We start from the raw sequence: 57024 nt of genomic DNA on the forward strand, positions 1-57024 counted from the left end.
CTGGGCCGGTTGCATGGGGTTGTCGGGGGCGCCCCCAATCGCCAGCCGGCATTGGGCGGCGCATCGGAAAGGGAGATGGTGCGGCTGATAGCCCTCGATGACCTGCTACCGTACGTAGTCGAAGCACAGCCGCTTGATAGCATGCTGGGTTGTAGTATCGAGAACGCCCCGGGTGCCTGGCCACTGTCGGCATTCGTCGATCCGCAAGCCACGGCACAGTTGCACGAGCTGCATGCACGCAGCCTGGACCCCCAGTCCAGCCGCCCCGCGCTGCGCCTGGCCGGGCAGTCGGGTGGTAGCAAGCAACACGAAATGCATCAGTCGCAACTCGGCAAAACCTACGGCCTCAATCAGACGCAGCTGGTGTGCTTGCTATTCAGCCCTTTTGCCCGGCAAGGGAAGAACCTCGAACGTTTCCTGCAATGCCGGCATGCCGATATGTTGGTGGCGTTGCCGTACCTACACAGGGCGTTGCAGGGCAAACCCTGCCCTGATGCGGTGAAAGCCTGGCTGGTGAACACCAGTGGCTTGCCGCTGGTGCAGTTGCGGGCGATTTATAGTGGGCAACTGCCGCTGACCGCCTGGCGCCTGATGAACAACCTGGCTCGCCGCGACGTGCACTTGAGGTTGATGCCTCGGCAGGCGTTGGGGCTGCGGCGCGGCTTTGCGGGGTTGTCCTGATGGGGCGAGTGGCCCCCGGCGAGTTCGCGTATCGCCAGGTATATCGCTACCTGGAAGCCATGATCGATCAGGCGGCAAGCGGTGGCCCATGCCGCTTACCGTCACTGCGCACACTGTCCCGACGGCTGCGGGTGTCGTTGGCAACGGTGCAGAGCGCCTACAGCCTGCTGGAAGAGGAGGGCCGCGTACGCTGCTTGCCGAGGTCAGGTTATTACGTACAACACGCTGGCAAAGTGCAAGCCGTGACCACGCCCTGTCTGCCACCCCCCGTGCAACCGCTGCTGGAGCGTGCCCTGTTTGGCCACGAACGGCGTTTCGCCCGCCAGCGTGACCGCGGCGTGGAGCCCTGGGGGGCGCTTGGCAGCACCCGCCTGCGCAGTGCATTGGCAGAACGCTATACCCGTTCTTCCAGCCAGTACTGGTGTCGCGATGACGTGCAACTGGCACCTGATGTGCCGGCGTTGCTGGAGACGCTGATGGCGGCGCTGGCCTTGCAGGGCGGTACCGTGCTGGTGCATTCACCCTGTTGCCGACAAGTGCTGCGCGCCCTGACACGTGCAGGCATGCGTGTGCTGGAGGTGCCACCGGATGCCCGTGGTAATCCGGACCTGCACACCTTGGCCACGCTGCTAGGGAGCGAGCCTGTAAAGATGTTGGTCATGCCATCGTGCCTGGGCATGCCGCAAGGGCGGCTGGTTTCACCGTACTATCAGCAACAGCTTGGTCTGTTGCTAGGCCAGCACCCTGTTTGGTTGTTGGAAAACGATCTGGACAGTGAGCTCTGTTACAACGGGCCACCGAAAAAGCGCCTGCGCGACTGGGTCGACCCGCGCTGGCTGCTGGTGATGGGCGCGTTCGAGTCCACGGTCGGGGCCGAAGCACCGTATGCCTACTTGTTGAGCAAAGACACCGTGCTGGCCAGGCGTTTGCCGAACGCGCGTTTCGGCTCGCGCCACTGCGTCTGCAGGCGCTTGCGCACATGTTCGGCAAGGGGGAAATGGACGTACAACTGGTACACCTGCGCACAGACCTGCAAAGGCGAACTCACGGCCTGGCGCATGTGCTTGCGCTGCAATTTGGCCAACAGGTGAGGTTTGAGATGCCGCAAGGTGGGCACATGCTGTGGGTTTGCTTTCGCCAGCCGCTGGTATGGGAGCGTGTTGCCGTAGCCTTGGCAGGTTCAGCGTTGCGTGCACTGCCGGGCGAGCAGTTCTGCCTGCAGGGTCGTTACCCGCAATACCTGGCGTTGATGTGGCCGGGCGGGCTGCCGGACGACCTGCGCCAAGCAGTGGAGCGTTTGGCGCGGGCGCTGGAGCAAGGCTGCCGGCGCCGTGTCCGCCTCTCACATTGAGATCGAAGTGCCTGCAAGTGCAGCACAAGGCTGCGCTTGCAGGCGGTGCAAGCGTGCGTATTGCTCAGTGTTGCTCCTGCCCCTGGCGCAGGCGGGTGCTGACCAGTGCCGCCACTGCCAGCAACGCAGCAATGATCCACAAACCATTGCGGGTGCTGCCGGTGGTCTGCTCGATGAGCCCCATTACCGAAGGCCCGACGAAACCGCCAAACAGGCCACAGGTGGTAACGAAGGCCAGGCCGGCCGCCAGCGCATTGCCGCTCAGGCGGCTGGAGGGGAAGACGAAGATGATCGATTGCACCACGAACAGCATCAGCGCTGTCAGGGAGAACCCGATCAGGCCAACGAACGAGTTGGCCAGCGAGGCCAGCAGCAGCCCGGCCGCCATGGTCAGCAGGCCGAAGAACAGCAAGGTGCGGCAGCGGCGTGGTGAGGTGGCCAGCCGTGGGAAGGTGGCGGCACCGATGGCGGCGGCAACCCATGGCACCGCGGTCAGCAGGCCGACCTGGAAAGGCGATAGCGCAGCGTATGTGCCGATGATGCCCGGCAAGAAGAAAATCACCGTGTAGATGGTGATCTGGTGCACGAAGTACACCACGATCGCCAGCCAGATCTGCCGGTCGCGGAACATCTGCCCCAACTTGCTTTGCTGTGGCGCGGCAGCCCGCTCCGCAGCCAGGCGGCGTTCGATATCGTTGGCATCGGCGGCCGACAGCCAGGGCGCCGACGCGGGGCCGTCCGGCAACTTCTTCCACACCACCAAGGCCAGGGCCACGGCAGGCAGGCCCTCGAGCACGAACAGCCATTGCCAGCCGTGCCAGCCGAGTACGCCGTCCATTTCCAGCAGGGCACCGCCCAGTGGCCCGCTGAGGATATTGGCCAGGCACACGCCCAGCAGGAAATACCCCGTAGCACGGGCGCGCTGTTCGCGGTCGAACCAATAGGTCAGGTACAACATGACTCCGGGGAACAGGCCCGCTTCGGCTACGCCCAGCAACAGGCGCATGATGTAGAACGAGGTTTCACCCTGGACGAAGGCCATGCCCGCCGAAAGCAAACCCCACGTAATCATGATGCGGGTGATCCAGAAGCGCGCGCCCACCCGATGCATGATCAGGTTGCTGGGCACTTCGGCCAGCGCATAGGTGAGAAAGAACAGGCCGGCACCCAGGCCGTACGCCGCTGCCGACAAGCCCAGGTCGATGCCCATGCTGGCTTTCGCCAAGGCGATGTTGGTGCGGTCAAGAAAGCTCATCACATAGACGACGATGAGCAGTGGCATCAATTTGCGTAACAGCAGGCCGTTCAGGCGCTGCTCTGTGGTGGCGGCAGGGGCCGAAGCCGCTGCACGGGTGAGGGTTGTCATTGTTTTTTTCCCCGTGAAATGTGCTGGTGGCGTGCCGCGTAACCGCGACACGCCAAGGTCTGTGGGTCAGGAGCGGTTGATGTCGAGCCACACGGCGCCGTTGGGGTACTGGTAGCGCTCCAGGGTTTCAGCGTGCATTTCGATGCTGTAGCCCGGGCGTTGTGGCGGCATGTAGCGCCCGCGGCGGATCACCACCGGGTCGATGAAGTGCTCGTGCAGGTGGTCGACGTACTCCAGCACCCGGTTGTGCAGCGAGGCAGACACTGCGATGTAGTCGAACAGGGCGATGTTCTGCACATATTCGCACAGCCCGACGCCACCCCCGTGCGGGCACACCGGTACGTCGTACTTGGCCGCCATCAGCAGCACGATCAGCACCTCGTTCAGGCCGCCCAGGCGGGCAGCGTCCAGCTGGCAGAAGTCCAGCGCACCGGCCTGGAACATTTGCTTGAACATGACACGGTTGTGGCAATGTTCACCGGTGGCCACGCCAATCGGCGCGATGCGTTGGCGAATGGTGGCGTGGCCGAGAATGTCGTCCGGGCTGGTCGGTTCTTCGATCCACAACGGTTCGAAGGCGGCCAGGCGGCGCATGTTGGCGATCGACTCCTCGACCCCCCACACCTGGTTGGCATCCATCATCAGGGTGCGCTCCCAGCCGATTTCGTCGCGCAGGATAGTGGCACGGCGAATGTCTTCTTCCAGGTCGGCGCCGATCTTCTGCTTGATGTGGGTCCAGCCATCTTCCACGGCCTCGCGGGCCAGTTTGCGCATTTTTTCTTCGTTGTAGCCCAACCAGCCTGGCGCGGTGGTGTAGCCGGGGTAGCCTTCACGCAGCATCTGTGCCTCGCGCTGGGCTTTGCCTGGCGCCTGGCGGCGCAGCAGGGCAATGGCTTCTTCGGGGGTGAGCACGTCGGTGACATAGCTGAAGTCCAGGCAGCGCACCAGTTGCTCCGGCGTCATGTCGGCCAGCAGTTTCCATACGGGCTTGCCTTCGTGCTTGGCCCACAGGTCCCACACGGCGTTGATGATGGCGGCCGTGGCCAGGTGGATCACGCCCTTTTCCGGGCCCAGCCAGCGCAGCTGGCTGTCGCTGACGGTAAAGCGGTGCCAGAAACCACCCATGTCGGCGGTGATTTCATCGAGGGTGAGGCCGACGATCAAGGGCGCCAGTGACTGCACCGCGGCCGCGCATATCTCGTTGCCTCGGCCGATGGTGAACGTCAGGCCGTGGCCTTCGAGGGCCTCGGCGTCGGTGTGCAGCACCACATAGGCCGCAGAATAGTCGGGGGCGCTGTTCATGGCGTCTGAGCCATCCAGCGACAGTGAAGTGGGGAAACGGATGTCACGTACGCTGAGGTGGGTAATACGAATGCTCATGGTCGGCTCTTGTTCTGTTCAAGCACTGGGAGCGCTGACTGTAGGTTGTCGAGCGATACAGGCATAATCGCCAAATCTTAATCAGCGATACCGGATTCGATATGTCTCGCTTGCCGCCCGATAACGCCCAGGCGCCTGCCAGCCTTGGCGCACTGAAAATCTCCAGCCGGCAGATCACGCTGCTCAATGCCTTGGGCGAATTTGGCAACCTGCGCCGCGCTGCGGCAGCGATGCACACCACGCAACCGGCGGCCAGCCTGTTGCTGCAACAACTGGAGGAGCGTCTTGGCGTACGGTTGTTCGAGCGTTTGCCAAGGGGCATGCAAGCAACGCTGTACGGCGAGGTGATGATCCGCTACGCACAGAACGCGTTGCATGAGTTCGAGCATGCCCAGGCGCAAATCGCCGAGCTGGCGCGCGGGGCCTTGGGCCTGGTGCGCGTGGGCAGCGTCATGGGGCCGGTGCCGGGCGTGCTGACCAAGGCGATACTGGCTTACAAGCACGACCACCCCAAGGTACGCATCGCCCTGGAAGTCGGTACCAGCGATACCTTGCTGCCCGCCTTGCTGCGCGGTGACTTCGACATGGTGGTGGGGCGCCTGCCGGACCAGAGCGACAGCCAGGCGCTGAACATCGAGCTGTTCGAAGGGGGTGAGCAGATGCGCGTGATTGCCCGCGCAGGCCACCCCTTGGCCCGCGCCACCGGGTTGCAGCTGGCAGACCTGGTGAGCCTGACCTGGATCCTGCACCCCATCGGCAGCCCGATGCGCCGCCGCGTCGAAAGCGCGCTGCAGGCCGGCGGCATGGTGCAGTCGCTGGACATCGTCGAAACCGCCTCGATCCTGGCAACCACGGCCATGCTCGAAGCCTCTGAAATGATTGCAGTGGTGCCCAATGACGTAGCCGAGCACTATGCCCGCTATGGGATGGTCGCCATCCTGCCGGTGGAACTGCCGCTGGCCATGGCCAACCTCGGTGTACTCACCTTGCGTTCACGGCCCCACTCGGTTGCCCTCGATACTTTGCTGCGCTACTTGCGGGCGCAATGACCTTCACCCAGCATGAGGCCCTGCGTCTATGCCGCCGGACATGACCCATTCCAGCTTTTGCAACTGGATTCGCTACAAGCACCTGGTGCTGATCGACACCCTGGCGCGCACGCGCAACATGCATGCAACCGCCACCCGCATGAACCTTAGCCAGCCGGCCCTGAGCAAGATGCTGCGCGACCTTGAGGAGCAGTTCGGCTTCGCCCTGTTCGAGCGCTTGCCGCGCAGCATGCCACCTACCGAACTGGGCGAGTACGTGGTGCGTTACGCTCAGGGTGCGCTGGCCGAGTCGCAGCAGTTCGTCGACCAGGTCAACCGCCTGCGCAACGGCGGGCACGGCTTTATTCGTGTTGGCGGTATCTTTGCCGCGACTGCATTGGTTCTGCCGCAGGCCATCGCCGCCATCAAGGCGCGCAGCCCGTTACTGTCGATTGAAGTGGTGGAGCACTCCAGCGATCACCTGCTGGCCATGCTTGAGCAGAACAAGCTGGACATCATGATCGGCCGCTTTACTGAGGAACGCTTCAGCCAGCTGTTCGACTTCCAGCCCTTGGAGCCCGAACCTTTCAGCCTGGTAGTGAACAGCGAGCACCCGCTCAACCAGCTCGACAGCACACCCCTTGAAGCGCTAGGCGACTGGCCGTGGGTGCTGTACCCGGTGGGCACGCCGATCCGCAACCGCCTGGAGCAGGCGTTCCGGGTGGCCGGTATCGCCACGCCTGCCGACAGTGTCGAGACCATCTCCATGCCGATGTTCCTGCAGCTGCTGCAATCGGCACCTATGATTGCCATGTTGCCGCGCTCGATGGTTGCCGCACAGCTGGCCAGCGGGCAATTCAAGGAGCTGCGCAGCCCCTTGCATGTACCTGCGCTGGAGTATGGTGTGGTCACCCGTAAGGAGGAACCGCTGAGCGCTTCGGCTCGGGCGTTTGTCGAGATCCTGCTGGAGGGTGCGCAGCGTCGCAGGGCCGTATAGAGATAGCCCCGAGGCCGTGTAGCGCAGCCCTCATGGCCTCACAGGTGATTGATAATCAGGTGCTGAAATCCTCTTGCGATAACCTCAGGTTATCGCTTGATCGGATCATCTCATTGGGAATGCCACGCAAGGCTTCTTAAAGTGGCCACAGCCATAACAAGAAGTCAGCCGCACCGCCCTGAGAGGTCCCATGCAACTGATTGCCAAATCCGGTGACCCTGCCGTCATCCGCCTGAACCCGCTGGACAATGTACTGATCGCCCGTCAGCCGCTGCCGCAAGGCCTGCGCCTGGAGGCCGAGGCGATTACCGTGCGCCAGCCTATCCCCTCGGGCCACAAGCTCGCCACGGTTCGTGTGGAGCAGGGCCAGCCGCTGCGCCGGTACGGCCAGATCATCGGTTTTGCATCGCAGGCCATCGATGCCGGCGACCATGTGCATGTGCACAACGTCCAGATGGGTGACTTTGCCCGCGACTATGCCTTCGGTGTCGATACCCGCAGCCAGCCGGGCAGCGCAGCGCAGTTCCAAGGCATTGTGCGCGCCGATGGCCGGGTCGCTACCCGCAACTACATCGGTATACTCACGTCGGTGAACTGCTCGGCCACGGTAGCCCGGGCGGTGGCCGACCATTTCCGCCGCGACATCCACCCCGAAGCGCTTGCCGATTACCCGAACATCGACGGGGTGGTGGCCCTGACCCACGGTGCCGGCTGCGCCGTGGACCCCAGCGGCGAAGCCCTTGGCCTGCTGCGCCGAACCCTGGCCGGGTACGCCGTGCATCCCAACTTCGCTGCCGTGCTGATCATCGGCCTGGGCTGCGAAACCAACCAGATTGAAAGCCTGCTGGAAACCCAGGGCCTGCAGGCCAGCGCACAGTTGCGTGCCTTCACGATCCAAGGCATCGGTGGCACCTCGAAAACCATCGCGGCAGGCATCGAGCAGGTTCGCAGCCTGCTGGCCGAGGCCAACCAGGTGAGGCGTCAACCGGTCAGCGCACAGCATCTGGTAGTCGGCCTGCAATGCGGCGGCTCCGATGGCTACTCGGGGATTACCGCCAACCCCGCACTGGGCAATGCGGTTGACCGCTTGGTGGCCGCCGGTGGTACCGCGATCCTTTCCGAAACCCCGGAAATCTACGGCGCCGAGCACTTGCTGACGCGCCGCGCAGTCAGCCGTGAGGTGGGTGAGAAGCTGGTGGCGCGCATTCGCTGGTGGGAAGACTACTGCCAGCGCATGAACGCCGAACTGAACAACAACCCTTCGGCCGGTAACAAGGCAGGCGGGCTGACCACCATCCTCGAGAAATCCCTGGGCGCGGTGGCCAAGGCGGGTTCCAGCAACCTGGTCGACGTGTATCAGTATGCCGAAGCCGTGCGCGCACAAGGCCTGGTGTTCATGGACACCCCCGGCTACGACCCGGTCTCGGCCACCGGCCAGGTGGCCGGCGGGGCCAACCTGATCGCCTTCACCACCGGTCGAGGCTCGGCTTACGGCTGTGCCCCCGCGCCGTCGATCAAGTTGGCTACCAACAACCGGGTGTTCGAGCACCAGCAAGAAGACATGGACGTCAATTGCGGTGGCATTGCCGATGGCTCCACCAGCATCGAGGAGCGGGGTGCGTACATCTTCGATCAGATGCTGCGCATTGCCTCCGGGGCGCGCAGCAAGAGCGAACAGCACGGCTATGGGCAGAACGAATTCGTGCCCTGGCAGATTGGCGCCGTGACCTGATCGTCCGTTGCAGTCCCATTTTCGAGGCAACCGTAATGACCCAACCCACACGTTACAACGTGCAAGCGCTAACCGCCTTTGTCGAGCAACTGTTCGTAAAAGCCGGTGCCGATAGCGAAGTCGCCCAAGTGGTCACCCGGGTGCTGCTCGAAGGCGAACTGCTCGGGCACCGCACCCATGGCCTGAACCTGGTCAGCCGTTACATCGATGGCATCCTCAGCGGGCAGGTCAAGGCCCGCGCACAGGCGCTGGAGCACGTGTCGGACAGTGGTATTTCCAGCGTGTTCGATGGCCACTATGTACTGGGGCCATACTGCGTCAGCCGTGCACTGGACTGCGCAGCCAAAGGTGCAACCGCGCAGGGCATCGGTATCGCCGTGGTGCGCCGGGCTTCGCACATAGGTTGCCTGGCCGCCTACCTGAAGCCCTATACCGACCAAGGCCTGGTGGCCATGGTCTACTCGTCGGACCCGTCTGTGGCGTTGGTCTGCGCCCATGGCGGTATCGACCCCGTGTACACCCCCAACCCGATTGCTGCCGGTGTACCGACCCAGGGCGAGCCGATACTGCTGGACGTCAGCATGTCCACTGTCACCCTCGGGTTGGTGGGCCAATGCCGCGATGCCGGCAGCCGCCTGCCGCACCCGGTGCTGGTGAGCAACGACGGGCAACTGAGTGACGACCCGCGCGATTTTTTCACTACCCCGCCAGGCAGCATCCTGCCTCTGGGGGGGCAGGCCTTTGGTCACAAAGGCTTCGCCTTGGCGCTGCTGGTCGAAGCCCTGACCTCGGGCCTGGCCGGTCATGGACGCAAGGACGAACCCACCCAGTGGGGCGCCTCGGCCACTGCCGTGGTCATTGACCCGCGCTTCTTCGGTGGCCTGGAGGCGTTCACCCACGAAACCAGCTTCCTTGGCCGCCTGATTCTGGCAAGCCGCCCGCTCGATCCCGAACGCCCGGTACGCCTGCCCGGGCAAGCCGGCCTTGCCCTGCGTCGCCAGGCACTGGCGCAGGGCGTAAGCCTGTCGCCGCAGTTGATGGCCGACCTCGACCGCCTGGCCGGGCTGATGGAACTGCCGACATTTTCCCAATGATGCACAGTAAGGGTACACAGATGACTGATGATCGATCGAACACCCATCAACCGCTACCGCTAAGTTTTGATGCCAGCGTGTTCGACAGTGGCAGTTGGGTAGGGCGCGTCTGGTTGCCGGAACAGGGGCCGGCGGTGGTGCGGGTGAAGGCTGGCGCCGTCTACGATATCAGCAGCCATGTGGCGACGGTCTCGGCGCTGCTTGAAGTGGATGACCCGGCCGCATACCTGCGTGCCTTGCCGTTGGCCGAGCCGCTCATTGCGCTACCGGCGTTACTGGCCAACAGCGACCCCGCCCGGCGCGACCCGCGCCAGCCATGGCTGTTGGCACCCATCGACCTTCAGGCGGTGAAGGCCGCGGGTGTGACCTTCGCCACCAGCCTGCTGGAGCGTGTGGTGGAAGAGCAGGCCAAGGGTGACCCGGCCAAGGCCGATGCGATCCGTGACACCTTGGCCAGCCGCATTGGCGCCGACCTTTCGCAGATCGTGCCGGGTTCGGCTCAAGCCGAAGCGCTGCGCAAGGTGCTGGTGGAGCAGGGCCTGTGGTCGCAATACCTGGAAGTGGGCATTGGCCCGGATGCCGAAGTATTCACCAAGGCCCAGCCGCTGTCGGCGGTTGGCCATGGCGCGGACATCGGCATCCACCCCAAGTCCAGCTGGAACAACCCGGAGCCGGAAGTGGTGCTGGCGGTGTCGAGCGATGGCAGTATCAAGGGCGCCATGCTCGGCAACGACGTCAACCTGCGCGACTTCGAAGGGCGCAGTGCCTTGCTGCTGTCCAAAGCCAAGGACAACAACGCCTCCACTGCATTGGGGCCGCTGCTGCGGCTGTTTGACGAAAGCTTCGGGCTGGACGACGTTCGCACTGCCGAGGTGGACCTGCGGGTGGAGGGTGAAGACGGTTTCGTCCTGTCGGGTCGCAGCTCCATGCGCCAGATCAGCCGCGACCCCCAAGACCTGGTGCAGCAGACGCTTAACGAAAACCATCAATACCCCGACGGCCTGGTGCTGTTCCTTGGCACCCTGTTCGCGCCCAAGCAGGACCGCGACCAGCCGGGCAACGGCTTTACCCACAAGCCGGGCGATGTGGTGAGCATCAGCAACCCGCAACTGGGCACCTTGTGCAACCGCGTGACCACCAGCGACCTGGCACCGCAATGGGCGTTCGGCCTGCGCGCGCTGATCGACAACCTCGGCCGGCGTGGCTTGCTGGAGGTTGCAGCCACTGCACGCAGGCCCTGAACGACACGCTGCGCCAGGGAGGGGCGCAGCATCAACGAGGGATCGCCAAGGCGCTGACAGCGCGGCAACAATAATAATAAAGGTCGACACATGAACCCTATGAAGAAGTACCAGCGCATCACCGTCGTGTTCCTGCTGCTGATCGGCATCGTCAACTACCTGGACCGCAGTGCGCTGTCGATCGCCAACACCTCCATCCAGAAAGACATGATGATCAGCCCTTCGCAGATGGGCATTCTGTTGTCGGCGTTTTCCATCGCCTATGCCTTTGCCCAACTGCCGATGGGCATGATCATCGACCGCCTGGGCAGCAAGATCGCCCTCGGTGCCTCGTTGCTGGGCTGGTCGGTTGCCCAGGCTGCGTTCGGCATGGTCAGCAGTTTTGCCGGTTTCATGGGCCTGCGGGTATTGCTGGGGATTGGCGAGGCGCCGATGTTCCCGTCGGCCGCCAAGGCTTTGTCGGAGTGGTTCGATGCCAACGAACGCGGCACGCCAACCGGCGTGGTGTGGTCGTCGACCTGCCTTGGTCCCTGTCTGGCACCGCCGTTGCTGACGCTGTTCATGGTCAACTTCGGCTGGCGCGGCATGTTCATCATTACAGGCGTGATCGGCGTGGTACTGGCGGTGTGCTGGCTGAGCTTCTACAAAAGCAAGGCGCGATACCTGGCCGAGCTGGCAGCCGAAGGCAAGCCGCTGCCGGGTGAGCACCAGGCGCCCGCGTCCTCGGTGCACGCGCCGAAGCCTTCTTACTTTGCCGGCTGGCTCGACCTGTTCAAGCACCGCAGCACCTGGGGGGCGGTACTGGGCTTCATGGGTGTGATCTACATGCTGTGGCTGCACTTGACCTGGTTGCCGGGTTACTTCGAGCGTGAGCACGGCCTGGACCTGTACAAGACCGCCTGGGTCGTGTCGCTGGCCTACGGTTTTGGCGCGGCAGGTACTATCGTTGCCGGCCGCTTCTGCGACTGGCTGGTAAAACGTGGCATGAGTGTGCTGGGCAGCCGCAAGTTCAGTGTCATCACCGGCCTGGTGCTGGCAGCACTGTTCACCTTGCCGCTGTCGTTCGTCACCGGCCTGACCGGCTGCATCATCCTGCTGTGCCTGGCGCTGTTCAGCATCAACATGGCCAGCGCAACCGCCTGGATGATCGTCAACACCATCGTCGACAGCCAGCGCGTGGCCTCGTTTGGTTCGATCCAGAACTTCGGCGGTTACATCGCCGGCTCTGTCGCGCCGATCGTGACCGGCTTCAGCATCCAGTATTCGGGCTCGTTCACCACGGCGTTCATGATCAGTGCGGTGGTGGCGCTGTGCTCGGCGGTGGCTTACTTCCTGCTGCTGCAGGCGCCGCTTGGCAGCGTGAAGGCCGAGGCGGGGGACATGGTCACCGCGACGGAGTGACCCACGGTACTTGCCAGGCGCGCTGGTCTGTATGTATAACCAGTGGTTGTTCCAGCCGCCTGACTCTGTACTTGTGATCGCTCATTCCGTCGACGACCCGTTCTACTACCTGCACAATTTCCGCCAGGTGCTGCTGTGGGTAGAACAGCGCTACCAGGACCTGCTCGATGACCAGGAGCTGGCGTTCATCCAGGCCTTCAATCAACTGGAGGCACCCGCTCAGGCCTTGATGGTGCGCATGGTCATGCGCAAGGGCGAGTTGTTTCGCAGCGACCGGCTGGACTACGTCGAAATCGGCGATACCGCGCTGGCGCTGCAGCCGTTGCAGGCCCTCGGCTGGGTACGGGAGCCCGAGCAACTGGCACTGGAGCAACTGTTCGCCTTGCTGCGCAAAGACGAGCTGGCCCGTTGCTTCGCCCCGCAATTGAGCCGCCCCCGCGCCGCCAAGCAGGATCTGCTGGCACAGCTGCAACCCTTGGAGCTGGCTGCCCGACCTCTGAGCGAGTGGTTCCCTGACAGCGAGGTACGCATTGTCCAGTGGTGCCTGCAGCCCCTGTGCGACCGCATGCGTCTGCTGTTCTTCGGCAACCTGTACCAGGACTGGTCTGACTTCGTCCTCGCTGACCTGGGGGTACTGCGTTACGAGCAGGTACCGTTCAGCACCGATTCACGTGCCTTGCAGCAACGTGCCGAAGTCGACCTGGCCATGGCGCTGCACCAGTGCGCCGAGCGCCTGGAGCAGGGCGGCGACCCGCTGCCAATCCTCGCGGCGTTGCAGGGCCTGCACAGCGACAACCCCTGGCTGGCGCGGCGCCATGCGCGGTTGCAATTCGCCCTGGGCCAACACTGCGAGCGCCTGGCTGAATGGGACCTGGCCATGGCCGTGTATGCGCAGTGCAACCATGCTCAGGCACGTATCCGCCAGGTGCGGGTGCTGGAGCGCAGCGAACAATGGCCCCAGGCCCACGCATTGGCGTTGCAGCTGGCTGCGGCACCTGCCAATGCGCTGGAGGTGCAGGCGCTGGAGCGCATGCTGCCGCGCCTGGCGCGAAAACTCGGCGGCCCGCCACAGCGGCGCCAGCGGGTTGCGCCACTGGAGCTGATCGAACTCGAACTGCCCCGCGAGCACGCAGCACTCGGCGTGGAGGAAGCCGTGCGCCAGCATCTGGCACAAGCGGGAGGCCAGGCACACTACGTGGAGAACACGCTGTTCAACAGCCTGTTTGGCCTGTTGTGCTGGGAGGCCATCTTTGCTCCGGTGCCCGGCGCGTTCTTCAACCCGTTCCAGGCAGGGCCGCAAGACCTGCACGACAGCGACTTCCAGCAACGGCGCAGTGCGCTGTTCGATCACTGCCTCGGTCGGCTCGACGAGGGTAGCCATCGCCAGGCGATTCTCGACTGCTACAAGGCCAAGCAGGGTTTGCAGTCGCCATTCGTGTTCTGGTCCATGCTCAGCGAGGAACTGCTGGAGCAGGCCTTGGCTTGCCTGCCGGCGGCCCAGTTGAAGCAGTGCTTCCTGCGCCTGTTGCAGGACATTCGCAGCAACCGTGCCGGCATGCCCGACCTGATCCAGTTCTGGCCCGAGCAGGGCCGTTATCGCATGGTCGAGGTCAAGGGCCCCGGTGACCGCCTGCAGGATAACCAACTGCGCTGGCTGGAATTCTGCCGGCAACACGGACTGCCGGTCGCGGTGTGCCATGTACGCTGGAGCGAAACACCTTGAGCTACAGCGTGGCGGTGCGCGCCTTGTGCGAGTTCAGTGCCAAGGTCGGTGACCTGGACCTGCGCTTCACCCCGTCGCCCACCGCTCAAGAGGGCATTGAAGGGCACCAGCGGGTGGTGGCACGGCGTGCTGCCGGCTACGAGTCGGAAATTACCCTCGAAGGCCAGTTCGAAACCCTCAAGGTGCGCGGCCGTGCCGATGGTTACGACCCGGCCAGCAATCGCCTGGAAGAGATCAAGACACACCGTGGCGACCTGACGCGCCAGCCGGCCAACCACCGGCAGTTGCACTGGGCGCAGGCCAAGGTTTATGGCTGGCTGATGTGTCAGGCACGTCAACTGTCGGCCATCGAGGTGGCGTTGGTGTACCTGGACGTCGACAGCGATGGGCAGACGCTGTTCAGTGAGCATTTCACGGCTACTGAACTGCGGGCCTTCTTCGAAATCCAGTGTCAGCGCTTTCTGGGCTGGGCTCAATGCCAGCAGCAACGTTTGGCCGAACGCAATCAGGGCCTTCAGGCACTGAGCTTTCCCTACCCACAGTTCCGCCAGGGCCAGCGGCAATTGGCCGAAACCTTGTACAAGGCGGTGAGTACCGGCCGTTGCCTGATGGCCCAGGCCAGCACCGGCATTGGCAAGACCCTCGGTACCTTGTTCCCGCTGCTCAAGGCCATGGTGCCGCAGCAGCTGGACAAACTGTTCTTTCTCACGGCCAAGACGCCGGGCCGGGCGCTGGCGCTGGACGCCATGCGCCAGATTACCGATGCAACGCCCCAGCCCGCGTTGCGCACACTGGAGCTGATCGCCCGCGACAAAGCCTGCGAGCACCCGGACAAGGCCTGTCATGGCGAGTCCTGCCCATTGGCGGCGGGCTTCTACGACCGCTTGCCGGCGGCGCGCGAAGCGGCGGCAGCACTGCCGTTGCTCGACCGCGCCAACCTGCGTGAAGTGGCCTTGGCACATCAGGTATGCCCGTACTACCTGGGCCAGGAGATGGCGCGCTGGGTCGACGTGCTGGTCGCCGACTACAACTACTACTTCGATGCGCATGCGCTGCTGTACAGCCTTGCCCAGCTCAACCAGTGGCGCGTTGCCGTACTGGTGGACGAAGCGCACAACCTGGTCGAGCGTGGGCGCGGCATGTACAGCGCCAGCCTCGACCAGGGCCAGTTGCTGGCATTGCGCCAGAGCAAACCACCCGGGCTTGGCAGTGCGCTGGACCGGCTGAACCGGCAATGGAACGCGTTGTATAAAGAGCAGCGTGCGCCGTATCAGGCCAGCGAGTCGTTGCCCGAAGGCTTGTTGCGCGCCTTGCAGCAGTGCATCGGGTTGATTCAGGATCAGATGAACCAGGCGCCCGCGCACATGGACCCGCAGGTGTTGCAGTTCTTCTACCACGCCTTGCAATTCACCCGGGTGGCCGAGCTGTTCGACGAGCACTTCCTGTTCGACATCAGCCAGCGCCAGGGCCCACGCAAGCGCCGGCTGGCCACGCTGTGCCTACGCAATGTCACCCCGGCGCGCTTGCTGGCCCCGCGCATGCAGGCGGCGCGTAGCGTGACGCTGTTTTCCGCCACACTGAGCCCGCGGCATTTCTACAGCGACCTGCTGGGCATGCCAGCCGACACCGCCTGGCTGGAAGTGGCCGCGCCGTTTCGCGCAGAGCAACTTGAGGTGCGGATTGCCAGCCAGGTGTCTACCCGTTACCAGCAGCGTCACGCCTCTCTGGCGCCAATCGTCGAGCTGATTGCCCGGCAGTATGAGCGGATGCCGGGCAACTACCTGGCCTTCTTCAGCAGTTTCGAATACCTGCAGCAGGTGGCAGGGCTGTTGGCAGAGCAGCATGCGCAGATTCCGCAATGGGCTCAGGAACCGGGCATGGACGAGGCGGCCCGTCAGGCATTTCTCGATCGTTTTGTCAGCGACGGGCAGGGCATCGGCTTCGCCGTATTGGGCGGTGCTTTTGGTGAGGGGGTGGATTTACCGGGCACGCGCTTGATCGGCGCGTTTGTCGCAACACTCGGGCTGCCGCAGGTCAACCCGGTCAACGAGCAGTTCAAGCAGCGCCTTGGGCGGCAGTTTGGTGCGGGGTTCGATTACGCCTATCTCTACCCGGGGGTGCGCAAGGTGATCCAGGCGGCGGGCCGGGTTATCCGAGGTGACCAGGACCGTGGCGTACTGGTGCTGATTGATGAGCGCTTTGCCGAGCCCCGGGTGCAGCAGATGTTTCCAGGGTGGTGGCCGACGGCCATTTAGTTGGCTGGCAGGCTTGGCGCCGTACGGGCGGCCCTTGACGCTGTAAATGGGTTAAGATCTGGCCCGTGTCAGTTATAAAATCCATGAATATCAAGATGATGGCACTTCTTCGGGTTCGAATGGCGTGCGCTTGAAACGTCATTGGCCCTCGTTCATCAATCGTTTCAACTTGCTTGAGATGCTGGCCAGCTCAATACCGGCCGCCGCTTCGCTACAGGATTCACGTTTTGTCCGATCTTTCCAACAATCCGCTGCTGCAGTACATGGCCCGCCTGGCCCCATCCAGCCAGCAAACCATGCGCTACATCCTTCAGGACGCCGCCGACCGGCTGGGCTTTGTCGACTGCAACATCGTCGATGTGCCTTGGCATCGGCTCGAGCCCGGCCATGTGATCGCGCTGGTGGCTGCCCTGCGTGCCGACGGATACGCCCCCAACAGCTCGTCGCTGTACGTCAACGCGATTCGCGGCGTGATGAACGAGGCCTGGCGCCAGGGCCTGATCGATCATGAGCAACTGTTGCGCATTCGCGAGGTCAAGCCGGCCACTGGCACCCGCCTGCCACCCGGGCGCAACTTGCGGCGCAGCCTGATTCGCGAATTGATGGACGTGTGCGCGGCCGACCCTCGGCCGCAGGGCGTACGCGATGCCGCGATTATTGCCTTGCTGTACGGAACCGGCATGCGCAAGTCGGAGTCGGTCGACATCGACCTGAACCAGGTCGATTTCGAGGCGCGCAGCCTGCAGGTGGTGGGCAAGGGCAACCACCAACTGGTCAAGTACGCACCACCGTGGGCATTCGAGAAGTTGCAGGCCTGGCTCGACCTGCGCCGCCAGGACCTGCCTGCCGGTGCGGAGGATGACCCGTTCCTGTTCAACCGCATCCGCCGTGGCAGCCACATAACCCGGGCGCGCATTACCAAACATGCCATCTACTACATCGCCCGCCAGCGCGGTGCACAGGTGGGGGTGAAGATCATGCCGCACGACTTCCGCCGGGCATTCATCACCCGGGTGATCGAAGAGCATGACCTGTCGATTGCGCAGAAGTTGGCACACCATGCCAATATCCAGACCACGGCCATCTATGACCGGCGTGATGACAACGAACGCCGCCGTGCGGTGGACCGCTTCGACTACTGAGTCTTGATGTGTTTGGGGCCGCTTTGCAGCCCCGATGGCACATCTGTTGGCACCGAAACAGGGCCAGTGCGCGCCCCCGCTTTGTGCGCCATTCCCCCGTATGCCCTGTGCCAGAGCGGCTACGAAAAAAGTTTCATCTGCCTTCACCTGCGGAGTTGGCCCGCAAACTGCTATATCCAGCCTGCGAATTTGATCGAGTGGTCAGGCCGTGCGCGCTAGCAGCCGCCCGCGCCGGACCCTCTAAACGGCCATCAGGCCACGGATTTCAGGGGCCGCAGGATGTCGCTCGCGGAGCAGATCGAACAACAACAAGACGATGCAGGCTGGAGCGCCCACCTGCAGTTGCGCTTTGTCAGGCGCTACGACGTGACCCGCCTTGGTGCGTGGCGCCATTTCGGACCTCTTTTGGTGCAGCGGCCTTTCTATCCTGAAGGTGCGCCGTGCCATGTCTATGTGTTGCACCCGCCGGGTGGCATTGTCGCCGGCGACCGCCTGGAACTGGATATCCACCTGGAACCTGGCAGCCACGCGCTGCTGACCATGCCCGGCGCCAGCAAGTTCTACCGCAGCATCGGCCCCACCGCACGGCTGACCCAGCGTTTTCGGCTGGCGGCTGGCAGCACCCTGGAATGGCTGCCGCAAGACAGCATCTTCTTCTCCGGCGCCCGCGCCAGCCTCGACAGCCGTTTCACCCTGGAACCCGGGGCGCGGCTGCTGGCCTGGGAAACCTTGTGCCTCGGCCGCCCGGTCATGAGCGAGCGTTTCGAGCAGGGCAGGCTGGACAGCCGTTTGCACATTGAACTGCCCGACGAAGTCGGCCTGCACGAACGCCTGCGCATCGAAGGCGGGCGCCTGGACAAGCTCGGCGGCCACCCGCTGCTCGCCACGTTCTGTGCGGCACCGGCCGACCAGTCGGTGCTGGAGCAGGTTCGCCCGCTGCTGGATGAACTGGACACCCCGGCCGGCGCGACCCTGCTGGGGTCGTTGCTGGTCATCCGTGTGCTCGACCACGACAACCAACACCTGCAACGCACCCTGCAACGTCTGTGGCATGTGCTGCGCCCGGCCGTCCTCGGCCTGCCAGCTTGCCCACCACGCATCTGGGCCACCTGAGAGAGCGCCATGGAGCTGACCCCAAGAGAGAAAGACAAACTGCTGCTGTTCACCGCTGCCTTGCTGGCGGAAAGGCGCCTGGCCCGTGGCCTGAAGCTTAACTACCCGGAAGCGGTGGCGTTGATCAGCGCCGCCGTGCTCGAAGGCGCACGCGATGGCCGCACTGTGGCCGAGTTGATGAGCCTCGGGCGCGAAGTGCTGACCCGCGAGCAGGTGATGCCCGGCATTGCCGAAATGCTCCACGACGTGCAGGTCGAAGCGACCTTCCCGGATGGCACCAAGCTGGTGACCGTGCATGACCCCATCGTCTGAACCTGCCAAGGAGCCCCGCATGATCCCAGGTGAAATCCAGGTCGCTGCTGGCGACATCGAACTGAACAGTGGCCGGGAAACCGTCAGCGTCAGCGTGGCCAACCACGGTGACCGGCCGGTGCAGGTCGGCTCGCATTACCACTTCTTCGAAGTCAACGACGCGTTGGTGTTCGACAGAGCGCCCACCCTGGGCTTTCGTCTGGACATTCCGGCCGGCACTGCCGTGCGTTTCGAGCCAGGCCAGGCGCGCACCGTGCAATTGGTGGCCTACGCCGGCAAGCGTGAGGTCTACGGCTTTCAGGGCAAGGTGATGGGTGCACTGGAGGGCAGGGTATGAGCCGTATTTCCCGCCAGGCCTATGCCGACATGTTCGGCCCCACGGTGGGCGACCGCGTGCGGCTGGCCGACACGGCGCTGTGGGTTGAGGTAGAGAAGGACTTCACGATCTATGGCGAAGAAGTGAAGTTCGGCGGCGGCAAGGTGATCCGCGATGGCATGGGGCAGGGCCAGATGCTGGCCGCCGAAGCCATGGACCTGGTGCTGACCAATGCGCTGATCATCGACCACTGGGGCATCGTCAAGGCCGACATCGGCATCAAGCACGGGCGTATCGCGGTGATCGGCAAGGCCGGCAACCCCGATGTGCAGCCGGGCGTGAACGTACCGGTCGGGCCAGGTACCGAAGTGATCGCGGCCGAGGGCAAGATCGTCACCGCCGGCGGCGTGGACTCGCATATCCATTTCATCTGCCCGCAGCAGGTGGACGAGGCGCTGAACAGTGGCGTCACCACCTTCATTGGCGGCGGCACCGGGCCGGCCACCGGCACCAATGCCACAACCTGCACGCCCGGCCCCTGGTACCTGGCGCGCATGCTGCAGGCCGCCGACAGCCTGCCGATCAACATCGGTTTGCTGGGCAAGGGCAATGCCTCGCGGCCTGAAGCGCTGCGTGAGCAGATCGCTGCGGGCGCTGTCGGCCTGAAACTGCATGAAGACTGGGGCTCTACGCCTGCAGCCATCGACTGTTGCCTGGGCGTGGCCGAGGAAATGGACATCCAGGTGGCGATCCACACCGACACACTCAACGAATCCGGCTGCATCGAAGACACCTTGGCGGCCATCGGCGACCGCACCATCCATACCTTCCACACCGAAGGTGCCGGCGGTGGCCATGCGCCAGACATCATCCGCGCGGCGGGGCAGGCCAACGTGTTGCCTTCCTCGACCAACCCGACCTTGCCGTACACGGTCAACACCGTTGACGAGCACCTGGACATGCTGATGGTCTGCCACCACCTGGACCCAAGCATTGCCGAGGACGTGGCCTTTGCCGAATCACGCATCCGCCGCGAAACCATTGCGGCCGAGGACATTCTCCACGACATGGGCGCCTTTGCCATGACGTCGTCCGACTCCCAGGCCATGGGCCGGGTCGGGGAAGTGGTACTGCGTACCTGGCAGGTCGCGCACCAGATGAAGCTGCGCCGCGGGCCTCTGGCACCTGACACCGCCTACAGCGACAACTTCCGGGTCAAACGCTACATCGCCAAGTACACCATCAACCCGGCACTCACCCATGGCATCGGCCACGAAGTGGGGTCGGTGGAGGCGGGCAAGCTGGCCGACCTGGTGCTGTGGTCGCCGGCGTTCTTCGCGGTCAAGCCGGCGCTGGTGATCAAGGGCGGAATGATCGTCACCGCACCCATGGGCGATATCAACGGCTCTATCCCCACGCCGCAGCCGGTGCACTACCGGCCCATGTTCGGCGCCCTGGGCGCGGCGCGGCATGCCACACGCATGACCTTCCTGCCCCAGGCGGCCATGGACCGCGGCCTGGCAGAAGAGCTGAACCTGCGCAGCCTGGTAGGCGTGGTCAACGGCTGCCGCCGGGTGCGCAAGCCGGACATGGTCCACAACACTTTGCAGCCGCTGATCGAGGTCGATGCGCAAACCTACCAGGTGCGTGCCGATGGCGAGCTGCTGGTCTGCGAGCCGGCCAGCGAGTTGCCGCTGGCTCAGCGTTATTTCCTGTTTTGAAGGAGCACCGATGATTGTCTTGACCCGCCGCATCACCGAGCCCGGCACGCTCACCGAAACCGGCACCGTCACCCTGGATGTGGACAGCCGTATCAAGAGCCGCCTGCGTGTGACCCTGGACGATGGCCGCGAAGCCGGCCTGATGCTCGAACGCGGCCACCTGCTACGCGGGGGAGAGTTGCTTGCCGATGCCGATGGCAGCCAGCTGATTCGTGTGCTGGCGGCACCCGAAACGGTGTCGACGGTGCGCTGTGCCGACCCGCACCTGTTGGCCCGTGCGGCCTATCACCTGGGGAACCGCCACGTGCCCCTGCAGATCGAGCCTGGCCTGCTGCGTTTCCAGCACGACCATGTGCTGGACGACATGCTGCGTGGTCTGGGCCTGACGGTGGAGGCCGAACAGGCTCCGTTCGAGCCCGAAGCGGGCGCCTATCAGAGCGCGCCGCATGGCCACAGCCATGCCCACGGCAACGATCACCCGTTCGTTCGCCTGCCTGCCCATTCCTGAACTGCCCTGGAGCAACCCATGAAAAAGACGTTCGCCCTGTTTCTACTGATGCTGGCGCTGCCGGCTTTCGCTCACCCTGGGCATGACAGCAATCCGTTGCACGATGGCCTGCTGCACCCGCTGACGGGCCTTGACCACCTGCTGATGCTGTTGGGCACTGGCGTACTCGCTGCACTGACCCGGCGCAGCCTGACACTGCCCATGGCAACCCTGGCGGCGATGTTTGGCGGGGCAGTCTGTGGCCACTTGTTCGGTGACGTGCTGGGCATGGAAACCTTGATTGCCGGGTCGCTGCTGGTGGCCGCCGGGGCGGTGCTGCTACCAAGCCGGCAGTTGCTGCTGGCCATGGCCATGCCGGTGTTTGCCCTGTTCCACGGCTGGGCCCATGGCGTGGAAGCCACGCCGAGCGCGTTCTGGCAGTTCAGCGCCGGCTTTGTCACGGTCAGCGGCTTGCTGTTGGCGGCGGGCTTTGCCGTCGGGTGCCTGCTGCGCCGGCACAGTGGCCTGCAGAAAGCCTTCGGTGGTGGCCTGCTGGCCGGTGCCGCGCTGGTGCTGGCCGGTTGATGGACAGCGACCTGGCGTTGCTGCGCCTGTTGCAGCTGGCCAGTCCCGGCCTGCCGGTGGGCGGTTTCACGTATTCGCAAGGCCTGGAGTGGGCGGTCGAGGCGGGCTGGGTGAAGGGCGTGGATGGCTTCGCAGCCTGGCAGCGCGAGCAGGTCGAAGACACCTTGGCTTGCCTGGACTGGCCGGTGCTGGCGCGCCTGTATCACGCTTGTCAGGCCGAGGACGCCGAGGCCTTCGGCCACTGGAGCCGCTTCTTGCTGGCCAACCGCGAAACCGCCGAGCTGCGCCTGGAAGAGCAGCAGCGTGGTGCGGCCTTGGCGCGGCTTCTGGATGGCTGGCAACTGGGTCAGGCGCCGGCGTGGCGCACCAGCCTGGAATTGACCCAGTTGGGCGGTATGGCCTGGTTGGCTGCGCACTGGGGCATTCCACTGCGTCAGCTGGCCCTGGGCCATGGCTTTGCCTGGCTGGAAGGCGCGGTCATGGCCGGGGTCAAGCTGGTGCCGTTCGGCCAGCAGGCGGCCCAGACCTTGCTGCGCGACCTGGGCACCGAATTGCCCGCTGCACTTGAGCAGGCCCTGGCGCTGGCCGATGACCAGCTCGGTGGCGGCCTGCCATTGCTGGCCATTGCCTCATCGCGTCACGAAACCCAATACACCCGTTTGTTCCGTTCCTGAGGACTGCCTTCATGCAAAGCTATCAACAACCCCTGCGCGTCGGTGTCGGCGGCCCGGTCGGCTCTGGCAAGACCGCACTGCTGGAAGCGCTGTGCAAGGCCATGCGCGATCACTACCAGATCGCTGTGGTTACCAATGACATCTACACCAAGGAAGACCAGCGCATCCTCACCGAAGCCGGCGCCCTGGAGCCGGAGCGCATCGTGGGCGTGGAAACCGGCGGTTGCCCGCACACGGCCATTCGCGAAGACGCTTCGATGAACCTGGCCGCCGTTGAGGCGCTGGCGCGCAAGTTCGGTAACCTTGAGGTCATTTTCGTGGAAAGCGGCGGTGACAACCTCAGCGCCACGTTCAGCCCGGAGCTGGCCGACCTGACTATCTATGTGATCGACGTGGCTGAGGGCGAGAAGATTCCACGCAAGGGCGGTCCGGGCATTACCAAGTCGGACTTCCTGGTGATCAACAAGACTGATCTGGCGCCCTATGTGGGGGCTTCGCTGGAAGTGATGGAGCGCGACACCCAGCGCATGCGCCCGCAGCGGCCGTGGACGTTCAGCAACCTGAAGAAGGGCGAGGGGTTGCAGGCGGTGATCGACTTTATCGTCGAGCGCGGGATGCTGGGGGTTCGCGGCTGACTAAAAGCGGCCCTTGTGGGAGCGGGCGTGCCCGCGAAGCAGGCGACTTGGTGCCTGGCACCGGCTTTGCCGGTGTTCGCGGGCACGCCCGCTGGGGTGCCTTGGAGCTTAAGTGTGGCAGCAGTGGGGCTTGTCTGGCTGCCCCTGATACCGGTCGTGGTGCCGCACCCAGTCCATGGTCCCGCCTTCATTGCGCCCCAGTGGCGCAATGTCCAGGAAATTGTAGGTATTGACCAGAATGTCCAACCCACGGGCATAGGTCGAGTAGGTGTGGTAAACGCTGCCGTCCGCTTCACGGTAGAACGCACTCAGGCCAGGCAACTCGCTTTCATTGCCGTCATACGGCTCATAGTTGTACTGCCGTTCCCCCTCGCAGCCCACACTGACGCCAAAGTCCTCGTTGAAACCACTGCCCTGTGACGAGTACCAGGGGAACTGCCAGCCCATGCGACGGCGAAACGCCTGAAATTCGGCATAGGGGGCCCGTGACACCGCGACCAGCGACACGTCGTGGTGCGCCAGGTGCAGGTTGGCGCCGTCAAAGTGGTCGGCCAGGAACGAACAGCCGGGGCAGCCTTCGCTCCAGCCTTCGGCGAACATGAAGTGATAAAGCAGTAGCTGGCTGCGGCCTTCGAACAGGTCAGCCAGGCTCAGTTCGCCGTCCGGCCCCTGGAAGCGATAGCCTTGCTCGACCTTGACCCAGGGTAGGGCGCGGCGGGCTGCGGACAGCGCATCGCGGTGGTGGGTAAAGGCCTTTTCGTGCAGCCACAGTTGCCGGCGTGCCGCCAGCCACTGGCTACGGGAAACCACCGGGTGCCTGCTTTCGCTTGTGCTCATGGTGCTGTCTCCACGCTGGGGGTTCACACACTAGTCGAGCACGCGTTTGCCGATTCGACAGGCACCGGTAGCCGGGCGATGAGTGGTTATCCGCTCAGCCCGAATGGGCAATGTGGCCCTCGGTCAGTTCATCTGCGGCGTCATCCTCTCCGGGCAGCGCTGTGATCACGCTGAAGTCACTGACTTCCACCTTACCGCCGCCATACCCCAGCAAATGGAAGGAAAACGCCTTGCGCTCGGTCGGGTTGTCAAAGCTGAACTCCATCTCCAGCGGTTCGTCGGCGGTGACCTTCACCTCGGCAGGCAGGCCCAGTGGCACATCCTGCTCCAGTTGCTTGGCCTTGAGCTGGATGTAGGCGACACGCTTGGGGTCCAGCGAGCGCACCTTCACCCGCACGCGGGTGTGCGAGCCTTCCGGCATTTCAAGGTACTGGGCGCCGATCAGGTTATCGGCCCAGTCATCGTGAATGCGCTTGCGCAGCTTGATCGGCGAAGGGCCGCCGAACTGGTAACGCAGGTTGAGCGGGGTTTGCAGCAGTGACTGGTCGAGCACCCCGGCAAGGGCGCCGATCTGCTGGCCGAGCAGGCTGTCGCCCGGGCCCAGATAGCGGGCCTGGTCGGCAATGAAGCCCTCGCTGGCGTAACGTCGACAGCGCTGCTGGAAGTCACATTCGGTGAAGACGCCTTGGCCGTTGTGATAGCGCAGCATGCCATTGGTGTAGGAAATCATTTCGCGGCCGGTATCGTAGTCGCGGTACAGCGAGCGACCACCAAGCGCTATTGGAATGGGCAGTGCAAAGTAGTCGAGCACGGAGGTGGCCAGATCGATATGGCCGTATGTGCCGCGCTTGATGTGGGGCAGTTGCGCCTGTTCCGGCGCCAGGGTGAGGTTGAAGCCCCAGGACGAGGCCAGGCGCACACCGTCGATGCCGTGGGACTCGTCGGAGGTCACCACCACCAATGTGTCCTTGAGCACGCCCTGGCGTTCCAGGTTATCGAGAAACGCCCCGAGCGCATCGTCCAGGTAGGCCACCGCAGCCTGCTTGGGCGTGTCATAGCGTTCCAGGTACTCGGCGGGTGCCGAATACGGCTGGTGCGTGCCCACGGTGAGCAGGGTCAGCATCCAGGGTTTGTCCTGCTTTTGCAGCTGGCCGACGTAGTCCAGGGCGCCTTCGAAGAAGGCCCGGTCATCCTTGCCCCAAGGGAAGTCCAGGTAGTTCTTGTTGCGGAACCACTCAAGGCCGTGCACCGAATCGAAGCCGATGTGCGGCATGATGCGGTCCTTGGCCATGAAGCGCAGGCCGGCACCTTGCAGGTAGTGGGTGGTAAAGCCGGCCTGGCGCAGTTGCGCCGGCAGGCAGGCCTGGTTGCGTTCGTTCTGGGTTAGCAGCTCGACGCCCTTGGGCGTGCCGTTGGCCAGTTTGTCGTAGTCACCACACAGCATCGCGTACAGGCCGCGGATGGTCTGGTGGGTGTGCAGCACGTAGTCCGGGGTGTTCATGCCGCGCTCGGCCCACTGGCTGACCTTGGGCATCAGGTCTTCGTCGAAGCGGCTGTGCAGGGCCTGGCGATTGGGCCGCAGGTAGGCCCCGGGGATACCTTCCACCGTGATGACCAGCAGGTTGCGAGCACTGCCTGGCCCGACCAGCAGGCGCTGGCCATGCAGGTCTGATTGCGTCAGGCCGCTGCTGGCCAGCGGCGTGAACGTTTGCGTGCGACCCATCCAGCCCTCGACCTTGCGCTCCAGGGTGCCGACCCCGGCAGACATCAGTTGGTGGGTGAGGTTGTATTGCCGCCATTGATCGGCGTCGCTGGGTACCAGCTGCTGGCTGCCCCAGTGGGTAGCGAACAGCAGCGCGGGAACGGCCCAGGCCTTGCGCGGCAGCGGCTGGCTGCGCCGGGTGCGGCTGCGCCACGCGCAGGCCAGCCAGACCAACAGGCCTGCGCCCATTACCCAAGGCAGCCAGGCATGGGCCAGGCCCCCGCCGGTAGAGTTCTCCATGAATTGCGGGTCGACGAGGTACGTCAGGTCGGCGCTGGTGGGCAACCGGCCCACTGCGCTGACGAGTTCGGCCGAGGCCACCCACAGGGCTGCCCAGGCCAGCAGCACGGGCAGGGCCAGCCACCATGGCCGGCGGTGCAGCAGCAAGACCAGCAGGCTGCCGAGGGCGAGGTCGGACAGGTAACCGAGCGGGTTGGACCAACCCAGCATGGCGCGCGTACCCAGTGGGATCACCAGCACCAGGGCTGCCAAGGCGGCAAGCCGGGTACGTGGGTGGTCGGACAGGTTCTTCACAAAAACTTCCCTTTTGCCATTAAATCGTCATGCATCTGTGCTGGATGATAACAGGCCGGGAAGTGGAAAGCGGTTGGCTACAAGGCTGGTAACCAAAAGCCATGCCCGCTTGCACGGGCATGGCTGAAGGCAAGTATCAGAAGTAGTAGGGGAATTTCAGGCTGAAGGAGAAGTCTGGCGCATCATCGGTCAGACCAATGGACAGGTTGGGGACAATGGTCAGGTTGTTGGTGGCGGCGAAGGTCATGCCGATGTTGAAGTTGGCGGCGTTGTAGTCACTGTTGGAGATCGATTGCCAGTCACCACCATCCGGTTTGATCTTGCTCTTGCGGGCGAACTGGTCTGACACCGAGAACGACATACTCATTTTTTCGTTCAAGGCGAAGGCAATGCCACCACCAATTTGCCAGGAGTCGCCGAGCTTCACGTCTCCCGGCACCTTGCTGTTGACCTGTGGGCTTATGTCGCTGAACGAGTCTTGCATGTTGTAGGTGTAGGACAGGCTGCCAAACAGCACGGCCGGGTCGAAGGTCTTGACCAGCGAGATGCCCGGTGTGATCGACCACACACCGTTACCGGTCGGCAGGCTTTCCGGTACTGCCAGGTTACTGTTGCCGTCGACCTCGCGGAGCTTGATGCCATAGGGGTCTTTGCCGGTCGGTGCCTTGATACGCAGGGTGGCCACAGCGTCAGGCCAGGTCTCGTCCTCGTCGAGGAACTTGTACGCTACGCCAACGTTGATGTCGCCGATTTCCGGGTCACGGGTCACGCTGGCGTCGGAGGTGCTGGCCCCGGCGCCACCCGCGCCGCCGGACGAGTAGGTAGACTCGCGGTACACCACGGGCACGTTGATATCGAACTGCCAACGCTGCGCCAGGTTGTAGCGCGCGGTCATGTCCAGGGTCCAGTTGTCGGCCTTGATGCGGTCCAGGTTGATACTGCCGAGGAAAATCGAGTCCAGCGCCAGGAAACCGTTGAGCGTGAGCGCACGGGTATCGTAATGGGTGTAGGTCAGGCCGGTTTCGAAGCTGAACTTGCCGCCACCGAAGAAGCCGCTGGCTTCGTCATACAGGTTGGACACACTTTGTGCCGGCTCCGAGTCGGCGGTGAGTGCCTGGCCGTAGGAGCTGCCGGTGGTGCCCGGCGCGCCGGATGCGACAGTTTGTGCCCCCTTGACCCCTTCAGCGGGGGATTTGACCAGGCGTTTGGGTTGCGCCGCCGCCGGGGCTTCCTCGACCTGTCGCACGCGCTGCTCCAGCACCATCAGCGCTTGCTGCTGGGCTTCGTAACGGCGTTTAAGCTCGATCAGTTCCTGTTTGAGGGCCTCGACCTGAGGGTCGGCAGCTGCATAGAGCATTGTGGCCGGGGCCAGGGTAGTCAAACACACAAAAGCGTTGAGCGTTAAAGATCGGTGCATGGATTTGCCGTCCCTTCCGACTACTTTTGATGAGACTGAGCGTAGATCAGTATCCGAAGGTGCGAAGACCTTTGAGCTGGTCGAGGCTACCGTTCAGCGAGGCGGCCGTTGGCACGCTTTCACGCATGACCACATTCAGGGAAGTGACGTTGTTGACCAGGTTGCCATTGCCGAGCAGCGTCGAATTCTGCATCAGGCCGCCCTGGGCGAGGCGCTGCACGCTGCTGCCCTGGTTGTTGCTGGCATTGATGTTGAGCTGCACGCCCACGCCGGTCGAGGACACGCTGAGCGAGCCGGCGCCGTTTTCACCGACCAGGGTCTGGCCAGCGGCCAGTACCTGGCCTTGCTGCTGCACAGCGGGGGCCTGGTTGGCTTTGGTGACGTTGATATCAACGTTGTTGTAGGCCGTATTGTTGTCGCCAGCTGCACGCACTACCTGGGTGACACCCTCGGTGGTGGTCAGCCCGTTTCCACCTGTGACCACGCCCGTGCCCGCAGAAGCGGCACCGCTCGACGCGGCACCGGTGCCTTTTTCGTCGATCATCGAGACATAGAACTGGGGCTTGATGGTCGACTGCTGGACTTGCAGCGTGGATGTCGCCCCGATCACGTCCCCTTTGGCATTTTGCCAGGTGCTGGACATGACAATCCCGAAACTCACGATGCGCCCCGGCATCACATAGCGGCCACGCAGGTTGGCCAGCTCCTGGTCCTTGAGTTCGATGGGTTTCAGCGCCTCGGCGTGGCTTGGCAGGCTGGCGGCCAGGCAGGCCATGGCCAGCCACAATGAAGTCTTCATGAAATGCTCCCTGGAGCCTCATGCTCCTTGTCATTAGAACAGTCGTTAGAAGAAGTCGCTTTTGATGAAGCCGAAGTCCAGCAGCTCGGTGTCCTTCACTGGGGTGAAGTTGTTCACCCGGCCCTTGGCAGTCAGTGGCAGGGGCGGGTCGAGCAGGACATTGTTCTTGTCGTACCCTTGGCCGATCACGGCGAAGATGATGCCGTTCCAGCCCTTGAGGAAATCATCGATCTTGTAGCGCTTGTGGCCCAGCACCGGGTCACCGATGTACACCCAGCCTTTGTCGACCTTTTGCATGACCACGAAGTGCTTGTAGCCGCGCACGTCCATCAGCACCACGACCGGGATGCGCACACTGTGCAGGGTGTCGGGTGCTACCCGGTAGCCGCGGGCACGCATCCCCAGGCTTTCGACGTAGCGTTTCATGTCGAGCATCGAGAAGCCTTGCGTGCGCACCAGGTTCTGGTCGGCGTGGGCCAGCATGCCCTCGATGATCTGATGTTCGTCCACATCCAGCCAGTAGGCCTGGCGCAGGATGGTCGCCAGCGCGGCGGCGCCGCAACTGAAGTCGGTTTTTTGTTGCACCAGGTCGGCGAACTTGCGTTCACGCACGCTCTGGATGGGTTTGAACACCACGGCGCCGCCCGGCAGGACGGACAGCGGCATTTGTGCGGCTTCGCTCACGCTGGCCAGGCACAGCAAAAACGCCAAGGCAATAATGCGCATGATCGGATGCCTTCCGGTGGGTGTTGAAGAAAGGCCCCCCGAAGGGGGCCTCAAGCGCAGTGTTTAGAACGAGGTGTTGGAAATGGCCAGCGAGTTGCTCTGCTGGTTGCCCACACCGGCTGCCACGTTCACGCCCAGGTTGCCGCTGCCACCGTTGACCGAACCGCTAAGGGTTGCAGTATTGGTAACAGGGTTGGCCCAGCCGGTCGGGGTCAGCACTTGGAAGGACACAGTATTGCTCAAGTCGTAAGCGCTGCTTTCGCTGTAGCTCTTCGAAACGTCGTTCGAGGATTGTTTCGATTTCTCGCCAGACTTTTCAAACGCCGAGGCCGAAGCATTCTCGTACGAAGAGTCGTGAGACTTGGTGTACGAAGAGTCTTTGGACTTGTCGTAAGACGATTCGCGCGTCTTGTCGTAGCTGGAGTCGAAGGCTTTCTCGAACGACGAGTCGTATGCACTTTCGTGCGACTTGTCGACCGATACGTCCAACGATGCACTGAGCGAGCCATCGAAGGTGCTGGAGCGGGTGCGTTCGCGGCGGCCATCATCAGTGGTGAAGGTGCGCGTAGCATTGGCTGCGGCATCCAGCGAAGCGTTCAGGCTGGCGCTGCTCGACGAGCTGTTGCTGCCGCTGGCAGAGCCACTGGCATTCCAGCCGTTGGAACCGCTTGCCGACATGCTGCTGGAGCCACTGGCGTTGCTGGATTTCGAGCCGCTGGAGTTCCAGCCGCTAGAGCCGCTGGAGCTGGCGCTTTGCGAGCCGGCCACGCTGAAGCTCGACGAGGAGCTGCGGTCGTCGGTCGAGTTGAACGTACCATCACGCGAGCTCGAACCGCTGGCCGAGGTGGTAATGGTGATCGTGTCGACGCGGTAAGTGCGGTCAGCACTGTTGTTCACGACCAGGCCTGGCCCGTCCTGTTCGGCAGAAGCCGTGGCAGTGGCGTTACCCAGAGGCGCACCGGTGTTGGCGATGGCCATGGTGTTTTTCTGTTGGTTGAGGTCGCCACCGGCGATGTTGATGCCGATGTTGCCCTCAGCCCCGCTGGCCGAGCCACTCATCACAGCAGACGACTGGGTCGAATAGTTGTCGACCCGGTTGTTGTCGCTGGTTTGCACGACATCGGCAGTAGCACTGGCCATGCCGAACACGAAGCTGTTGTCCAGGCTCGACTCGGAGCCGGCGTTGGCAATGGCTGCGGCGTTATCCTGCTGGTTGCCGTTACCGGCCGCCACGTTGATACCGACGTTGCCACTGGAGCCTTCGCCCGACTGGTTCATCTCGGCTTCGTTGATGGTGCCTTGATTGCTGATACGGTTATCGGTGCTGGTTTGGGTATCCCAGGCATTGGCCGTTGCATACACAGGGATTTTGGTTGGAGGAGGCGTGTGATGACCATTGTTATGGTGGCCGTTGTGGTGGTCATTGCGCCGATCGTTCTGCCCAGCTTGTACAGCAACAGCCATGACCGCAGCAATTGCGAACACCAGAGGCTTGATTGCCATCGAGGGTTTCATGGTGATTCTCCGTACTCTATGTTGGTTAAGTGTCGTTCTTAACTGAAAGGGTCAATCCGCGACCCGGATGCTCAAGGTGTTGGCCATTCGGTTTCCCACCCCGGCACTCTGGTTCAACTGGATCACCCCGCGGCTACCGGTGAAGGCCTGGTCACTGGTGGTGACCTGGCGATGGCCTGTTGGGGTGTCAGTTGGACCGGAGTTGTTGAGCAGCGCCACGTTCTGTTGCATGAGGACGCTGTCGTCGATGCTTTGCGGTTGAGCACTGAGGGTTATGCTCAGGGCATTGGCTTGCTGGGTATTGGCGCCGGCACTCTGGTTGACGCCCAGCGCACCACTGCCGTTGCTGAACGCGTTGCCTTGAATGGTCGAGCGGGCATCCATCGTCGGGTCGGCGGGTGTGTTCAGCCGTTGCCGGATCTGCGTGCTGGCATTCGCTTGAGGCCCGACGGCGATGGCCCGCGCATTGGCCTGTTGCTGTTTGTCACCGGCGGCCTGGTTGACGGAGAGGTTGCCCTGATAGCGGCTGCCCGAGCTGTCGATGTTGGCATTGTTGATGACGGGAACCAGGGAATCGGCGAAGCCTGGCGTACTGCACAGGGTGGCCAGAATCAGCAGCATGTGCTTCATGTCACTTGCCCCCGCCGGTCAGAATCTGCAACGGCGCGAGGCCGCGTTGCACACTTGAGTTGACCATGTTGGAGATGCCGTTACCCGCGCCCCCGGTGCCACGGCCGCCAGACAGGTTGGGCAATTGGTTCTGGTTGCCGAGGTTGCCCCCCAGGTTGTTGGTCTGCTGGGTAATCATGTTGCTGATGCCGGCGCCACTGCTGATACTGGCGAAATCGCCATCGCTCAGTTCGTTGGTTTGCTTGAGCACGTGGGCAGAAGGGTTGGCGTTGACAGTGGTCGGGCTCGGGTCAGGGATCAAGGGCGGGATCGTCGCGTTGCGCACCTGTACGTCGCGCTTGATGATGATGATTCCTTTGTCTGCGTGGGCCGTGAGGCTCATCGCCCCCAGTACACAACCCGCCAACAACAGGTGATAGAGGCGTTTGTCACTCTTCCTCACGACGGCAACTCCTTCTTTGAGCGCTGGCCTTGTTCAGCGATGCAAAGGACAGAGCAGATGGTGTGCCGCTTTTGAGAATCTTTTTCAGATCAGACAGTTAGGGCGAAAGGCTGACAAACTGCGGCGCATTCTGTCTCAGCGGTGAAACAGCCAGCCGTGCGCATTGCTGGCCAAGCCAGCTGTGGCCCTGATTGGAAGGGTTTTTGCAGGGGTGTTTCATGGGGTTGACACTGCCCCCGAAACGGGGGAAAAGCCCGCAATTCCGGGGGCTTTGCCCCACTAGAGTGTGTCAGTGGGTTAACACTCGGCGGGGCAGGATGGCGCATCGCTATCAAGTAGCGTAGCAACGGCTTGCAAGGCCAGCAACTGGCGCTGCGGCCAATTGCCCTCAACTATCTGGTGCGCCTGATTATGCTGTTTCAGCCAGGCCAGGCTGTCGTCGAAAAAACGCTGGCGGTCGTTGATGTCGGGTTGGCTGCGCTGGCCATCGGCAACCCAGTCCACCCCCTGTGGGCTCAGCAGCAGGTGCAGGTCGTAGTGCCGTTCAAGCAAGGCTTGTTCCAGCCAGGCCGGGCAGTCATTGAACAAGGCGCGGCTCCAGAGCATGTTGCTGAGCAGGTGGGTGTCGAGGATCAGCAGCGGTGGTGCCTGTTCGCGCGCCCGGTCTTCCCAGGCCAGCTGGCCGTGGGCGATGGCAGGGATATCGGCATAGCAGGTATCGCGGCACTCCTGGTCGATGAAGTGGCGCACGTACTCGGCCACCACCACACCGCCGAAATGCGCCTGGATCACACCGCTGAGCCAGCTCTTGCCGCTGGATTCGGGGCCGCACAGCACCAGGACCTTCATGGCGTGTTGTGTGCTCATGCTTGCGCCAACGCCGGGTCGCGGCGCCATTCCAGCCAGCCGCGTACGGCAATCAGGGTGAGCACGACAAAGAAGCCTGCCGTGAAGTACAGCTGCTGGTGCAGGTACAGGCCTACATAGACGATGTCTACGGCCACCCACAGCGGCCAGCATTGCAGGCGCTTCTGGGCCATCCACAGTTGCGCCACCAGGCTGAAACCGGTCAGGGTGGCGTCGAGCCAGGGCAGGGCGGCATTGGTCCAGTTGGCCATGGCCGTGCCCAGGGCTGCGCTCAGCAGTACCCCGGCAGCCAGGCCGGCAAATAACGCTGGGCCTTGCAGGCGCGATACCTGGCGGGCATCTTCGGTGTGGCCGGGGCGTTTCCATTGCCACCAGCCGTACAGTTGCAGGATGGCGTAGGCCAGTTGCAGCAGCATGCCCGAGTACAGCTTTACCTCGTAGAACAGCCAGCCATAGATCAGCACCATGACCAGGCCGATTGGCCAGCACCAGGTGTTTTGTTTGACCGTGAGCCAGACAGCGGTGACGCCGAGGACGGCGGCGATGAGTTCAAGGCCGGACATCGGCGATCCTTGGCGGCTGTGGGGAGGGGCGCGATTGTAGCGGGTCGGCTGGGGAAGGTGTAGGGCGCAGTAGGTGGGATGCATCGGTTCTCTGTGGGAGCGGGCATGCCCGCTCCCACAAAAGAGGCCGGCGTCAAACCCGGAACTGGCGCAGCAACTGTTCCAATTCCTCGCTCAATTGCCCCAACGCCACCCCGGCATCACTGGACTGACGTGCCGCATCAGCCGTCTGTTGGGACAACCCGGCGGTATCCAGCACATTGCGGTTGATCTCCTCGACCACATGCGACTGCTGCAAGGTGGCGCTGGCAATGGAGGCATTCAGCACGGTCAGGTTGGTCAGTGCCTGGTTGATGGCGTCCAGGCTGGCGCCGGCTTCGCGGGCCTGCTCGACGGTTTGGCGCGAGGCTTCACTGCTGGTGTCGATGGCTTTGACCGCTGCATCCGACTGGCTTTGCAGGTGTTCGATCATGGTATGGATCTCGGCCGTCGATTGTGCCGTGCGCTGGGCCAGCAGGCGAACTTCGTCGGCGACCACGGCAAAGCCTCGGCCTTGTTCCCCGGCCCGCGCCGCTTCGATGGCCGCATTGAGCGCCAGCAGGTTGGTCTGCTCGGCGATGGAGCGGATGACATCGAGCACACCGCCGATGCGCGTGCTGTGGCCGGCCAGGTCGCGAATCACCTGCACGGCCTGGTCGATGGTCAGCGACAACCGGTCGATCTGCGCCAGGCTGCCATGAATCGCTTGCTGGCCATGGGTTACCTGCTGCTGTGCGGTGCGCATTTCCCCGGCGGCCTGTTCGGCAGTCTTGGCCACGTCCTGCACGGCATAGGTCACCTCGTTCACGGCGGTGGCTACCTGGTCCATCTGTAGCGATTGTTGGGCGCTGTGCTGCTGTGCGGCGCCTGCATTGTCGCCGACGTGCCCGGCGGACTGAGCCAGCGCGTGGGCCGCCCCTTGCAGCTGGCCGACCACACCCTGCAGCTTGCCGTTGAAACGGTTGAAGTGCTCGCCCAGGTGGGTGATTTCGTCACGGCCGTGGGTGTCCAGGCGCCGCGTCAGGTCGCTTTCGCCGCTGGCGATATTGCCCATGGCCTGCACAGCCTCCTGCAAGGGGCGGGCAATGCTTCGCGCAATCAGCAGGACCACCAGTGCCATCAGCAAGGCAATAGCCACACCCACCAGCGAGGCATCGCGCAACTGGCGGGCGAATTCGGCCTGCACGTCATCGACGTACACGCCCGAACCGATGATCCAGCCCCAGGGTTTGAACAGCTGTATATAGGAAGTCTTGGCCACCGGCTCGCTGGCACCGGGTTTGGGCCAGCGGTAGTTGACCGGCCCTGCATCCTGCTGGCGGGCCAAGGCGACCATTTCGTTGAACACGGCAAAGCCGTCGGGGTCGCGAATGGCAGAAAGGTCCTGGCCATCGAGCTTGGGGTTGGCCGGATGCATGATCATCTTTGGCCCCAGGTCGTTGATCCAGAAGTAGTCATCGTGGTCGTAGCGCAACGCACGTACCACCTGCAGTGCCTGTTGCTGGGCGGCTTCGCGGCTGAGCGTGCCGGCGGCCTCCAGCCCTTGGTAATAGGCCAGCACGCCAGCGGCGGTCTGCACCACATGGCGGGTTTTTTCCGCTTTGGCCTGGTAAAGGTCACCGTGGATCTGGCGCAGCATGAGCAGGCCCAGCACTACCAACATGGCCACCGCCACCACAAGGATCAGCCACAGGCGCCGGCTGATCGACATCGATCTCAACGTGTTCATCCAGGAGCTCCCGCATTGTTCTTTTTATTGAGGTGCATCCAAGCATGCTTTGCGACAGGCCCCCACCCGACTAATGGCTAAGTGCTATCTTTGAAATAGTCTGCAGCAGGTCGCGTAAAGCGATTGCAAAGGCGCTCTGCTAGGATTTCGGCCGCGCAAGATGAAACCTTTAGCGGGCGTGAACTTTTCTACTGGCGTTGCGCCCAACAGTCGCTGTAAAACAGCCGGGCCGCGTGCGGCAAATTCAAGCAAATCAAGAACAAGGGGCCCGCAGCAAGCGGCGCTCCATCCGGGGGAATGATGGATTTTTGGACTGCCTTCCAGGCAATCATCTTAGGCGTGGTCGAAGGGCTGACGGAGTTTCTGCCGATCTCCAGTACCGGGCACCAGATCATCGTCGCCGACCTGATAGGTTTTGGCGGTGAGCGGGCCATGGCATTCAACATCATCATTCAGCTGGCAGCGATCCTGGCGGTGGTGTGGGAGTTTCGTGGCAAAATTTTTGAAGTGGTGTTTGGCCTGGCCAGCCAGCCCAAGGCGCGGCGTTTCACCGGCAACCTGCTGTTGGCGTTCATGCCGGCGGTCGTTCTGGGCGTGCTGTTCGCCGACCTGATTCACGAGTACCTGTTCAACCCGATCACCGTGGCGGCGGCATTGGTGGTGGGTGGCGTCATCATGCTCTGGGCCGAGCGCCGCGAGCACCGCGTGCAGGTGGACCATGTGGACGACATGCGCTGGACCCATGCGCTGAAGATCGGCTTCATCCAGTGCCTGGCAATGATTCCGGGCACTTCCCGCTCGGGCTCGACCATCATTGGCGGCCTGCTGTTCGGCTTGTCGCGCAAGGCCGCGACCGAATTTTCGTTCTTTCTGGCGATGCCGACCATGGTCGGTGCGGCGGTGTATTCGGGTTACAAGTACCGTGACCTGTTCCAGCCCAGTGACTTGCCGGTGTTTGCCATTGGCTTCGTGACGTCGTTCATCTTCGCCATGATCGCCGTGCGCGCGTTGCTCAAGTTCATTGCCAACCACAGCTACGCGGCGTTTGCCTGGTATCGCATTGTGTTCGGCCTGCTGATTCTGGCGACCTGGCAGTTCGGCTGGGTTGACTGGTCGACAGCTCATGGCTGAGGTGTTGCGCGGGCAACGGGCGCAGGGCGTACGCAATGTGCGCCTGAAACTGCTGCTGTTGGGGGTATTGTGCCTGTTGCCCGGGTTGGGCGCTGCGCGCATGGCCTGGAACGACCAGGCCTGGTGGCCGCTGGCGCTGTACCCGGCCATGAGCCTGATCAGCCTGTTGCTGTATTGGCAGGATAAGCAACAGGCGCGTACCCAGGCCTGGCGTACGCCCGAGAAAGTGCTGCATGCCAGTGAGCTGTTGGGTGGCTGGCCGGGGGCACTGGTGGCGCAGCAGGTGTTCCGGCACAAGACCCGCAAGGTTTCGTACCAGCTGGTGTGCTGGGGGATTGTGCTGGTGCACCAGGTGTTCTGGGCGGACTGGCTGTTTTTTGAGGGGCGTTATCTGCCCTTCAATTGATTATTGCCTGTACCGGCCTCTTCGCGGGTAAGCCCGCGAGGAGGCCGGTACAGGTAGTTCACATCATCAACCCTACCTGCAAGCGCTTCGGCAGCCGGCGCACCACCAACTGGTGCGAGCGCTGCAGCAAATCTGTCAGCTCATCACGCCCCATGGAGTAGGGCTGCGCCATGCTGATCCATTTTGCCCGCGCCAGATAGGGCGCAGGTCTTACCCCTGGGCGGTCGCAGTAGCCGAGAAACAGTTCATCGGCCACCTTGAACGACAAACCCGCACCGGCCAGGTCGAGCACGGCGAACATCTTGTTGCCCGCTACTGAAAACACCCGAATGCCACCCCATTTGTAGTCTTCTCGGGCACCCGGCAGGCTCAGGCAAAACGCTGCCACTTCGGCTTCGCTCATCTTCCCCTCAGACATACCGTTCTCCACAGGCCTCGAATGATGCCGCCAGGTGATCGATCCATACCCGAACTGCAGGCAGTACACCCCGCCGGTGGGGGTATACCGCTTGCAGGTAGCCACCCGGTAGCGACCAGTCTGGCAGCAGGCGCACCAGTTCGCCGCGTTCCAGTTCTTCTTCGCAGAACATGCTGGGCAGCGCAGTGAACCCTAGTCCGGCCCGTACAGCAGCATTACGTACTACGAAATCATCAATGGCCAGGCGCGGCTCCAAAGCAATTTCCTGCTGCTTGCCCTGTGGACCGAGCAGGCGGAAGTGTACCAAGCGGTCGGCTTCGGCGGCCCCCAGCACGGGCAACGACGCCAACTCTGCAGGTTCGCGAATGTGATCGGCGAACCCGGGGGCAGCCACCAGCTGCATTTGCGCCTGGCGAAGGCGGCGGGTGACCAGCGCCGGGTCTTCATCGCCCAGGTCACGCACGCGCAGCGCCACGTCGATGCCTTCGGAAATCAGGTCGACCCGGCGGTTGAGCAGCACCATGTCCAGTTGCACCAGCGGGTACTGCTCAAGAAAACGGCTGATCACATCTGGCAGGAACGCGTGTGCCAGCGCCACCGGGCATGACACCCGCAAGCGCCCGCGCGGTTCACTGCTCATGCTGGCTACGGCTTCATCGGCAGCTTCGGCTTCCAGCAGCATGGCCTGGCAATGATGCAGGTAGCGTTCACCTACTGCGGTGAGCTTGAGCTGCCGCGTGGTGCGTTGCAGCAGGCGCGTGCCAAGGCGTTCTTCCAGTTCGGCGATGCGCCGCGACAGGCGCGACTTGGGGATGCCCAGCTGGCGCCCGGCTGCGGCGAATCCACCGGCTTCGACGACGCGCGCGAAGTAAAAAAGGTCGTTAAGGTCTTGCATGGGCCTGTCTCACTGTTCCACCTGTGGGACAAACTAACGCATTTTTGCCTCCTTATCAGCCATTGCGCACCCCGGTAGGATTCTCCCCATCGTGATCGCCCACTGACGCGGTCTTCAATCACAGGAGAGTCCCATGAAACTGTTGCACATCGATTCGAGCATCCTGGGCGACAATTCCGCCTCCCGCCAGCTGAGCCGCGAAGTGGTCGAGGCCTGGAAAGCAGCCGACCCAAGCGTGGAAGTGGTTTACCGTGACCTGGCCGCTGACGCCATCGCCCACTTTTCCGCCGCCACCTTGGTAGCTGCCGGTACCCCTGAAGACATGCGCGATGCTGCCCAGGCTTTTGAAGCCAAGCTCAGTGCTGAAACCCTGGAAGAATTCCTGGCTGCTGATGCTGTAGTCATTGGCGCGCCGATGTACAACTTCACAGTACCGACCCAACTCAAGGCCTGGATAGACCGCGTGGCCGTTGCCGGCAAAACGTTCCGCTACACCGAAGCTGGCCCGGAAGGCCTGTGTGGCGACAAGAAGGTGGTGCTGGTTTCCACCGCCGGTGGCCTGCACGCTGGCCAGCCGACGGGCGCGGGGCATGAGGACTTCCTGAAAGTATTCCTGGGCTTCATCGGTGTCACCGACCTGGAAATCGTCCGCGCCCATGGCCTGGCCTATGGCCCGGAACACCGTAGCCAGGCGATTGACGCTGCCCAGGCTCAGATTGCCAACGAGCTGTTTGCTGCTGCCTGATGGCAAGGATGGGGCCTGTCACGGCCCCATTGCGCCCCAGTGGAATCGCGTGCTGGCAGGACATCACCGCGTAGTTGCCAAGCTCGTCGCCCAAGGCGGAACGTATTTTTGCGCCGCGGTCGACCACTACCACGCGTAACGCGGCGTCTTCACCCAGGATTTTGCGCAGCCGTGCCGGCCTCAAGGTAGACCCTATCGAGGGTCAGCAGTGTTACCAAGGCCTGCGGGAGTGCTTCAAAATGTTGGCGGCGTGATCACCCAGATCACCACGGCATCCACTTCGCCGGGGTTGCCATAGCGATGGGGTTCCTGGCTGGAAAAGCTGAAACTGTCGCCTTCACCCAGCTGGAAATGCCGCTCGCCCACCCAAAGCTCGAAGCTGCCGCTGAGGAGGTAGCCAGCTTCTTCACCCTCATGGCTGTAGCTTTGCTGGCTGTAGGTGCCCGGGGGGAAGCGTGAGTGCAGGATTTCCAGCTGGCGGTTGGGTTGCGGGGTAAGCAACTGATCGACAATGCCATCTTCGTAATGCACGCTCAGGCGGCTGTTGCGCCGGACAACGTAACCCTGGTCTTCGGGGGCGGTGGTGGCTTCGCTGGCAAAGAACCACTGGATGGTCACGCCCAGGCTGCGGGCGATGTTGAACAACGCGGGGATCGACGGATAGGAAAGGTTGCGCTCCAGCTGGCTGATATAACCGGCAGTCAGTTCACTGTGTGCAGCCAACTCCGCCAGCGTCATGCCACGGCGCTTGCGCAGGCCGCGGATGCGGGTGCCCAGGAACTGCGGCGCTGCGCCCCCGGCTTCACTGGCGGGGGGCTGGGGAAGTTGGCTCATGCACGTCGGTCCATCGTAAAAGCCGCAGTATGTACAGCCTCAGAGCGACCAGGCAACCGTCAGGCCGTCGTGAATCGCTTCTTCGGCGGTGCGCGGCGCCAGGCAGTCGCCAACGCGCCGCACTTCCACCAGGCCAGCCAGCTCGCTGGCCAGCCTGTCTTCAGGCTGATGACCCAGGCACAGCACCAGGGTGTCGATACCCTCGAAGATCATCGGCTCGCCACTGGCGGTGTGCTGCAAGTACACCGTGTTGTCGTCGCTGCCATACAGGCGCGCGTAAGGGGTGATGGGGATGCCCAGGCGATGCAACTCGCCGGCCAGTTGATCACGCACGTACAGCGGCAGGCTTTCGCCGCAATGGGTACCGTTAACCGCCAGCTGCACGTGATGCCCCTCGCGCACCAGGCGTTCGGCGATGCCTGGGCCGATCCAGTCGCAGCGCCAGTCGATGACCAGCACCGAGCGCCCCGGCTTCACTTCATTGCGCAATACCTGCCAGGCGTCGACCACCTGCAAGTCACCGGTGCGTTCGAACGCTGGCCAGTAAGGGGTGGCACCGGTGGCGGCAATGACCAGGTCGGGGCGCTCGCGCTCGACCAAGGTGCGGTCGACCCGGGTGTTGCGCACGACTTCCACGCCGGCCAGGGCCATTTCCCGCTGCAGGTTGGTGCTGGCCCCACCGAACTCGGCGCGGCGCGGTAGCAACTGGGCCAGCAGCACCTGGCCGCCGAGCTGGGGGCCGGCCTCGTACAGTGTTACCTGGTGCCCTCGGGCAGCGGCCACGGCGGCGGCCTTCATGCCAGCTGGCCCGCCGCCGGCCACGAGGATGCGCTTGGGGCTGGCCGTGGGCGTCAGTTGCCCGTATTGCAGTTCTCGGCCGGTTTCGGGGCGCTGGATGCAGGAGATGGCCAGGCCACGGTGGAAGTGGCCGATGCACGCCTGGTTGCACGCGATGCAGGCGCGTACATCTTCGACCTGGCCGCGTTCGGTCTTGTTCGGCATCAACGGGTCGCAGATCAAGGCTCGGGTCATGCCGCAGACATCGGCCTGGCCGCGGGCCAGAATCAGTTCGGCTTCCTGGGGCTGGTTGATGCGCCCGGTCACGAACAGCGGGATAGCCAGCTGTTGCTTGAAGGTAGCGGCCTCGCGGGCCAGGTAGGCGGGCTCGATGGCCATGGGCGGCACGATATGCAGGGCGCCTCCCAGTGATGCTGAAGTGCCGGCGACGATGTGCAGGTAGTCGGGTTGGCCCTGCAAGGCAACTGCGGCGGCCAGTGACTCATCCTCGCTCAGGCCCTGGCTGTCACGTTCGTCGGCGCTGATGCGCAGGCCGATGATGAACTGCTCGCCGGTGGCGGCTCGCACGGCGGCCAGCACTTCACGCAGGAACCTCAGGCGTTGTTCCAGTTCACCGTTGTAGCCGTCGCTGCGCAGGTTCACACGTGGGTTGAGGAACTGCGCGGGCAGATAGCCATGGCTGGCCACCACCTCGACACCATCCAGCCCGGCCTGGTGCAGGCGGCGGGCGGCGCTGGCGTAGCCCTGGACGATTTCATCGATCATCGCCTGGTCCAGCGCGCGCGGCATGACGCGGAAGCGTTCGTTGGGCACCGAAGACGCCGAGTACGCCACCGCCAACAGGCCGTCTGCCGACTCCATGATCTCCCGCCCGGGGTGAAACAGCTGCGAGAGCACCACGGTACCGTGCGCATGGCAGGCCTCGGCAAGCTGGCGGTAGCCGTCGATGCAGGCATCGTCGGTGGCCATCAGCACATGCGAGGTGTAACGGGCGCTGTCATGCACCCCGGCAACTTGCAGCACGATCAGGCCTACGCCCCCCGCGGCGCGGTCACGCTGGTAGGCGATCAGTTTGTCATTCACCAGATTGTCGGTAGGCAGGCAGGTGTCGTGGCCGGTGGACATGATGCGGTTCTTCAGGCGTTTGCCGCGTATCTGCAAGGGTTCGAACAGGTGAGGGAAGGCGGTCTGCATACAGGCGGCTCCGGTGCGGTGTTGTTCTTGTTTTGTTTATGAAAGTGTAGCGCCAGTAAAAAATCAACTTGTTTTTTTACTGGTGCGCGACTAGGTTTTGTTCACCCTCACGGCGAGGGCGTGACCTCACAACAACAAGAAAACGGGCCTTCGCGGCACCGGAAGGAGGAAACTACGATGCAGGTATTCCCATGTGTGAGCGGCCTTTGTACGGCGCTGCTGGCCCTTGGCCTGGGCAGTGCGCAGGCCGCGCCAGAGATGGTCGTGGTCGCTTATGGTGGTGCTGGCCAGAAGGCTCAGGACGAGGCGATCTTCAAGCCGTTCAGTGCGCAGGACGGCAGCAAGTTGATCCAGAGCGAATACAACGGCGAGATGGCGCGGATCCAGGTGATGGCCGACACCGGTAACGTCGACTGGGACGTGGTGCAGATCGAAGGGCCGGACTTGATGCGTGGCTGTGACGAGGGCGTGTACGAGCACCTTGACTGGAAACGCTTGGGCCATGCCGCCGAACTGATCCCTGATGCAGCGCAGGACTGCGGCTCGGCTGCGCTGGTGTGGAGCGTGGCGATCGCTTACGACCGCAACAAGCTGGCCCAGGCACCGACATCGTGGGCCGACTTCTGGGATGTGAACAAGTACCCGGGCAAGCGCGGCCTGCGCAAGCGTGCGGTGTACAACCTGGAGTTCGCCCTGCTGGCCAATGGGGTCAAGGTTGAAGATGTCTACCAAGTACTGTCGACTCCGGCCGGGGTTGAACGTGCCTTCGCCAAACTGAGTGAACTCAAGCCCTACATCCAGTGGTGGGACGCGGGCGCCCAGCCAGCGCAGTGGTTGACTGCAGGCGATGTGGTGATGACCTCCACCTACAGCGGCCGCATCGCCGTGGCAGCACAACAGGGCAGCCCGCTGGCCGTCGTGTGGCCCGGTAGCCTGTATGGCATGGATTACTGGGCGATCATAAAAGGCTCGCGGCATGTGGATCAGGCCAATCGGCTGATTGCCTATGCCAATCAACCGGATACCCAGGTGCGTTATGTGCAGCAGATTCCGTATGGGCCTACCAATACCCAGGCTGCTGCCAGGCTTGACCCGGCCTTGGCCGACTGGGTGCCCACTTCGCCACAGAACCTGCAAGGGGCGCTGGCGATGAATGTGAAATTCTGGGTTGACCATGGCGAAGAGCTGGAACAGCGCTTCAATGCCTGGGCGACCAAGTAGTTTCGTGCCATTTCATCAATCAGGGCAATACCATGACCGCAACGGAACAGCACTTGCGCCAGGAGTTGGCGGCTTGTTATCGGCTGATCGCGCACTTTCGCATGAGTGACCTGATCTTCACCCACATTTCCCTGCGCCTGCCGGGGCCGGAGCATCACTTTCTCATCAACCCGTACGGCCTGCTGTTCGATGAAATCACGGCCTCCAGCCTGGTGAAGATCGACCTGCAGGGCAGGCTGGTGGAACCCACGCCGCACTCGGTCAACCCGGCCGGCTTCGTCATTCATAGCGCCATTCATGCCGCCCGCGAGGATGCCCAGTGCGTGCTGCACACGCATACCCGGGCCGGGTGTGCAGTAGCGGCGCTGGAATGTGGGCTGCTGCCGGTGAACCAGATGTCTATGGAGTTTTACGGCAAGGTGGCTTACCACGCTTACGAGGGTATTGCGCTGGACATGGATGAGCAGCAACGGCTGGTGGCCGATCTGGGCGACAAGCCGGTGATGATCCTGCGCAACCATGGCCTGCTGACAACCGGGCGCAGCGTGGTCGAAGCTTTTCTACGCATGTATTACCTGGAGAAAGCCTGCGAGATCCAGTTGGCGGCGCAGAGTGCCGGGCAACTGGTTTTTCCGCCCCCGGCGGTGTGCGCGCATACCGAGCGGCAATTCAATGACCCGGGCAGGGGGGTGAAGCAGGGGGAGCTGGCGGACCCGGATGCACTGCAATTGGCATGGGCGGCGCTATTGCGGATGCTGGAAAAGACCGCGCCTGGCTTTCGGGATTGAACGGATGCAGTAACAGTCACTGTTGCGCAACCCTTGGCCACAACTGTGCTGGTCGCTGCCGAAGGAATAGCCTTATGCTGTAACGAAATATGTCTAGAAAAGCCTGAAGAAGGAACCCGCAATGCCGCTCAAGGACCTGCTCATCGCCCTGGTGGTGATTGTCGCCTGGGGAGTCAACTTCGTGGTCATCAAGGTTGGCCTCGATGGCTTGCCGCCGATGTTGCTGGGAGCATTGCGCTTCTTGTTGGTGGCGTTTCCGGCGATCTTGCTGGTCAGGCGGCCCAAACTGCCGTGGCGCTGGCTGATCGCCTACGGGGCCACCATTTCGCTGGGCCAGTTCGCCTTCCTGTTCCAGGCCATGTACAGCGGCATGCCGCCAGGGCTGGCCTCGTTGATTTTGCAGTCGCAAGCGTTCTTCACCCTCGGTTTCGCGGCATTGTTCCTGGGTGAGCGGCTGCGCCTGGCCAGCGTGCTGGGGCTGCTGGTGGCGGCCAGCGGCCTGGCATTGATCGGCAGCGAAGACGGCGGCCATGTACCCATGCTGGCGCTGGTGCTGACCCTGTGCGGCGGTGCCATGTGGGGCCTGGGTAACATCATCACCCGGCGGTTTGGTTCGGTTGACCTGGTAGCACTGGTGATCTGGGGCGGCCTGATCCCGCCGTTGCCGTTCCTGGCGTTGTCCTGGTGGCTGGAAGGGCCTGAGCGCATTGGCCATGCGCTGGCCAACATCAGCTGGAGCTCGGTGCTGGCGTTGGCGTACCTGGCCTTTGTCGCCACCATGCTTGGCTACAGCTTGTGGAGCAAGCTGTTGTCACGCCACCCGGCTGGCAAGGTGGCACCTTTTTCGTTGCTGGTGCCGGTGATTGGCCTGAGTTCGTCTGCATTGCTGCTGGGCGAACGGCTGACCGCAACCCAAGGTTGGGGGGCATTGCTGGTGATGGCCGGGTTGCTGGTAAACGTGTTTGGTGCGCGGCTTGGCCAACGCTTGCGCGCGGCCAACGCGTAAAGCGGCCCCATCTGCCGGACTGCGCTCTGTTAGAATCGGCCTCTTTTGCCAGGCCAGCGGAGCGCACCCATGATCATTTCTACCACCAGCCAGCTCGAAGGCCGCCCGATTGCCGAATACCTGGGCGTGGTCAGCTTCGAATCGGTGCAGGGCATCAACTTCGTGCGCGATTTCTTTGCACGCTTTCGTGATGTGTTCGGCGGCCGTTCGCAAACCCTGGAGCGCGCGCTGCGCGAGGCGCGCGAGCAGGCAACCGAAGAACTCAAGGCTCGGGCACGCCAGTTGCAAGCCGATGCGGTAGTGGGTGTGGATTTCGAGATCAGTATTCCGTCGGTACAGGGCGGTATGGTCGTGGTATTTGCCACCGGTACGGCAGTGCGCTTGAAGTAGAGCGGGTTGCCACTGGTCGGGTGCCGGAATCTTGTCCGGGCGGTCCGCAAATGACCAGCTAGTCTCATTTTCACAGGCCGCGTTTCCTGGGCAGCTCTTCTGGTTGCCGACGCGACCGCCACTGGAGGGAGACAGGGCATGAGCGAATCCTTTTTCGAAGACCTGAATGACGCGTTCCCGATCAACAGCCAGGTGCGTTGCGGCCAGGCGGCCTTTCGTCTGGGCTTCGCCCACATGACGCTGGATGATTCCGAACAGCTCCAGCCTGCACACCTGCAGCGCAGCAAAAAAGGCCGCTTCATGCCGCGGGTTCCGCTGAAGAAGTGAATCCCGCCCCCTACATGACCCCGCTGAATGGCGGGGTTTTTATTGCGCTTTGTTGATCCGCCTCATGGCATTGCCGGGTAGCACTCGCCGGCTGGCCGAGGTTGTGGTTTTCTGGTGGGGCATTCCAGTAACGGAGGATTGAATGCTCATGCGAGTCAGGGAACAGACCTATTGGCAGTGGGCCGACGCCCAACTGCACAGCCGCAGCCACGATGAAGCCCTCAGTGACGGCACCACGCTGGATGTGCAGGTGCGCCTGTCACGCCTGGGGGCCACCCAGCTGTTTTTGGGGTTGTACGCTGGAGATGGGCGCGCACTGCTGGAGGAGTACTACCCGACACGGCCGGGTGAGACCATGACCCGCGCCCTGGTATGGGGTGTCAACCGCGCCCGGGCGATGGCAACCGGTGCCTTGCCCTTGCCAGAAAACTGCAGCCAGCGGCGCCAGGCATGAAAAAGCCCGGCCAAAGTGGGCCGGGCTCAGGTATAGGCGGGAACCCTCAATTGAGCGGTTCGATCACCTTGACTGCCTGCTGCTCACGGGCAGCGGGCCATTCTTGTTGCAGGGTCTGCAGCACGCGGCCAACGAACTCGGTGTCGGCGGCGGCCTTCTTGCCGACGTAGCCCTGGCCACGGCGGTAGACCTTGAAGCGTGCACGCATGCTGGGCAGGTGCTCTTCAAATTCATCTTCGACGGTGTTCGGTGGCAGGCGGTCGAGGCGCACTTCACCGGTTTGGCTGACCCACAGCAGGTGGTCGTCAAGGCTGTCTTTGCGCACGGCGAACAGCTGGGCCAATTGGTCGATAGTCGGATTGTTGTTCAAGTTCATCATAAAGCCCCCATTACCCATTCGTAGGTGATTTTCACAGTTGGCGCTACCACGGTGTAGCGCACTACCAAGGCTGCTACAGCAGCATCGCAACAGGGGCTTTCTCACGCTGCCTTTTGGACAGTTTCCCTCTCCACGGACGGCCTGCGTTACCGCGCAGGCCGTCTGGAACACCCTTGCCACCGCTCCCGATCGGGGAGACGGCTTCATCATGCACAAGGGCGATGAACGGCGTCAACCATTTTGTAGTGAATATTTTTTGGCACTACATTTCTGTCGTTTTGTTCGACAATCGCTGCTCGTACTACAGGCCGGACAGTATCTCGAAGGCGGCGCGCACCCGCGCTTCGTTCGGGTAGTTTCGGTTGGCCAGCAATACGATCGCCAGCTGTTCGGAAGGCACGAACGCGGCGTAGGCCCCAAAACCGTTGGTTGAACCGGTCTTGTTGTACCAGGCAGCCGGCTGGGCGGGCAGGGCCGGTTGCAAGCGTGTGGTTGCCTGGGGTTCACGGATCAGCCGCGGGCTGTTGCCATCGACCAGCGTGGCCAGGGTTGCCGGGTAGGGGTAGCGTTCCCAGCCCAGGCCCTGCGTCATGGCGCCGACCTGGAAGTAGCCTTGCTGGGTGATGTCGATGGCTTTCACCAGTGCCGGTGGCAAGCCTTCAGGCTGCATCTGCAGGCGCACGTAACGCAGCAAGTCGCTGGCACTGGTCTTGATGCCGTAGGCTTCGTCGGCGTACGGGCCGGGGCCAACGCGCACCGGTTTTTCGGCGGCATCGTACCCTTGGGCATAAAGGGCCTGGGCGCTGGCCGGGATGTGCAGGTACGTGTTCTCCAGGCCCATTTTCGGCAGCAGGCCTTCGGTCATCAGTGTGGCGAACGGCTGGTGCTGCGCGCGGGCGGCAAGGTCACCAAACAAGCCAAGGCTAGGGTTGGAATAGCAGCGTTGCGTACCGGGCTTGGCGTGGGGCTGCCAGTGTCGGAAGAAATCGACGACCTGCTGCGGGCTTTGCACTGCATCCGGGAACTGCAAGGGCAGGCAGTCGGCACTGTAGGCGCCCAGTTCCAGCACCGTCGCGTCGCCGATGGGCGTGCCGGCCAGCGCCGGGTGGTAGCGCTTGGCCGGCGCTGTGAGGTCCAACTGGCCCTCGGCACTGGCCAGTGCAGCCAGGGTGGCGGTGTAGGTCTTGCTCACCGAACCGATCTCGAACAGCGTGTCACGGCTCACCGGCACGTTGTCGGCCTTGCTGGCCACGCCGTAGCTGAAGTAGTGCGCGTGGTCGCGGGCGTAGATGGCCACGGCCATGCCACTGATGCCTTGCGCCTGCATCAGTGGGCGGATGATACGGTCTACCTTGGCTTGCAGCTGGTCATCGGCCTTGGCGTTGGCATGGCCCAAGGTGAGGGTAATGGCGGCCGCGAGCGCGGCCAGGCGGGAGAGGGGCATGGTGGGGGTCCTTTTGTGGAGCGTGTCCGTTGAGCGATACCAGTGGGGGTTCCGGCGTTAGCGGCGAAAAGCCGCAGACCTTATCGTTTGCCCTTGCACAATGACAAGATGGACACAGTGATGAAGTATTTGCGCATGTTATTCGACAATTTCACCCTGGCCTTGCTCGGGGTGGTGCTGATAGCCACCGTGCTGCCTTGCTCGGGCGATGGCGCAGTGTATTTCGGTTGGCTGACCAACCTGGCCATCGGCCTGCTGTTCTTCCTGCACGGCGCCAAGCTGTCGCGTGAGGCGATCATTGCCGGTGCCGGGCACTGGCGCCTGCACCTGCTGGTGTTCTCCTGCACGTTTGTGCTGTTCCCGCTGCTGGGCCTGGCCTTCAAGCCGCTGTTCGTGCCGCTGGTGGGTAATGAACTGTACCTGGGCGTGCTCTACCTGTGTGCCTTGCCTGCTACCGTGCAGTCGGCCATCGCGTTCACTTCGCTGGCCCGTGGCAATGTGCCGGCGGCCATTTGCAGTGCTGCCGCGTCCAGCCTGCTGGGCATCTTCCTTACCCCGTTGCTGGTGATGATGCTGCTGGGCGCCAGTGGCGACACCGGCTCTGGCCTGGATGCCGTGCTGAAGATCACCCTGCAACTGCTGGTGCCGTTCGTGGCGGGGCAGATTGCGCGGCGCTGGATCGGCGCCTGGGTCAAGCGCAATGCCCGTTGGCTCAAGGTGGTGGACCAGGGCTCGATCTTGCTGGTGGTGTACACCGCCTTCAGCGAGGCAGTCGTCACCGGGCTGTGGCACACGGTATCGCCGCAGCATCTGGCCGGGTTGTTCGCCGTGTGCGGGATTTTGCTGGCGGTGGTGCTGTTCGGCACTCGTCTGCTGAGCAAGGTGCTGGGCTTTGACCTGGAAGACCGTATCACCATCCTGTTCGCCGGCTCCAAGAAGAGCCTGGCGACCGGCGTACCGATGGCCCAGGTGTTGTTCGTGGGTAGCGGCATTGGTGCGATGATCTTGCCGCTGATGCTGTTCCACCAGATCCAGCTGATGGTCTGCGCGGTGTTGGCGCAGCGTTATGCCAGCCGAGAGCAGGTGGCAGAAGAGGCATCGGCGGCGTCCTGAAAAACCAAGCGCAGCGGACGCGCCCACAGCGTCGCGCACCGCTGCTGCTATCTGGCCTGGCCCGAGCCGCGTTCGCGCAGTGCTTTGCCCACCTCTGCCTCGATCTTGTAGGCCGGTCCCTCCAGGTCGTCGTAGTCGCGCGTATAGCGCCGGGCGAATTCCTCTACCCCCAGTTCCTGATATTGCTGCACATGCTTGAGCTCATGCGCCCACAAGGCCACGTTGTTTTCGGCGTCGTCGGCCCGGCGGAAGATGATCGTGTCGATCAGCGTCACAGCGTTCACATCAGGGTTTTGCAACAATGCATTGGCCGCGCTCATCTGCTGTTCGTCACCCACCCGGAAGCGCGCTGCGTCAAGCACGGCAAAGTCGTACCAAGGTTCGAGTTGCGCCCGGATATGCAGCGGGATTGGCTCGACGCCGTTGGCGGTGGCCTCATCCCTGGCCTGGCGCAAGGCGAACGTCAGGCTGGAAGACGCCATGACCTCCACATCCTTGAGAATCTGGCCGGCCTGACCAGGGTCTATCGGTGCACAAAAACACTCCATCAGGCACACTTGGTATTGCCCGGGTGGGCACGCTTGTTCGGCAAGCGCGGGCAGCGCCAGCGTGAGGCCCAGTAGCAGGCTAATCCGCTTCATGCAGAGCCTTTTCGACAAACTGGCGGCTTGCGTCCAGCACCTGCGACTGCACCCGCTCAGTGGCCAGCATGCGCCCGACCATCAACGCACCGACGCATTGGCTGATGAGCACCCAGGCCAGTTGATCATCCTCCAGTGTTGCACTCCAGGCCTGATGCAGGCTGACCAGCCAGTGCTCGGCCTCTTCGCGCACGGGTGCGGCGGCCCGGGCGATTTCCACACCCAGCGGCGGCAGCGGGCAGCCACCCTCGGCATTGTTCAGGTGGGCCAGGCTCAGGTATTGCTGCAGGCAACGGCCCAGCCGCTCGCGGCTTGCCCCCGAACTGGCCAGGCGTGCCAGCGGGCTGTTGCACAGCTCCTGGCGTACCACTTCAGTGAACAGGTCGTCTTTGGACGGGAAGTGGTTGTAGAAGGCGCCGCCGGTCAGGCCGATCGCTTTCATCAGCCCGGCCACGCCGGTGCTGGAAAAACCTCCCCGCTTGGCCAGCGCGCCGCTGCTGGCCAGCAGCCGCTCGCGGGTTTGCTGTTTATGTTCATGGGAGTAGCGCATTCACATGCCTCTGCACACGGACTTGACGATGATCGCGATCTTAACATAGCGTTCGTTTACTAAACGATCATTCACCAATGGAGGCAGGCATGGCAGAACAACAAAAAGTAGTGCTGGTGATTGGTGCGGGCGACGCCACCGGGGGTGAGATTGCCAAGCGCTTCGCCCGCGAGGGTTATGTCGCTTGCGTGACCCGGCGCCAGGCCGAAAAACTGCAACCGTTGCTGGAGGAAATACACGCTGCCGGCGGCCAGGCCCATGGGTTTGGTTCTGACGCGCGCAAGGAGGATGAAGTGGCCGCGCTGGTCGAGACTATCGAGCGTGATATTGGCCCTATCGAGGCGTTTGTCTTCAATATCGGTGCCAATGTTCCCTGCAGCATTCTTGAAGAAACCCCGCGCAAGTACTTCAAGATCTGGGAAATGGCCTGCTTTGCCGGTTTTCTCACGGCTCAAGCAGTTGCCCGGCGCATGGTCCAACGTGAGCGTGGCACCATTCTGTTCACTGGCGCCACGGCTGGCACGCGTGGTGCAGCCGGGTTCGCCGCTTTTGCCGGGGCCAAGCATGGCTTGCGTGCCCTGGCCCAGAGCATGGCGCGCGAGCTGGGGCCGCGGAACATCCATGTCGCGCATGTGGTGGTAGACGGGGCCATCGACACGGCATTCATCCGTGACAGCTTCCCCGAGCGTTACGCCCTCAAGGATCAGGATGGCATCCTCGACCCCGCGCACATTGCCGACAGTTACTGGTTCTTGCACGCCCAGCCGCGAGACGCCTGGACATTCGAACTGGACCTGCGCCCCTGGATGGAACGTTGGTAAGCCCCTCTCACCCAGCAAGGACCGAAACCCATGCACAACACCCTCGATTTCTATTTTGACCTGGGCAGCCCGGCCAGCTACCTGGCCTGGACGCAACTGCCGGGCCTGTGCGCTCGCCAGGGTGCCACACTGCGCTACCGGCCAATTTTGCTGGGAGGCGTTTTCCAGGCGACTGGCAATGCTTCGCCGGCCATGATCCCGGCCAAGGGCCGCTACATGTTCACCGACCTGGCGCGCTTTGCCGCTCGGTATGGCGTGCCCTTCGGCATGCCGCCGGGGTTCCCGGTCAATACGCTGAGCTTGATGCGCGGCGTGATCGGCACCCAGTTGCATTCACCGGAGCGGTTCGAGTCATTGCTGTCGGCGCTGTTCAATGGGCTGTGGGGGCAGCGGCGTAACCTGGGCGACAGCGCCGTTCTGGATGAAGCACTGACAGCGGCAGGCTTCGATCCACAGGCTTTTCACGCACTGACGGCTGACGGTGAAGTGAAGGCGGCGCTCAAGCAGGCGACCGAAGCGGCTGTGGCGCGTGGGGTGTTTGGTGCGCCGACCTGTTTTGTGGGTGAGGCGATGTTCTTTGGGCAGGACCGCCTGGACTTTGTCGAGGAGGCGTTGAGTCAAGGGGCTAGCAGCTTTTCCAGCTGAGTGCGCTCCCCCGGTACTGCACAAGGCTCAGGCTTTGTGCAGTACCGGGGGAGCTGGCTTGCCTGCGATAGGGCCTTGAGTCAGAAGAAGGTGCCGACAATCAGTTGCATATAGGCTCCGGTATCCCGGCTACCCAGTTGCGTGCCCCCATTATCCGCACTGCGCTCCGGCTTGTAGAACCCCACCAACGGGCTGATCAGCAGGTGGTCGTTGACCATCCATTCCACATACAGGTCCAGCTCCCGCCCGCCGAGGTTGCCCGGGTCCGTGTCCAGCGTGTCGAAGTCGAAGTACAGTGCGCCCACAGTCAGGTTGTCCCGCGGCTTGCCTTTGAGCGCCATGTGGTGCACTTGGCTGTTCTTGTTGAACGGCCCGGCATAGTTGGCCGCCACTTCACCCTGGAACCAGGTGCCATAACCCCGGCTCAGGCCATAGAACAGTGGGTCGAAACCTTCGGAAAAGCGGCTGTAGCGGTAGGTGGCGGTGGGCGACCAGGGGAGCTCGGAGAACGTCCAGCTGCCCTCCAGGTACCAGGCATTCTCACGCCCGCCGGCCTTGTCCTGGGTCACGTATTCGGCGGCCAGCTCCAGGTCTTTCACGCCCAGGTTACCGCGCCCGCGCAGGCTGGCGGTGTCCATGCCGTCGCGGTGCTCCAGACCCATGATCTGCGCGTAGCGCTGGTCAACGTCCAGGCCGCGTATCCAGCTGAGGCCCACGGTGCCGGCGTCGGCGACGTGTTCCAGGTTGGCTACTGCCAGCGACGTGTCGGCCTGGTAATGGTTGTCGGACTTCAGCCACATCAGGTCGCCGCGCCAGCCTTGTTTGCCGCCCAGGCGCAGGACTGCGGTGCGGTCGAAGGCTTTACGGGCGGCCAGGTAGTAGGCGCCGCCACGGTCGAAGTTGGCGCCCAGGTCGACCTTGCCCAGGTTCACCGGGTCACCCTGAATGAGGAAGCCGTCACCCAGTGTCACCACCTGGCGGCCGCCAGAAATGTCTACGCCATCTTCGCCCAAAGCCGGGAACAGGTTGGCCGAGCGCCAGCCCAGGTAAAGGTCTTCGATGGCGGTGCGGCGTTCGTCGCCCAAGGTCAGGCCGGCGGCGTCGCCGTCGCCCCAGGTGGCGGAGCTGAGCAGGTTGAACGCGCCGTAGAATGCGCCTGCATCGGGCAGGGCCTGGCTGCCGCTGAGGCCGTATTTGACGTAGCCCTCCTGCCAGGCGGTGCTGCCGGGCTGGCGGTTGCCGGCCTGGTTGAAGCTTTCGTCGCTGTGGAACACGCCAAACAGGGCTTCGAGGTCGGCGTTGAGGGTGGTGCCGTTGTGGTTGTACAGCTCGTGGGCCTGGGTGAGGGGGGCGGTGATCAGCAGGGTCAGCGTGCAGGCGAGAGTGTGCCTCATGGTGTGCTCCATGGTTTTTTATTGTTGTTTTCGGGCTGCCTGTGCCGGCCCTTTCGCGGGTGAACCCGAAGGGCCGGTACAGGAAAAAGATCAGAGTTTGATCAACACCGATTTGAGCTCGGTGTAATGTTCGATGGCCGCTGCGCCCATCTCACGGCCGACGCCAGACATCTTGTAGCCACCAAATGGCAATGCCGGGTCCAGCGCGCTGTGGCAGTTGACCCAGACCGACCCCGACTTGATACGCGGGATCATCCGGTGCACCGCTGCCAGGTCGTTGGACCAGATGCTAGCGCCCAGGCCATAGGGGTTGTCGTTGGCCATGCCGATCACTTCGTCGATGTCATCGAACGGCATCGCCACCAGCACCGGCCCGAAGATTTCTTCCTGCACCAGGCGGTGGCGCTGGTCGACATCGACAATCACCGTCGGCTTGACGAAGTAGCCCGGGCCAAAGCTTTCGCCTCCGCAGGCGATGGTCGCGCCCAGCTCGCGACCCAGCTCGATGTAGCCGGTGACGCGGTCCTGCTGCTTGGCCGAAATCAGCGGCCCCATTTGCACGGCCGGGTCCAGGCCGCTGCCCAGTTTCATGCCATTGGCGATGCCGGCGATGTCGGCCACCACGTTGTCGAAGTGCTTGCGGTGCACATACAGGCGCGAGCCGGCGCAGCACACCTGGCCCTGGTTGAAGAAGATCGCTGTGGCCGCACCCGCAGCCGCTTCCTGCAGGTTGGCGTCGGGCATGACGATGGTTGGCGACTTGCCGCCGAGCTCCAGGGTGACGCGGGTCATGTTGTCCATGGCCGCCTTGCCGATCAGCTTGCCGACTTCGGTAGAGCCGGTGAAGGTCAGCTTGTCCACGCCGGGGTGGCGGCTGAGCGCGGCACCGGCATTAAGGCCGGTACCGGTGATCACGTTGAACACGCCCGCCGGGTAACCGGCTTCGTCGACCAGTTCGGCCAGCTTGAGCACGCTCAGCGGGGTTTCATCTGCTGGCTTGAGCACCACGGTGCAGCCGGTGGCCAGGGCCGGGCCGAGCTTCCAGCAGGCCAGCAGCAGCGGGAAGTTCCACGCGACGATGGCGCCAACCACGCCGACGGCCTCACGGCGCACGAAGCCGTGGAACTGGTCGTTGGGCATCAACGGCATGGAGGCCTCGACAGTGCTACCCTCGATCTTGGTGGCCCAGCCGGCCATGTAACGCAGGAAATCGATGGCCAACTGCACGTCCATCACCTGAGCCACGGCGGCGCTCTTGCCGTTGTTCAGGCATTCCAGCTCGGCCAGCTGGCGGGCGTCGCGCTCCATCAGGTCGGCCAGGCGCCACAGCAGGTTTTGCCGTTCACGCGGGCGCAGGCGGCTCCATGGCGAGTCGTCGAAGGCCTGGCGTGCGGCGCGCACGGCGCGGTCGACGTCTTCGGCCTCGGCGGCGGGCACTTCACCCAGCACTTCGCCAGTGGCCGGGTTACGGAACGACAGGGTGCGACCGCTGGCGGCCTCCTGCCAGTCGGCGCCGATGCGCATCTTCAGCTTGCGTTCGAGAAAGGCGCGGGTAGCGGGCAGGATGGGCAGTTCAGAAAGCATGGGGCTGTGCCTCTTGTCATTGGGTGTGACGGGCACAGGCGCAATGGCCGTGCCAAGGTGGGCAATTGGTCGCAAGGTGTTGAAGGCATTGGGTTTTGCCTGGGTGCAAGGCTGTGATTGCAGGTGTGCGCTGTTGCACATTGAGACGCTGTGAGACGGTGGTGAAACAGTGGCTGTACTCAGGCATTTCGCAATTGCTGTGAGAGCGGGCGAGCCCGCGAAGGCCTGTGCAGTAGGCCCTGTCTCAGGATGAAACACCCTGTCGCGAAATGGCACGCTGCAATTAGCCATCCTGGATGCTGGCCAAGACCAGAAAACGGCCTAAAAGCCTGAAAGACAACGCTTTTGCAGCATCTGGCACAGTTCCTGTATCACAACTGCCACATGCACACCTGCTGTACCAAAGCGTGCGAAAAACGATAAGAACAACAACCGTGGAGGTCTGACCTTGAAGACGACTCGACTCCGGCGGCATGCGGGCAAACTGGCGCTGGTCGCCGCCGCGCTGCTGAGCACCCAGGCCATGGCGGCCGAGCAGGGCCCGAGCCTGTTGCAGAACAAGTGTATGGGGTGCCATATCCCCGAAGGCAACGATACCTACAGCCGCATCAGCCACCAGCGAAAAACGCCGGAAGGCTGGCTGATGAGCATCGCCCGCATGCAGGTGATGCACGGCCTGCAGATCAGCGACGACGACCGTCGCACGCTGGTCAAGTACCTGGCCGACAAGCAGGGCCTGGCGCCCAGCGAAACCGATGGTGTGCGCTACGCCATGGAACGCCGGCTGAACACCGTCGAGCACTTCGATACCCAGCTCAGTGAAACCTGTGGCCGTTGCCACTCCGGTGCCCGCGTGGCCTTGCAGCGTCGCCCGGCCAAGGAATGGGAGCACCTGGTCAACTTCCACCTCGGCCAATGGCCGTCCCTCGAATACCAGGCCCAGGCGCGTGACCGCGACTGGCTGCCGATTGCCCTGCAACAGGTGGTACCGGAACTTGCCAAGCGTTACCCGCTGGACAACCCGGCCTGGGCCGAGTGGCAGAAGGCCAAGCCGAGCGCCGATGTGCTGCCGGGGCAATGGGCCTTCAGCGGGCACATGCTGGCCAAGGGCGATGTGCGCGGGGTGATGAGCGTCACCGCCGACCAGGGCGATACCTTCAAGGTGGAGGTCAAGGGCGCTTATGCCGATGGCACGCCGTTCAACGGCAGTGGCACGGCAATCCTGTACAACGGCTATGAATGGCGCGGCAACGTCAAGGTGGGAGACGCCAACCTGCGTCAGGTGTTCGCGGCACTGGATGGCGAAATGAAAGGCCGCATGTTCGAGGCCGAGCACGATGAACGTGGCCTGGACTTCACTGCGGTGAAGGAAGGCAAGGCACGCCTGCTTGCCGTACAGCCGGCATTTATCAAGGCGGGCGGCGAAAGCGAGATCACCCTGGTAGGCAGCGGCCTGGACGGCAAGCCCGACCTGGGTGCCGGGGTGGAGGTGACCGAAGTGCTGGAGCAAACCCCGACCCTGGTGCGGGTCAAGGCCCGCGCAGCCGCCGATGCCAAGCCTGGCCAGCGCGAGGTTGCAGTGGGCGCGCTCAAAGGTGCAAGCCTGGCGGTATACGACAAGGTCGAGGAAGTGAAGGTCGTGCCGGCATTCTCCATTGCCCGCATTGGCGAGAACGGTGCTTCGGTACCGAAAGTGCAGGGCCGTTTCGAAGCCGAGGCCTGGGGTAAAGACGCCAGCGGCCAGCCTCTGCGCATCGGCTACCTGCCAGCCACCTGGAAAGTCGAGCCGTTCAACGAACGTGCGGTCGAGGATGAGGACGTGAAGTTCGCCGGCAAGATGCAGGCCGATGGCGTGTTCGTGCCAGGCGGTGCCGGCCCCAACCCTGAGCGCAAAATGATGACCAACAACGCCGGTAACCTGAAGGTCATCGCCACCTTGGCCGACGGTGGCCAGACTGGCGAAGGGCACATGATCGTCACCGTTCAGCGCTGGAACAACCCGCCGCTGCCGTAACGGCAGGGCGCAACGGTTTTCCAACGGATCGATTATCGGGAGGTCGCCATGGGCGCGCTACTGAACCTGGTCGAACGCAACCTGCATGAAGTGCAGGTCGATGCCGACCGCATGCTGTTCCATATTCCCAGCAGTTCGCTGTTTGCCACAGATGCCGTGACAGGCAGCATCATCGACGCCTTGCGCCAGCAAGGTTGTTCGGCCGAGGAGCTGATGCAGCGCCTGGGCCAGCAGTTTGCCGGCGACGATATCCAGGACACCCTGCGCGAACTGATCGCGCTGGAGCTGGTCAGCGACGGCTCGCCGCTGACCCCGGAAATCGCCCTCAGGCAGGTCGAGCGCACTGCGCTGAATACCGTGGTGCTCAACGTCAACACCGGCTGCAACCTCAGCTGCACCTATTGCTACAAGGAAGACCTGGACAAACCGTCCGCCGGCAAGAAGATGAGCACCGCCACCGCCGAAGCCTCGGTGGAGATGCTGCTCAAGGAATCGCCCAACGAGGACCGCTACAGCGTGGTGTTCTTCGGTGGCGAACCGCTGTCCAACCGGCCGTTGATCGAGCACATGGTGGCTTACTGCGAGCGGCGTTTCGCCGAGGCAGGCAAAGCGGTGGAGTTCATCATGACCACCAACGCCACCTTGCTGACCGAAGAGATCATCGACTGGCTCAACGCCCACCGCTTCGGCCTGTCGATCAGCATCGACGGCCCGAAGACCGTGCACGACCGCAACCGC

General features: G+C 63.2%; 55 protein-coding genes and 1 pseudogene (2 of these 56 running past the window's edge). 33 read left to right on the forward strand and 23 right to left on the reverse strand.

Annotation, left to right across the window (positions count from 1 at the left end):
- Together D906_RS11245 and D906_RS11250 are read left to right on the forward strand one after the other, a co-directional pair.
- Positions 1-681 carry the end of a hypothetical protein gene (locus D906_RS11245; protein ID WP_027615195.1) on the forward strand. The gene continues 699 nt to the left of window position 1, outside the view, so only the last 681 of its 1380 coding nucleotides appear in the window; its start codon lies beyond the left edge, outside the window; the stop codon is at positions 679-681.
- A pseudogene (locus D906_RS11250) lies at positions 681-2032 on the forward strand (GntR family transcriptional regulator). The gene D906_RS11245 and the pseudogene D906_RS11250 overlap by 1 nt, the downstream one beginning before the upstream one ends.
- A 64-nt stretch (positions 2033-2096) precedes the next feature.
- Here D906_RS11250 and D906_RS11255 read toward each other — a convergent pair.
- Complete coding sequence (locus D906_RS11255; RefSeq protein ID WP_025753044.1) at positions 2097-3398, reverse strand: MFS transporter; 1302 nt, start codon at positions 3396-3398, stop codon at positions 2097-2099.
- A gap of 66 nt (positions 3399-3464) precedes the next feature.
- Positions 3465-4778 carry an L-fuconate dehydratase gene (locus tag D906_RS11260; RefSeq protein ID WP_019098281.1) on the reverse strand — a complete coding sequence of 438 codons (1314 nt, stop codon included), beginning with the start codon at positions 4776-4778 and terminating at the stop codon, positions 3465-3467.
- 101 nt (positions 4779-4879) lie between these two features.
- On the opposite strand from D906_RS11260, the gene D906_RS11265 reads away from it, so the two are divergent.
- The 17 genes from D906_RS11265 (at position 4880) to ureG (ending at position 23234) form a co-directional block, all read left to right on the forward strand.
- On the forward strand, positions 4880-5827 hold the full coding sequence (locus D906_RS11265) for a LysR family transcriptional regulator (protein WP_016714165.1): 948 nt from the start codon (positions 4880-4882) through the stop codon (positions 5825-5827).
- A gap of 28 nt (positions 5828-5855) precedes the next feature.
- Positions 5856-6803 (forward strand): LysR family transcriptional regulator, encoded by a 948-nt coding sequence (locus tag D906_RS11270; protein WP_016714164.1) that lies wholly within the window; start codon positions 5856-5858, stop codon positions 6801-6803.
- Positions 6804-6993: 190 nt separating this feature from the next.
- Positions 6994-8535: a UxaA family hydrolase gene (locus D906_RS11275; RefSeq protein ID WP_016714163.1), complete on the forward strand. Its 1542-nt coding sequence runs from the start codon at positions 6994-6996 to the stop codon at positions 8533-8535.
- A gap of 35 nt (positions 8536-8570) precedes the next feature.
- Positions 8571-9629 carry an Ldh family oxidoreductase gene (locus D906_RS11280; RefSeq protein WP_025753039.1) on the forward strand — a complete coding sequence of 353 codons (1059 nt, stop codon included), beginning with the start codon at positions 8571-8573 and terminating at the stop codon, positions 9627-9629.
- Positions 9626-10870 (forward strand): fumarylacetoacetate hydrolase family protein, encoded by a 1245-nt coding sequence (locus D906_RS11285; protein WP_371257718.1) that lies wholly within the window; start codon positions 9626-9628, stop codon positions 10868-10870. Before D906_RS11280 ends, D906_RS11285 begins: the two co-directional genes overlap by 4 nt.
- 99 nt (positions 10871-10969) lie before the next feature.
- A complete protein-coding gene (locus tag D906_RS11290) occupies positions 10970-12271 on the forward strand; it encodes an MFS transporter (protein WP_019098283.1) in 1302 nt (433 codons plus the stop codon).
- Between the two features lie 73 nt (positions 12272-12344).
- A complete protein-coding gene (locus D906_RS11295; protein ID WP_025753034.1) occupies positions 12345-13994 on the forward strand; it encodes a VRR-NUC domain-containing protein in 1650 nt (549 codons plus the stop codon).
- Positions 13991-16249 carry an ATP-dependent DNA helicase gene (locus tag D906_RS11300; RefSeq protein ID WP_025753032.1) on the forward strand — a complete coding sequence of 753 codons (2259 nt, stop codon included), beginning with the start codon at positions 13991-13993 and terminating at the stop codon, positions 16247-16249. The genes D906_RS11295 and D906_RS11300 overlap by 4 nt, the downstream gene beginning before the upstream one ends.
- 227 nt (positions 16250-16476) lie before the next feature.
- Positions 16477-17391 (forward strand): tyrosine recombinase XerC, encoded by a 915-nt coding sequence (xerC, locus tag D906_RS11305; protein ID WP_016714157.1) that lies wholly within the window; start codon positions 16477-16479, stop codon positions 17389-17391.
- Positions 17392-17670: 279 nt separating this feature from the next.
- On the forward strand, positions 17671-18504 hold the full coding sequence (locus D906_RS11310; protein WP_027615196.1) for an urease accessory protein UreD: 834 nt from the start codon (positions 17671-17673) through the stop codon (positions 18502-18504).
- Between the two features lie 9 nt (positions 18505-18513).
- Complete coding sequence (locus tag D906_RS11315; protein ID WP_003253929.1) at positions 18514-18816, forward strand: urease subunit gamma; 303 nt, start codon at positions 18514-18516, stop codon at positions 18814-18816.
- Positions 18817-18835: 19 nt separating this feature from the next.
- Positions 18836-19153 (forward strand): urease subunit beta, encoded by a 318-nt coding sequence (locus D906_RS11320; protein ID WP_016714155.1) that lies wholly within the window; start codon positions 18836-18838, stop codon positions 19151-19153.
- Positions 19150-20853 (forward strand): urease subunit alpha, encoded by a 1704-nt coding sequence (gene ureC, locus D906_RS11325; protein ID WP_019099105.1) that lies wholly within the window; start codon positions 19150-19152, stop codon positions 20851-20853. The genes D906_RS11320 and ureC overlap by 4 nt, the downstream gene beginning before the upstream one ends.
- Before the next feature lie 10 nt (positions 20854-20863).
- Positions 20864-21361, forward strand: coding sequence for an urease accessory protein UreE (gene ureE / locus D906_RS11330; protein ID WP_016714153.1), 498 nt, complete (start codon positions 20864-20866; stop codon positions 21359-21361).
- Positions 21362-21379: 18 nt separating this feature from the next.
- Positions 21380-21925, forward strand: coding sequence for a HupE/UreJ family protein (locus D906_RS11335; RefSeq protein ID WP_019099107.1), 546 nt, complete (start codon positions 21380-21382; stop codon positions 21923-21925).
- Positions 21925-22599 (forward strand): urease accessory protein UreF, encoded by a 675-nt coding sequence (locus tag D906_RS11340; protein WP_025753023.1) that lies wholly within the window; start codon positions 21925-21927, stop codon positions 22597-22599. The genes D906_RS11335 and D906_RS11340 overlap by 1 nt, the downstream gene beginning before the upstream one ends.
- Before the next feature lie 11 nt (positions 22600-22610).
- Positions 22611-23234, forward strand: coding sequence for an urease accessory protein UreG (gene ureG, locus D906_RS11345; protein WP_010953755.1), 624 nt, complete (start codon positions 22611-22613; stop codon positions 23232-23234).
- A gap of 108 nt (positions 23235-23342) precedes the next feature.
- Here ureG and D906_RS11350 read toward each other — a convergent pair whose 3' ends face one another.
- From D906_RS11350 to mcpP, 11 genes are all read right to left on the reverse strand, one after another.
- A complete protein-coding gene (locus tag D906_RS11350; RefSeq protein WP_019099109.1) occupies positions 23343-24071 on the reverse strand; it encodes a thioredoxin family protein in 729 nt (242 codons plus the stop codon).
- A 94-nt stretch (positions 24072-24165) separates the two neighbouring features.
- Positions 24166-26367 (reverse strand): LTA synthase family protein, encoded by a 2202-nt coding sequence (locus D906_RS11355; protein WP_025753015.1) that lies wholly within the window; start codon positions 26365-26367, stop codon positions 24166-24168.
- A gap of 136 nt (positions 26368-26503) precedes the next feature.
- Positions 26504-27784: a hypothetical protein gene (locus D906_RS11360; RefSeq protein ID WP_019098569.1), complete on the reverse strand. Its 1281-nt coding sequence runs from the start codon at positions 27782-27784 to the stop codon at positions 26504-26506.
- A gap of 46 nt (positions 27785-27830) precedes the next feature.
- Positions 27831-28583, reverse strand: a complete 753-nt coding sequence (locus D906_RS11365) for a hypothetical protein (protein ID WP_025753012.1) — start codon at positions 28581-28583, stop codon at positions 27831-27833.
- Positions 28584-28628: 45 nt separating this feature from the next.
- Entirely contained in the window at positions 28629-29309 is a 681-nt protein-coding gene (locus D906_RS11370; protein WP_016714146.1) for a C39 family peptidase, read from the reverse strand.
- Positions 29310-29372: 63 nt separating this feature from the next.
- A complete protein-coding gene (locus tag D906_RS11375) occupies positions 29373-30824 on the reverse strand; it encodes a hypothetical protein (RefSeq protein WP_019098571.1) in 1452 nt (483 codons plus the stop codon).
- Positions 30825-30875: 51 nt separating this feature from the next.
- On the reverse strand, positions 30876-31454 hold the full coding sequence (locus tag D906_RS11380; protein ID WP_019098572.1) for a hypothetical protein: 579 nt from the start codon (positions 31452-31454) through the stop codon (positions 30876-30878).
- Position 31455: 1 nt separating this feature from the next.
- A complete protein-coding gene (locus D906_RS11385; RefSeq protein WP_019098573.1) occupies positions 31456-31896 on the reverse strand; it encodes a hypothetical protein in 441 nt (146 codons plus the stop codon).
- A gap of 297 nt (positions 31897-32193) precedes the next feature.
- Entirely contained in the window at positions 32194-32763 is a 570-nt protein-coding gene (locus tag D906_RS11390) for an AAA family ATPase (protein WP_019098574.1), read from the reverse strand.
- On the reverse strand, positions 32760-33326 hold the full coding sequence (gene pnuC, locus D906_RS11395; RefSeq protein WP_019098575.1) for a nicotinamide riboside transporter PnuC: 567 nt from the start codon (positions 33324-33326) through the stop codon (positions 32760-32762). The genes D906_RS11390 and pnuC overlap by 4 nt, the downstream gene beginning before the upstream one ends.
- Before the next feature lie 133 nt (positions 33327-33459).
- Positions 33460-35094 (reverse strand): methyl-accepting chemotaxis protein McpP, encoded by a 1635-nt coding sequence (mcpP, locus tag D906_RS11400; protein ID WP_019098576.1) that lies wholly within the window; start codon positions 35092-35094, stop codon positions 33460-33462.
- A gap of 300 nt (positions 35095-35394) precedes the next feature.
- Between mcpP and D906_RS11405 the strand changes: the two genes are divergently transcribed.
- Together D906_RS11405 and D906_RS11410 are read left to right on the forward strand one after the other, a co-directional pair.
- Positions 35395-36225 (forward strand): undecaprenyl-diphosphate phosphatase, encoded by an 831-nt coding sequence (locus tag D906_RS11405; RefSeq protein WP_025753007.1) that lies wholly within the window; start codon positions 35395-35397, stop codon positions 36223-36225.
- The gene (locus D906_RS11410; RefSeq protein WP_019098578.1) at positions 36218-36631 is read left to right on the forward strand and encodes a DUF1294 domain-containing protein; all 414 of its coding nucleotides are present in this window, start codon (positions 36218-36220) and stop codon (positions 36629-36631) included. The genes D906_RS11405 and D906_RS11410 overlap by 8 nt, the downstream gene beginning before the upstream one ends.
- Before the next feature lie 58 nt (positions 36632-36689).
- Here D906_RS11410 and D906_RS11415 read toward each other — a convergent pair whose 3' ends face one another.
- Complete coding sequence (locus tag D906_RS11415; protein ID WP_019098579.1) at positions 36690-37049, reverse strand: MmcQ/YjbR family DNA-binding protein; 360 nt, start codon at positions 37047-37049, stop codon at positions 36690-36692.
- Positions 37042-37944: a LysR substrate-binding domain-containing protein gene (locus D906_RS11420; RefSeq protein WP_019098580.1), complete on the reverse strand. Its 903-nt coding sequence runs from the start codon at positions 37942-37944 to the stop codon at positions 37042-37044. The genes D906_RS11415 and D906_RS11420 overlap by 8 nt, the downstream gene beginning before the upstream one ends.
- 133 nt (positions 37945-38077) lie before the next feature.
- On the opposite strand from D906_RS11420, the gene D906_RS11425 reads away from it, so the two are divergent.
- Positions 38078-38689 (forward strand): FMN-dependent NADH-azoreductase, encoded by a 612-nt coding sequence (locus D906_RS11425; RefSeq protein ID WP_019098581.1) that lies wholly within the window; start codon positions 38078-38080, stop codon positions 38687-38689.
- Positions 38690-38923: 234 nt separating this feature from the next.
- Here the strand turns inward: D906_RS11425 and D906_RS11430 are convergent, their stop codons facing one another.
- Together D906_RS11430 and D906_RS11435 are read right to left on the reverse strand one after the other, a co-directional pair.
- The gene (locus tag D906_RS11430) at positions 38924-39523 is read right to left on the reverse strand and encodes a helix-turn-helix domain-containing protein (RefSeq protein ID WP_019098582.1); all 600 of its coding nucleotides are present in this window, start codon (positions 39521-39523) and stop codon (positions 38924-38926) included.
- Between the two features lie 39 nt (positions 39524-39562).
- Complete coding sequence (locus D906_RS11435; RefSeq protein WP_027615197.1) at positions 39563-41515, reverse strand: FAD-dependent oxidoreductase; 1953 nt, start codon at positions 41513-41515, stop codon at positions 39563-39565.
- Positions 41516-41692: 177 nt separating this feature from the next.
- Between D906_RS11435 and D906_RS11440 the strand changes: the two genes are divergently transcribed.
- The 6 genes from D906_RS11440 to D906_RS11465 all read left to right on the forward strand — a co-directional run bounded on the left by D906_RS11440 (position 41693) and on the right by D906_RS11465 (position 45701).
- Positions 41693-42736, forward strand: a complete 1044-nt coding sequence (locus D906_RS11440) for an ABC transporter substrate-binding protein (protein ID WP_027615198.1) — start codon at positions 41693-41695, stop codon at positions 42734-42736.
- A 32-nt stretch (positions 42737-42768) separates the two neighbouring features.
- Positions 42769-43524 (forward strand): class II aldolase/adducin family protein, encoded by a 756-nt coding sequence (locus D906_RS11445; RefSeq protein WP_019099051.1) that lies wholly within the window; start codon positions 42769-42771, stop codon positions 43522-43524.
- Positions 43525-43645: 121 nt separating this feature from the next.
- Positions 43646-44530: an O-acetylserine/cysteine exporter gene (locus tag D906_RS11450; RefSeq protein ID WP_019099052.1), complete on the forward strand. Its 885-nt coding sequence runs from the start codon at positions 43646-43648 to the stop codon at positions 44528-44530.
- A gap of 69 nt (positions 44531-44599) precedes the next feature.
- Positions 44600-44920 carry a YbjQ family protein gene (locus D906_RS11455; protein WP_019099053.1) on the forward strand — a complete coding sequence of 107 codons (321 nt, stop codon included), beginning with the start codon at positions 44600-44602 and terminating at the stop codon, positions 44918-44920.
- 138 nt (positions 44921-45058) lie between these two features.
- Positions 45059-45247, forward strand: a complete 189-nt coding sequence (locus tag D906_RS11460) for a hypothetical protein (RefSeq protein ID WP_003253897.1) — start codon at positions 45059-45061, stop codon at positions 45245-45247.
- Between the two features lie 142 nt (positions 45248-45389).
- Complete coding sequence (locus D906_RS11465; RefSeq protein WP_025752985.1) at positions 45390-45701, forward strand: hypothetical protein; 312 nt, start codon at positions 45390-45392, stop codon at positions 45699-45701.
- Positions 45702-45747: 46 nt separating this feature from the next.
- On the opposite strand, the gene D906_RS11470 is transcribed toward D906_RS11465, so the two are convergent.
- Complete coding sequence (locus D906_RS11470) at positions 45748-46080, reverse strand: hypothetical protein (RefSeq protein ID WP_003253895.1); 333 nt, start codon at positions 46078-46080, stop codon at positions 45748-45750.
- Positions 46081-46381: 301 nt separating this feature from the next.
- Complete coding sequence (gene ampC, locus D906_RS11475) at positions 46382-47524, reverse strand: class C beta-lactamase (RefSeq protein ID WP_097156164.1); 1143 nt, start codon at positions 47522-47524, stop codon at positions 46382-46384.
- Positions 47525-47644: 120 nt separating this feature from the next.
- Here ampC and D906_RS11480 point away from each other — a divergent pair, with 120 nt between their 5' ends.
- On the forward strand, positions 47645-48637 hold the full coding sequence (locus tag D906_RS11480; protein WP_371105380.1) for a bile acid:sodium symporter family protein: 993 nt from the start codon (positions 47645-47647) through the stop codon (positions 48635-48637).
- 47 nt (positions 48638-48684) lie between these two features.
- Here the strand turns inward: D906_RS11480 and D906_RS11485 are convergent, their stop codons facing one another.
- Positions 48685-49278, reverse strand: coding sequence for a DUF4157 domain-containing protein (locus D906_RS11485; protein WP_019099057.1), 594 nt, complete (start codon positions 49276-49278; stop codon positions 48685-48687).
- Entirely contained in the window at positions 49265-49828 is a 564-nt protein-coding gene (locus D906_RS11490; RefSeq protein ID WP_019099058.1) for a TetR/AcrR family transcriptional regulator, read from the reverse strand. Before D906_RS11490 ends, D906_RS11485 begins: the two co-directional genes overlap by 14 nt.
- An 89-nt stretch (positions 49829-49917) precedes the next feature.
- Here D906_RS11490 and D906_RS11495 point away from each other — a divergent pair, with 89 nt between their 5' ends.
- Both D906_RS11495 and D906_RS11500 read left to right on the forward strand, forming a co-directional pair.
- Positions 49918-50649 (forward strand): SDR family oxidoreductase, encoded by a 732-nt coding sequence (locus D906_RS11495; RefSeq protein ID WP_019099059.1) that lies wholly within the window; start codon positions 49918-49920, stop codon positions 50647-50649.
- A 30-nt stretch (positions 50650-50679) separates the two neighbouring features.
- Positions 50680-51294 carry a 2-hydroxychromene-2-carboxylate isomerase gene (locus D906_RS11500; protein WP_019099060.1) on the forward strand — a complete coding sequence of 205 codons (615 nt, stop codon included), beginning with the start codon at positions 50680-50682 and terminating at the stop codon, positions 51292-51294.
- A gap of 80 nt (positions 51295-51374) precedes the next feature.
- On the opposite strand, the gene D906_RS11505 is transcribed toward D906_RS11500, so the two are convergent.
- On the reverse strand, positions 51375-52688 hold the full coding sequence (locus D906_RS11505) for a hypothetical protein (protein WP_019099061.1): 1314 nt from the start codon (positions 52686-52688) through the stop codon (positions 51375-51377).
- A gap of 90 nt (positions 52689-52778) precedes the next feature.
- Positions 52779-54272, reverse strand: coding sequence for an aldehyde dehydrogenase (locus D906_RS11510; RefSeq protein WP_019099062.1), 1494 nt, complete (start codon positions 54270-54272; stop codon positions 52779-52781).
- A 448-nt stretch (positions 54273-54720) separates the two neighbouring features.
- Between D906_RS11510 and peaA the strand changes: the two genes are divergently transcribed.
- Both peaA and peaB read left to right on the forward strand, forming a co-directional pair.
- On the forward strand, positions 54721-56286 hold the full coding sequence (gene peaA, locus D906_RS11515) for a quinohemoprotein amine dehydrogenase subunit alpha (RefSeq protein ID WP_019099063.1): 1566 nt from the start codon (positions 54721-54723) through the stop codon (positions 56284-56286).
- A 48-nt stretch (positions 56287-56334) separates the two neighbouring features.
- On the forward strand, positions 56335-57024 hold the start of the coding sequence (gene peaB / locus D906_RS11520) for a quinohemoprotein amine dehydrogenase maturation protein (protein WP_019099064.1). 741 nt of this gene lie beyond the right edge of the window; 690 of the gene's 1431 nt are visible here — the first part of the coding sequence; it begins with the start codon at positions 56335-56337; its stop codon lies beyond the right edge, outside the window.

The organism is Pseudomonas sp. LAIL14HWK12:I1 (genome assembly GCF_003202095.1).
Lineage (GTDB): Bacteria > Pseudomonadota > Gammaproteobacteria > Pseudomonadales > Pseudomonadaceae > Aquipseudomonas > Aquipseudomonas monteilii.

Coding starts and splice junctions, on each gene's coding strand:
- D906_RS11255 (WP_025753044.1), bottom strand. CDS start 3,398: ATGACAACCCTCACCCGTGCAGCGGCTTCGGCCCCTGCCGCCACCACA.
- D906_RS11260 (WP_019098281.1), bottom strand. CDS start 4,778: ATGAGCATTCGTATTACCCACCTCAGCGTACGTGACATCCGTTTCCCC.
- D906_RS11265 (WP_016714165.1), top strand. CDS start 4,880: ATGTCTCGCTTGCCGCCCGATAACGCCCAGGCGCCTGCCAGCCTTGGC.
- D906_RS11270 (WP_016714164.1), top strand. CDS start 5,856: ATGCCGCCGGACATGACCCATTCCAGCTTTTGCAACTGGATTCGCTAC.
- D906_RS11275 (WP_016714163.1), top strand. CDS start 6,994: ATGCAACTGATTGCCAAATCCGGTGACCCTGCCGTCATCCGCCTGAAC.
- D906_RS11280 (WP_025753039.1), top strand. CDS start 8,571: ATGACCCAACCCACACGTTACAACGTGCAAGCGCTAACCGCCTTTGTC.
- D906_RS11285 (WP_371257718.1), top strand. CDS start 9,626: ATGATGCACAGTAAGGGTACACAGATGACTGATGATCGATCGAACACC.
- D906_RS11290 (WP_019098283.1), top strand. CDS start 10,970: ATGAAGAAGTACCAGCGCATCACCGTCGTGTTCCTGCTGCTGATCGGC.
- D906_RS11310 (WP_027615196.1), top strand. CDS start 17,671: ATGTCGCTCGCGGAGCAGATCGAACAACAACAAGACGATGCAGGCTGG.
- D906_RS11315 (WP_003253929.1), top strand. CDS start 18,514: ATGGAGCTGACCCCAAGAGAGAAAGACAAACTGCTGCTGTTCACCGCT.
- D906_RS11320 (WP_016714155.1), top strand. CDS start 18,836: ATGATCCCAGGTGAAATCCAGGTCGCTGCTGGCGACATCGAACTGAAC.
- ureC (WP_019099105.1), top strand. CDS start 19,150: ATGAGCCGTATTTCCCGCCAGGCCTATGCCGACATGTTCGGCCCCACG.
- ureE (WP_016714153.1), top strand. CDS start 20,864: ATGATTGTCTTGACCCGCCGCATCACCGAGCCCGGCACGCTCACCGAA.
- D906_RS11335 (WP_019099107.1), top strand. CDS start 21,380: ATGAAAAAGACGTTCGCCCTGTTTCTACTGATGCTGGCGCTGCCGGCT.
- D906_RS11340 (WP_025753023.1), top strand. CDS start 21,925: ATGGACAGCGACCTGGCGTTGCTGCGCCTGTTGCAGCTGGCCAGTCCC.
- ureG (WP_010953755.1), top strand. CDS start 22,611: ATGCAAAGCTATCAACAACCCCTGCGCGTCGGTGTCGGCGGCCCGGTC.
- D906_RS11350 (WP_019099109.1), bottom strand. CDS start 24,071: ATGAGCACAAGCGAAAGCAGGCACCCGGTGGTTTCCCGTAGCCAGTGG.
- D906_RS11360 (WP_019098569.1), bottom strand. CDS start 27,784: ATGCACCGATCTTTAACGCTCAACGCTTTTGTGTGTTTGACTACCCTG.
- D906_RS11365 (WP_025753012.1), bottom strand. CDS start 28,583: ATGAAGACTTCATTGTGGCTGGCCATGGCCTGCCTGGCCGCCAGCCTG.
- D906_RS11370 (WP_016714146.1), bottom strand. CDS start 29,309: ATGCGCATTATTGCCTTGGCGTTTTTGCTGTGCCTGGCCAGCGTGAGC.
- D906_RS11375 (WP_019098571.1), bottom strand. CDS start 30,824: ATGAAACCCTCGATGGCAATCAAGCCTCTGGTGTTCGCAATTGCTGCG.
- D906_RS11380 (WP_019098572.1), bottom strand. CDS start 31,454: ATGAAGCACATGCTGCTGATTCTGGCCACCCTGTGCAGTACGCCAGGC.
- D906_RS11390 (WP_019098574.1), bottom strand. CDS start 32,763: ATGAGCACACAACACGCCATGAAGGTCCTGGTGCTGTGCGGCCCCGAA.
- pnuC (WP_019098575.1), bottom strand. CDS start 33,326: ATGTCCGGCCTTGAACTCATCGCCGCCGTCCTCGGCGTCACCGCTGTC.
- mcpP (WP_019098576.1), bottom strand. CDS start 35,094: ATGAACACGTTGAGATCGATGTCGATCAGCCGGCGCCTGTGGCTGATC.
- D906_RS11405 (WP_025753007.1), top strand. CDS start 35,395: ATGGATTTTTGGACTGCCTTCCAGGCAATCATCTTAGGCGTGGTCGAA.
- D906_RS11410 (WP_019098578.1), top strand. CDS start 36,218: ATGGCTGAGGTGTTGCGCGGGCAACGGGCGCAGGGCGTACGCAATGTG.
- D906_RS11415 (WP_019098579.1), bottom strand. CDS start 37,049: ATGTCTGAGGGGAAGATGAGCGAAGCCGAAGTGGCAGCGTTTTGCCTG.
- D906_RS11420 (WP_019098580.1), bottom strand. CDS start 37,944: ATGCAAGACCTTAACGACCTTTTTTACTTCGCGCGCGTCGTCGAAGCC.
- D906_RS11425 (WP_019098581.1), top strand. CDS start 38,078: ATGAAACTGTTGCACATCGATTCGAGCATCCTGGGCGACAATTCCGCC.
- D906_RS11430 (WP_019098582.1), bottom strand. CDS start 39,523: ATGAGCCAACTTCCCCAGCCCCCCGCCAGTGAAGCCGGGGGCGCAGCG.
- D906_RS11435 (WP_027615197.1), bottom strand. CDS start 41,515: ATGCAGACCGCCTTCCCTCACCTGTTCGAACCCTTGCAGATACGCGGC.
- D906_RS11440 (WP_027615198.1), top strand. CDS start 41,693: ATGCAGGTATTCCCATGTGTGAGCGGCCTTTGTACGGCGCTGCTGGCC.
- D906_RS11445 (WP_019099051.1), top strand. CDS start 42,769: ATGACCGCAACGGAACAGCACTTGCGCCAGGAGTTGGCGGCTTGTTAT.
- D906_RS11450 (WP_019099052.1), top strand. CDS start 43,646: ATGCCGCTCAAGGACCTGCTCATCGCCCTGGTGGTGATTGTCGCCTGG.
- D906_RS11455 (WP_019099053.1), top strand. CDS start 44,600: ATGATCATTTCTACCACCAGCCAGCTCGAAGGCCGCCCGATTGCCGAA.
- D906_RS11460 (WP_003253897.1), top strand. CDS start 45,059: ATGAGCGAATCCTTTTTCGAAGACCTGAATGACGCGTTCCCGATCAAC.
- D906_RS11465 (WP_025752985.1), top strand. CDS start 45,390: ATGCTCATGCGAGTCAGGGAACAGACCTATTGGCAGTGGGCCGACGCC.
- D906_RS11470 (WP_003253895.1), bottom strand. CDS start 46,080: ATGATGAACTTGAACAACAATCCGACTATCGACCAATTGGCCCAGCTG.
- ampC (WP_097156164.1), bottom strand. CDS start 47,524: ATGCCCCTCTCCCGCCTGGCCGCGCTCGCGGCCGCCATTACCCTCACC.
- D906_RS11480 (WP_371105380.1), top strand. CDS start 47,645: ATGAAGTATTTGCGCATGTTATTCGACAATTTCACCCTGGCCTTGCTC.
- D906_RS11485 (WP_019099057.1), bottom strand. CDS start 49,278: ATGAAGCGGATTAGCCTGCTACTGGGCCTCACGCTGGCGCTGCCCGCG.
- D906_RS11490 (WP_019099058.1), bottom strand. CDS start 49,828: ATGCGCTACTCCCATGAACATAAACAGCAAACCCGCGAGCGGCTGCTG.
- D906_RS11495 (WP_019099059.1), top strand. CDS start 49,918: ATGGCAGAACAACAAAAAGTAGTGCTGGTGATTGGTGCGGGCGACGCC.
- D906_RS11500 (WP_019099060.1), top strand. CDS start 50,680: ATGCACAACACCCTCGATTTCTATTTTGACCTGGGCAGCCCGGCCAGC.
- D906_RS11505 (WP_019099061.1), bottom strand. CDS start 52,688: ATGAGGCACACTCTCGCCTGCACGCTGACCCTGCTGATCACCGCCCCC.
- D906_RS11510 (WP_019099062.1), bottom strand. CDS start 54,272: ATGCTTTCTGAACTGCCCATCCTGCCCGCTACCCGCGCCTTTCTCGAA.